Genomic DNA, 51,694 nt, shown 5'->3' with positions numbered 1-51,694 from the left:
CGACGTGACGGTCACGGCCGCGGCGGTCGCGGCCACCAGAGCGGTGGCGACGGCGAGCTGACGACGGGTGGGCTTGGGCATGAATCGCACTCCTCGTTGGGTCGGTCGTGCCGGCGCGGCGTCCGGCGTGACCAGATGACCAGTCGCAGGCGAAGAGGAGGTGAACGGACCGTCGAACGTACGTTTCCCGGATACGTCCAATGTCGATCATGAGGCCGGTGTGCCGTGCGCGGGGCCTCCCACGGCTCGGGTCGGGGTGGGCCCGCCGCGCGCACCATACTGAGGGCGTGATCGAGAACCACCACGCCCACGTGGACACCGACGCCATGCTCGACGACCTGCGCACCCTGGTCGAGATCGAGTCCCCCTCGCGGGACCTCGACGCCATCGGCGCGTCCGCCGTCGCCGTCGCCACGGTCATCGAGAAGAGGCTCGGCGGGCAGGCCATGCTGATCGACAGCGCCGCGGGCCCCCACGTCCACTGGAGCGGCGGCGGTTCGCCCCGGGTGCTCGTGCTCGGTCACCACGACACGGTCTTCCCCCTGGGCACCCTGGAACGGCGCCCCTTCCGGGTGGAGGGCGGGCGGGCGTTCGGTCCCGGGGTCTTCGACATGCTCGGCGGGCTCGTCCAGGCCGTCCACGGACTGGCCGCGCTCGACGACCTGAGCGGGGTGGAGATCCTGGTGACGGCGGACGAGGAGGTCGGCTCGGCGGCCTCGCGCGCGCTGATCGAGGAACGGGCCCGGGCCTGCGGCCACGTGCTGGTCTTCGAGGGGGCGGCCGAGGGCGGGGGGCTCAAGACCGCCCGCAAGGGATGCGGGTCGTTCGACGTGCACATCACGGGACGCGCGTCGCACGCCGGTCTGGAGCCCGAGGCCGGCGTCAACGCCCTGGTGGAGGCCGCCCATCAGGTGCTGGCCATCCAGGCGCTGAGCCGCCCCGACCTCGGCACGACGGTGTCCCCCACGGTGGCGTCCGCGGGGACCTCGGACAACGTCATTCCCGCTCAGGCCACGGTGTGGGTCGACGTCCGCGTCGAGTCGGCCGAGGAGAAGGAGCGCGTCGAGGCGGCGTTCGCGGGGCTGACCCCCCGTCTGGAAGGTGCCACCATCACCGTCCACGGAGGCGTGAACCGGCCGCCGCTGCCGGAGTCGGCGTCCCGGACGCTCTTCGCGACGGCACGCGAACTGCTCCCCGGGATCGAGGGCGTGGCGGTCGGCGGCGGCAGCGACGGCAACTTCACGGGCGTGCTGGGCATCCCGACCCTGGACGGTCTGGGGGCCGTGGGCGGCGGCGCCCACGCCGACCACGAGTTCCTGCTCGTCGACTCGATGGCGGAGCGGGCGAACCTGGTCACCGGCCTGGTCGGGGCCATCCGGAACGGTCGGACGGAGTAGCCGTACGCGGCCGGCCGCCACCACCGGATCACCTCTCGTGACCGGGGTCGCGGCGCGAGGAGCCGGGATCACCGGTCCGGGGCGGTCGGCAGGCCCGTCAGGAGGACGGTGAGCGCGCGTTCGAGCGTGGCCGTGAAGGACGCGAACGGGACGTGAGGGTCGGGTCGGCGTCGTGGACCGCGCGGACGTCCGGCTCCGGGTGGCCGTGCGTCCACAGCGAGCCGGCGAGGACGAACGTCATGACGCCCATTTCGGTGGCCCGCTGCTCGTCGAGCCCGGGCAGAACCTGCCGGATGAGCGCCGCCAGGCCGTCGACGGGCAGGCCGCCCGCCTCGCCGAGATCGTCCGCGCCCGGCCCGGACGGCACCCGCCCGGGCCTCCGATGACGGCACACGGCCTGGTCGGCGAAGCCGCCCGTGGGCTCGATGATCTCCGGGTTGGTGCCGTCGGGGTCGTTGAAGTAGGCGGCCTTGGTGCCGAGGGCCGCGTCCGGTGAGGGCCGTTCAGAACGCGATCGAGGCGTCCAGGTCCGAGACCGAGATCCCGACGTGAACACCTCGGGTGAGGTTCATCGGAGTGGCGGCGACAGCCATGAGGCATCCCCCCTCTTTCCGACCCTCGGGGGAGGCATCCACGGCCCGTTCTCCCGAAAGGCCCCCCTTGCCCACCGGCAGGAGCCGCTCCCGGGAGACGACCGGGTCACGGATTCGGCGCGAGCCGCTGCACCGCGACGAGTGCCGCGTCGTCCCCGAGGTGGCCGCCGACGTACGCCCGCAGGTCGCTGCGCAGCATGCCGAGCAGGGCCGACGGGTCCTCGCCCGTCCAGGCGGTGAGCCGCTCCGCCAGCGGATAGAAGGCGCGCGCGTGGTCGCGGGCCTCGACGACTCCGTCCGTGTAGAGCAGCAGCACGTCACCGACGCCGTAGGGGAACTCCTCCACCTCGACGTCGGACGAGAACACGTCCGCGAGCCCCAGCGGAGGGCTCGGGTGGCTCACTTCCAGGGGGATCACCCGGCCGTCCCTGAGGAGCAGGGGCGGCGGATGCCCGCAGTTCACGAGCCGGACCACCGGCTCGTCGTCGGGGACGTCGAGCACCAGGGCCGTGACGAAGGCCTCGTCCCTGTCGTCGGCCGCCGGGTCGGCGTCCGGCGCCGCCCGCGCCATGCCCCCGTCCTCCTCGACCGAGCCGACCCCCGCCTCCAGGTGTCTGACCAGGTCGGGCAGCTCCCGCTCGCGGCGGGCCGTGACCCGGAAGGCGCCCAGGACGAGCGACGCCTCGCTGATGGCGTCGAGGCCCTTGCCCCTGGCATCCCCGATCAGCAGCCGGGTGCCGGATCCCGTACGGGCGGCCGCGTACAGGTCGCCGCCCATCTGCGCCTCCTCCTCGGCCGCCAGGTAGACCGAGGCGATGCGCAGGGGACCCGCCCGTTCGGGAAGCGGGCGCAGGACGACGCTCTGGGCCGCGTGGGCGATGGAGCGCAGACGCGTCACCCTGCCCTCGTCCCGCTCGCGCAGATAGGCGAAGAAGGTCACGATCACCGAGATCAGGACCAGGGCGACGATCTGGTACGTGTGGTTCAGGTCCGTGAAGCTGGTCCGCGCGACCGAGACCACCGATTGCGCGATCACCGCGACCGCGCCCACGAAGGCCGTCATCCGCGGCCCCGCGAAGGAGGCCGTCACGGCGGGCGCGGCGATGAGGAAGGGTCCCAGATGGACGTCGGGGGGAACCAGGACGTCCACCACGGTGACCGCCGCGATCAGCGCGAAGGGCGCGGCGAGCAGCAGCCGCCCGCCGCGCCGCGAGGGACGCGGAAGGGAGACTCGTCGGCGGGGACCCATGGGAAAGGCATACCTCAGGTGACGGGACCTGTCCTGTTGCCACCGGGCCCGGACACCGGAGCGACACCTCGATCCTGCCCGTGCCGCGCAGGGCCCGCCGCGGGTTCGCCGCCCGCGGGTCTCCCCCGCCGCTGCCGCACCGCGCGCCGGGCGATGCGGCCCGCACCCAGTACGAGGGCCGCCGCGAGGCTGCCGAGGAACTCGGGCAGCGCGCCGGCCAGGACGCTCACCGCGCCACCGCCGCGGGCCGCACGGCAGCAGCCGCACGGGCTTGCCGGCGCTTGCCCAGTCGCTTGAGCTTCGTCCGTACGCGCTCCCCGAACGCCGCCGGATCGTCCGCTCCGGCGGTCTCGGCGGCCTGGTACCAGGTCATGCGGCTCGCGGCGTACACCTCGGCGACGGCTCTCTCCGCGGGACTGAGACACCGGAGTACGGCCGCCACCCTGTCCTGCTTCAGGCGGCCGAGGACACCGTCCTCCGGGAGTCGGCGGTCCGGCACGAGGTCCCTGAGGGTCAGCCCCTCCGCGACGGGGTCCTCCAGGAGGCGGAGCCGACGGCCGCGTACCTTCCGCTCCCAGATCGGCTGGAGGTGCAGATGCTCGACGCGGGCGTGCCGTCCGAGGAGTTCCATCACCTCGGCGTCCCCGCTCATGCGTGCCCCGAGGGCGTCGACCCAGTCGCCGAGGAGCGCCGCCTCGACGGCGTCACGCCACAGCTCCGGTCTGGCGAACCCGAGCCGGCACCGGGTGAACTCGTCCACGGTCGCGGTGTCACCCTCGATGGCGGCGTTCCGCGCCACGAGCGCGGCGATGACGGCCTCACGGGCGACCGGCACGGGAAGCGAAGCCGCGTGACCTGCGAGCGCCTTGAGTACGGCCGCGATGAAGTTCACGGGAGAGTGACGGAGGTCCGAGCCTTCCCTCTCGACGTTCCTGGCACGGCTGATCGTCAGCATCACCTGCCCGAAGAACGTCCACGGATCCGGCTCGTCGACGTCCACCGCGTCGTCCTCGACGGCCCGCGCCCTCCACTGCTGAGCGAACCGGCGCAACTGGGAGGCGACCCTGTCCCGGGCCTCCGCGCTCCCCTCGTCGACGGCCGGCTGCTGGATCGCCGCCGCCATCGAGCGGAGCCGCTCGACCACCTTCGAGACCGGCCGAGGCCAGGGCGACGGGCGGAGACCGGTTCCGGCGAACCTGAGCTCCGGCGACGGCACGACCGTCGGCAGCGACCGCACCGGAAACCTCCGGCTGCTGGGGCACGGGGAGATTCCGTCCCGGGGGCAGTCGGGGCACAGGTAGCGGAGGTACGCGTTCCTGGACAGCAGCTGCTCCTGGGCGTACGCGATGAGCCGGATCGTCCGCAGGGCGACCCCCTCGGGTTCCGCCCCCGGCCCGTCGAGCGGGAACACGAAGGGTTCGATCGGCCGGGAGGAGCGGGCCTGCACCTCGCCGTCGGCCAGGAGCCGGAACACCCACCCCGACAGGGCGGCATCCACCTCGTCGAGGGTGGTGGCGCCCCGACCGCCGCCGTCGACGAGGTCCGAGTAGAAGAGGATGGCCATACGTGCTCCTTGCAGGTAGCGATGAGGTTGCTGCCTACGGGCCCGGGACGCGGCCACAACGGCAAACTTTCTCGACGTCCAGTCGGTGACCTGCGTCACACCGCACCCGCCGTACGCCGTCAGCCCTTGGGGCGTTCCGTGATCCAGCGGGCGGCGAGGAGCCCCGAGGCGGCGGTGAGGACGGCGGCGGCGATGACGGTCGCGTTCAGGCCGAGGAGGTCGGCGAGGATGCCGGCGACGAGGGCGCCGGCGGCGTAGCCGATGTCGCGCCAGAAGCGGTAGGTGCCGAGGGCGTTGGCACGCCAGGCGGGGTGCGCGTGGTCCGAGACGGAGGCGATGAGCGCCGGGTAGACCATGGCGGTGCCGAGACCGAGGGCGACGGCGGACAGGACGCCGGCGAGGAGGGGGCGGTCGAGGAGTGCGAGGGCGAGGACGAAGCCGACGGACTGGACGAGCATGCCGGTGACGATGAGGGGTCTGCGGCCGATGCGGTCGGCGAGGTGGCCGGTGGGGATCTGCCCGATGCCCCAGAGAATGGGGTAGAGGCCCTTGATCAGGCCGACGGCGGCGATGCCGAGGCCGTGGTCGGTGAACAGGAGGGGGAAGACGCCCCAGGTGAGGCCGTCGTTGAGGTTGTTGACCAGGCCTGCCTGGCTGGCGCCGCGCAGCGAGCGGTCGCGCCAGGAGGTGCGGGCGAACGTGGCCTTCAGGCCGGTGTCCTCGCCGGTGGGCAGGGGTTCGGCGTGCTGGGCGAGTTCGAGGGCGACGTGGGCGGCGGTGTCGCGGACGACGAGCGAGAGGGCGAGCCCGGCGGCGACGAAGACGACGCCGATGAGTTCGGGGACGGGGCGCAGGCCGTGGGTGGTGGCGAGGTAGCCGGTGAGGAGGGCGGTGGCTCCGACGGCGGTGTAGCCGGCGGCCTCGTTGAGGCCGGTGGCCAGGCCGCGTCGGGCGGGGCCGACGAGGTCGATCTTCATGTTGACGGTCATCGACCAGGTCAGGCCCTGGTTGAGGCCGAGGAGGACGTTGGCGGCGACGATCCAGCCCCACGAGGGCGCGTACGCGAGGGCGAAGGGGACGGGGACGCCGATCAGCCAGCCCGCGAGGAGGAGCTGCTTGCGGCGGAAGCGGGCGGTCAGCGCCCCGGCGGCGAGGTTGGTCAGGGCCTTGGTGAGGCCGAAGGCGATGATGAACGAGAACACGGCGAGGTCGCTGGTCAGGCCGAAGGTCTCGGTGCCGATGAGCGGCACGGTGGTGCGCTCCAGGCCCACCAGGCCGCCGACGCAGACGTTGACGACGACGAGCAGGGTGAACTGGAGCCGGTTCTCGCGCAGGCCGAGGCGGACGGTCGGACGGTCTTCGACGGGGAGTGCGGTCTTCACGGGCGGGTGTCCTCCGGGCCCTGGACGAGCTCCTGGCCGTGGGCGGCGGCGTAGTCGGCGGGTCCGCCGTCGAGGACGGCGATGCCGGTGTGGCCGGCGCGTTCGAGGAGGCTGGCTCCAGTCATGGCGCGCTCGCCGTGACGGCAGGCGACGACGGCGCCGTTCGGGGCGTCGGCGGCGGCACGGTCGAGCGCGCCGAGTTCGACGTGGAGCGCTCCGGGGACGTGCCCGGCGGTGAACTCCGATTCCTGGCGGACGTCGACGTACGGACGGCCGCCGGCCCGTTCGGCGCTGACGAAGTCGGTCGTCGCCTGCTCGTTGCCGTCGGCCAGCCAGGCGGGCATGCCTCCGGCGAGGCGGCCGGCGAGGCGCTCGTACCCGATCTTGTACGCCTGCCAGACGATCTCGCCGAGGTCCTGCCCCTCTCCGGTGACGAAGACGAGCGGCGCGGTGTCGGGCAGGAGCCAGCCGAGCCAGGTGGCGAACTGGCCTCGCAGCGCGATGGAGAGGGAGCCGGGGATGTGGCCGGCGGCGTACTCGACGGCAGGTCGTGCGTCGACGACGTGCCCGCCGGCGGACATGAGGGCGCGGACCTGCTCGGCGGAGAGCTCCGGGAGGAGCGGGGTGCCGGTCAGGACGGCGGGGCCGCGCCGGTTGGTCTCGGCGAGCCGGTCGAAGTAGGCGGGGTACGTGCCGAGGCTCGCGGTGAGCTGCCGTACGAAGGTGTCCTCGTCGGGCGCGGCGAGCAGCGGGTTGGCCTGCTTCTGGGCGCCGATGGTGGAGGTGCGCTCCTTGCCGGGCGGTGCGGAGCAGAAGGAGCCGGTTCCGTGGGTGGGCCAGACGGCGGTCTCGTCCGGGAGCTCGGTCAGCCGGCGCAGGGAGTGGTACTGGGCGCGGGCGAGCTCCTCCGTACGGTCGGCGCCGAGCAGATCGGTGCGGGCGGCGGAGTTCACGATCAGGGAGCCGCCCGTGAAGACCCCGAGCTCCCGGTCGCCGTCGAGCAGCAGGAAGGACAGGTGCTCGTCGGTGTGTCCGGGGGTGGCCAGGGCGCGCAGGGTGAGCCCGCCGAGGTCGACCTCGTCGCCGTCGGCGAGGCCCTGGTGGTCGAAGGCGCGGTGACCGGCTGCGGAGGCCAGTACGGCGGCGCCGTGGTCGTGGCCGAGCTGGAGGGCGCCGGAGAGGAAGTCGGCGTGCAGGTGCGTGTCGGCCGCGTAGGCGACGGTCAGCCCGCGCTCGCGGGCGGCGGTGTGCAGGGCGCGCAGGTCACGGCCGGCGTCGACGGCGAGGGCGCGGCCGTCTCCGAGGTCGACGAGGTAGGCGCTGTTGCCGAGCCCGTGGTCGACCAGCGGAATCAGGTGATCGTCGGCGAAACCCATCGTGCCGTCCTTCCGAAGATGCAGTGCGGGGCGGGGAGCGTCACCGCGGGGCTTCAGTTACAGTAATCCATGGATATGTGGAGGATGCAATGCGAGACGCCACCAGGAGCGGCGGCAAGGCCGCTCTCTACAACGCGTTCGCGGCCAGCGGCAAGGCGCTGGCCAGCGGAAAGCGTCTGGAACTGCTTGATCTGCTCGCCCAGGGCGAGCGCACCGTCGACGCGCTGGCGAAGGCCTCCGGGCTCAACCTGACGACCGCGTCGGCCCATCTGCAGACCCTCAAGCAGGCCGGTTTCGTCGCCACCCGCCGCGAGGGCGTACGGATCCACTACCGGCTCGCGGGCGACGACGTCGGCCGGCTCTTCGCCCTGCTGCGCAAGGTCGCCGACCGCCACCAGTCGGCCGTACCCGCCGCCCGGGACGCCTACCTCGGCGAGGACGGCGCCGTCGAGGTCACCCACGAGGAGCTGCTCGACCGGGTCGCGGCCGACGGCGTCGTGGTGCTCGACGTCCGGCCGGTGGAGGAGTACCGCGCGGGGCACATCCCCGGCGCGCTCTGCATCCCCGTCGCCGAGCTGGCCGACCGCATCGGCGAGCTGCCCGAGGAGGCCGAGGTCGTCGTCTACTGCCGCGGCGAGTACTGCGCGCTCGCCCACGACGCCGTACGGCTCCTCACCGATCACGGCCGCCGGGCGATCCGGCTCGCCGACGGCATGCTCGAATGGCGCCTCGCCGACCGCCCCGTACGCACCGGAGACGCGGCGTGACCGTCCCCGCGCCGGGCCTCACCGTCGACGGCACCGGCCTGCTCTGCGTCACGCTCCTCCTGCGCCTGCGCAAGGAGATCGACGGCATCGAGCCGGGCACCGTCGTCCACGTCGTCGCCACCGACCCGGCCGCGCCCCTCGACCTGCCCGCCTGGTGCCACATGACCGGCCACGAGTACCTCGGCCGCGTCCCCGGCGCCGGCTCCCCGGCCTTCGCCCTGCGCCTCACCGCAGACGTCCTCCCCACCAGGTCCGACGCCCCGTGGCACAGGGACGGAGCCTGACGCGCCGCCGGATCGCCCGCTACGCGGAGCCGCCCGGGGGCAGCAGGCGCTCGACGAACCAGACGAGGCCGATGACGCCCACGGCGGCGGCCGCGCCGATGTGGGCGAGCGCCGACCAGGAGCGGCGGCGCGCGAGCAGGATCAGCGGGAACGCCGCCAGGACGATGGCGAGCTGACCGAGTTCGATGCCGATGTTGAAGCTCAGGAGCGAGACGAGCAGCCGGCCGCTGAACTCGTCGGTGAAGTCCAGGGCCCCGGCGAAACCGAGACCGTGCAGCAGGCCGAATCCGAAGACGACGAGGACCCGCTGCCGCGACTCGCCCCGCGTGATGTTCTCCACGGCGACGTACACGATCGACAGGGCGATGAGGGGTTCGACGATCTCGGTGGGGACGTCGACCCAGCCGAGCACGGCCAGCGCGAGCGTCACGCTGTGCGCGAGCGTGAAGCTGGTCGCGAGGCGGACGACGCTGCGCCAACCTTGCGCGCCGAGCAGCAGGAGCACCAGGAACAGGACGTGGTCGGCGCCGCCCAGGATGTGTCCAGGCCCAGTGACACGAACCGGCCGGTCGACGCCCACGAGAGGTCCGGACCATCGGAGGGCGGGGCGCCGCGGCCCGCGGCGTGGACGACCAGGCGGCCTGGCTGGACGGCTCCACCCTCGCGTACGCCCAGCAGCACGACGACGGCACGAAGGACCTCTGGTCCGTCCCCGCCGACGGCTCCGGAAAGCCCCGGCTGCTGCTGCGGAACGCCCACTCCCCCGCGGCGCTCGGCTGACCCGGCGGGCCGGCGAACCGTACTGGCCGAAAACCGTTTGCCGGGTCTTTGCCCGGCAGGCGGTTCGTCCCTTCCTGAACCCTTGCGTCCGGGGATCGAAAGCCTCTATAAGGATCCATGTAGGCATCGGTTGGGATGGCCGGAACGGCATCCATGCCACCGACCAGGGGGACCCTCCACTTCCCGCCGGCAGCACCGTGCGCGCACGCGTACCGACGGAGAACGTGAGGCCATGACCGACAACGACGCCTTTCGCGATGCCATGACCCGTCTGGCCGTCGATCCCGCGTTCGCGGAGCAACTCGACGGCAGCCCCGACGAGGTGGCACGAAGACTCGGTCTGACGCCCGAGCAGATCGCCGGGCTGCGGCGGCTCCGCGTGGAGTCGGGCACGGCCGAGGGGCCGACCGCCCTCGACGCGCGGCTGTCCAAGTCGTCGCTGTTCTTCGGCAACGCGGCCCACGCCCTCGCCGCCCACGACGTGCCCGTCGAGACGGGCCCGCACGACGCGGCGGACGCCCTGGGCGACTCCCGCGACCTGGCCGGACAGCTCGACGCGACGGCGTCCGACCTCACGGGCCTGATCGGCGACGCCCTCACCGGCGTACCCGCCGGCGACGACGGCTCCCTCCTCGGCGACCTCGGAGGGTTCGGCGACGCGGGCGAGCCGGGGGACATGGGCGGCCTGGGCGATGCAGGCGGCTTCGGCGGCTTCGGGGGCGCCGGGGACCTCGGGGACGCTGGAGGCTTCGGGGACTTCGGCTCCTTCGGTGACGGCGATACGGGCTTCGGCGAGGCCGGACTCGGCGGCCACGAAGGCGGCTTCGGCGACGGGCTCGGCGGAGGGTTCGGCGACGGCTTCGGGGGCGGCCACGAAGGCGGGCTCGGCGACGGCTTCGGCAGTGGTGCCGGGGACGGGTTCGAGGGCGGCCTCGGCGGTGGACTCGGAGACGGGCTCGGCGACGGCTTCGGCGGAGGGTTCGGCGACGGGTTCGAGGGGGGCCACGGCGGCGGGTTCGGCGGAGAGTTCGGCGGCCACGGCGATGGATTCCACGGGGGCGGTGCCGAGGGCTTCGGGCACGGCGGCATCTACGCGGAGGGCGACGACGGCGGCTCCGGGGGCGGCGAAGGCGGTGGAGGCGACTCCGGCGGCGGGGGCGGCGAAGGCAGCAGCAGCGAGAACGGCCGCCGACCCGGCGGTGGCGGCACCGGCGGCGGAGATGGCGGAGGCGACGGAGGCGGAGGTGGCGACGGCAGCAGCAGTGAGAACGGCCGCCGACCCGGCGGTGGCGGATCCGGCGGCGGAGATGGCGGAGGCGACGGAGGCGGAGGTGGCGACGGCAGCAGCAGTGAGAACGGCCGTCGGCCCGGCGGTGGCGGATCCGGCGGCGGAGATGGCGGAGGCGGCGGCGGAGGCGACGGAGGCGGGGGCGAAGGCGGCGGCAGCGGAGGCGAGGGCAGCAGCGAGAACGGGCGCCGACCCGGCGGTGGCGGCACCGGCGGAGGAGGCGAAGGCGGCGGAGACGGAGGCTCCGGAGGCAGCAGCGAGAACGGCCGTCGGCCCAGCGGTGGCGGTGGGCGCAACGAGACCCCCGCTCCCGACTCCGACGGCGCCCGCGGCGGGCTGTTCCGTCCCGGGCTCGACCGGATCGGCGACAGTCACCTGCACGCCGCAGGGCCCGGTCACGACGCGCTCGGCGGCCCGGCCGGCGGTTCCTTCGCCACGGGTTCCTGAGGCGCCGGGCCCACGACCATGCTCTGCCATGCCTGTCGCGTGCACGTGCGTCGCGACTTCCCGTACTGCCTGCGCTGCGGCACCCTGCGCCGCGGCGCGGCACCGACGTCGTTCGCCGCGCCCCGGCTGCGCGGTCTCGACGACCCCGACCTGCTCGTCCCGCTGACGGACGAGGTCACGACGCTGGGCCGCGGCGCGGACAGCGACGTCGTCCTGGCGGACGGCAGTGTGTCGCGCCGTCATGCCCGTATCGTCCGTGACGCGTCGGGCTTCCGGGTCGAGGACCTGGACTCGTTCAACGGCACGGCCGTCGCGGGGGCGACCCTGCACGGCGGTTCGGCGCGTCTGGACGACGGCGCCGAACTGTCCGTCGGCGACGTCCGGATGGTGTTCGAGCAGCCGCGTGACGCGCGGATCGGCTCGCGGACCGTCATGGTCGGCACCCAGCTCACCGAGCTGCCGGCCGGTGCCGTGACCGAGCCGGACGCGCCGGAGGCGCACGGCCCGCTCACCGCGCGGCCGCGCCGCCGCGGCGGGTGGGCGCTGAAGCAGGTGCCGACGAGCGGCCGCGCGGAACCGTACTGGGTGCTGAGCAACACGCGGACCGGCGGGTACCTCCGGCTCGACGAGCGCGAGGTGTTCCTGTGGAACACCCTGGACGGCGACGCCACCGTGCGGGACCTGCTCTTCGCGTACGCGGACCGTTTCGGCGAGCTGGCGCTGCCGCGGATCGAGGCCGCCCTCGCGGCGTTCGCGGGCGCCGGGCTGCTGCGCGGTCTGCCGGGGCAGCGGGAGGAGAAGGCGGTGTCCGGGCCGCGCCGGGTGTGGCGGGCGGTGTACCGGGCGCTCCTGAAGCTGGAGGTGTCCGTCCCGGGCCTCGACGGGGTCGTGTCCCGGTTGTACGCGGGCGGTGGCTGGCGGTTCTTCACCCGTACCGGAGTGGCGCTGGTCTGGCTGTCGCTGCTCGGCGGTCTGGTGGTGTTCTTCGCGGTGGCGCAGGGCCGGCAGCATCTCCTCGACTTCGGCGGGTCCGGCGTCCGGGGCCCGGTCGCGCTGGCCGTCGGCTACGTCTCGGCGCTCGTGGTGCACGAACTCGCTCACGCCCTCGCGGTGAAGTCGTACGGACGCAAGGTCCGGCGCGGCGGCTTCATGCTGATGATGGGGATGCCGTTCGCGTTCGTGGACACGAGCGACATGTGGTTCGGCACCCGCTGGTCGCGGGTCGTGGTGGCGCTGTCCGGGCCGGTGTCGACGGCCGCCCTGGCGGGCTGGTGCGCCGTGGGTGCGGCCTTCCTGCCGGTGGGGCCGGTCTCGGCCGTGCTGTTCCACCTGGCCTTCGGCCTGTATCTGAACACGCTGTACAACTTCAATCCGCTGATGCCGCTGGACGGTTACCAGGCGCTCACCGACGCGCTGCGGGTGCCGCGGCTGCGGGAGGAGGCGAGCGCGTACTTCCGCAAGGGGCTGTGGCGGGACCTGCGGGCGGGCCGCCGCCCGGGGCCGCGGCAGACCGGCATGGCCGCGTACGGCCTGGCGGTGGTCGTCGGGACGTACGGCTTCCTGGTCCTGGCGCTGCTGGCCTGGCGGTCCCGGCTCGGGGAGTGGCTGGACGGCCGGGTGCCGTCGCCGTGGGACACGGTGATCGTGGCGGTGGTCGTGGCCCTGGTGGCGTTCCCTGTGTGGGCGGCGCCGGTGCGGTGGCTGGTACGGGTGGTGAAGCGGCGTCGCGCGGCGGCGGGTGACGGCCGGGCGCGCCCGGCGGACGGGGCGGCCGTGGACGGCGCGCCCCTGGAGGGGACGGCATGAGCGACGCACGCGGGGCTGACGCCGGCTGGACGGTTCCCGGCTACGAGGCCGTGCGGACGCTCGGCCGGGGCGCCGGCGGGCGGGTCGTCCTGGCGCGGCACGAGGCGACGGGCGTGCCCGTGGCCGTCAAGTACCTGAGCGAACGGCTGCACGGCGACCGGGACTTCCTGGCCCGGTTCCGCGCCGAGGCGCGGCTGCTCGGCGAGCTGCGGCACCCGTGCGTGGTGCGGCTCTACGAGTACGTGGAGGCCCGGCGGGGTGCGGCGATCGTCATGGAGGCGGTCGACGGGGTGGCCCTGCGCGCGCTGCTGCGCGAGCACGGGTCCACGGGCCCCGAGGCGGCGCTCGTGCTGCTCAAGGGCTCGCTGCTCGGGCTCGGCGCGGCCCACGCGGCCGGGGTGGTGCACCGCGACTACAAGCCGGAGAACGTGCTGGTGCGCGCGGACGGTTCGAGCGCCCTCGCCGACTTCGGCATCGCCGTGCGCGCGGGCCGCGAGACGGAGGCCGCGGGCACTCCGGCGTACATGGCTCCCGAGCAGTGGGACGGCGAGCCGGCGACCCCGGCGGGCGACGTGTACGCGGCGACGGCCGTGTTCTACGAGTGCCTCACCGGCCGGCAGCCGTTCGTCGCCGACGACCTCATCGCGCTGCGGCTCCAGCACCTCCGGGCCCCGGTCGAAGTGGCCGACGTGCCCGAGCCGGTGCGCGATCTGGTGCGTACGGGTCTGGCGAAGGACCCGGCGGACCGGCCCGGCATCGACGCGTTGCTCGCCGGACTCGAACGCGCCGCCACGGACGGCTACGGCGCGGACTGGGAGGAGCGCGGACGCCGCGGGCTCGGCCGGCTCGCTGCCCTGCTCGCCCTGCTGTTCCCGTTCGGTACGACGGCGGCGGTGTACGAGGCGACACCGGCGTTGACGGTCCTGGGCCGTCTGAAGGGCCTCCTCGGGAGGACGCTGGTCGGAGCGGCCGTCCTTGCCGTGGTCGCGGCCGGCGCGGCGACGGTGGCGACGGCCGGAACGGCCGACGACACGACGACGACCGCGGCGAACTCCGTTCCGTCAGGGACTTCCGCGTCCGGTGTCCCGGCCCCGTCCTCGTCGTCCCTTCCGCCCTCGGACTCCCCTGCGCCGAGCGGTTCGCCGTCCGGCAGTGCCTCGGCCGAACCGACCCCGAGCGACTCGGCGACGGCGCCGGCCACGGACGGCACGCCCACCACGGCCGCACCCGGTCCGGGCCCCACGGCCACCACCCCGGCTCCCAGCGGCACCGCCCCGACCACGCCGGCCCCGACCACCACGACGCCGGAGGCGCCGACGGCGGGCACCGTCACGATCGTCATCGGCTCCCTGCGCCGCGGTCCGGGCAGCACGCTGATCGCCGACGTGACCGTCGACACCACCGGCACCGGCCCGCTGACGCTCACCGCGGACTTCTACGTCGATTCGCCCGCGGAGTCGTACGGCTCGCAGTCCCGTCAGCTGTCGGGCAGCACGCAGTACTCCGTGACCTTCCAGGGCGACTTCGCGAACCACCCGTGCCGGGGCACCTGGACCATCGCCGTCAGCAGCAGCCCGCAGTCCACGGGCGGAACGCGGACGGCCTCCGCCGACGCACCGCCGTGCTGAGCGACCACCGAGGAGAACGAGGCACGATGAGCACACCGCCGACGCCGCCGACGTCCTCGGCACCCGCCACGGTCGCCGGGCGCGCCCTGTCGGACTGGTCGCGGGAGGGCCGGTTCGGGACCTGGTACGCGTTGGGGCCCGCCGACGCCGGCGAACCGCCGCTCGGCGTCCTGCGGATCCACCGCGCCCTGCTCACGCCGAGCGGTGCGCAAGAGCGCCTCACGGCCGCGGTCCGTTCCGTGGCGAAGCTGCGGCTGCCGGGCGTGCCGGCCACCGTCGACCTGGTGCGGGAGGCCGGGGACGTGTGGCTGATCGTGGCGCGCCCACCGGTCCGTACGGTCGCCGACCTGCTCGCCACGGGCGCGCCCGGCCTCGACGAGGGCAGCGCGGCGAGCGTGCTCAACGAGACCGCGCAGACGCTGATCGCCCTCCACGCGGCCGGCCTCGCCCACGGTTCGCTCGCCCCCGACCGCGTGCTCCTCGCGCCGGACGGCACGGCGCTGCTCACCGAGGCGGCGCTGGCCACCGCGTCGGCCGAGTCCGACGCCTCCCCGCAGGACGCCGACGTCACGGCGTGGGCGGCGCTCGCCCGTACCCTCGGCACGGCCTGGGCGGCGCCGGGCACACCTGCGGCCGAGCTGTTCGCCCGCTGCTCCGTCACGGCCGAGTCCGACGGCCTCGCCGCCGCCCGTACGACACTCGCCTCGGGGCGTACGGCGCTGCCCCGTGACTTCCTGCGCAGGACGGCCCTGCGGACGGCGGCGGCCGCCGCGCTGGCGGAACTGGCCCCCTCGGAGACGACGCGATCGGTGGAGGACACCGCGGCGGAAGCCCCTGCCCACGTCGCTTCAGACGCGCAGGACACCGTCCTCGGCAAGCGCCATCGGACCGCCCCCGCCACCCCGCTCACGCCCACACTCGACGGCGGCGAGGAAGCCGACGAGATCGTGCTCCGCTTCGGCCCCGGTGTCCCGCGCTCCGAGGAGGAGGCCCTGCGCGCCCTGTGGGAGGCCCCCGCGCCCGCGCCCACCCCCGTACGCCGACGGCGCCGCCGGGCCGGCCGGCTCGCCGCCGCCGGGGCGCTCGCGGCGGTGGCGGTCGTGCTGTGGCTGCTGCTGCGGCCGACGACGGGCCCGGCGGTGACGGCGGTCCGGGTCACCGCCCCGCCGCAGCGGTTGACGTGCGGCGGGACCGCCGACGTGACCGGTGTGGTGACGACGGACGGCCACGCCGGCCCGTTCAAGTACCGCTGGCTGCGCAGCGACGGGCAGCGGTCCGAGGTGCTGACCCGTACCGCCCGGGGCGGCGAGCACGAGGTGCCCGTGCACCTGCGCTGGACCGTCCGCGGCCCGGGCCGTTTCCAGGGCACCGCCCACCTCCAGGTGCTGCGCCCGGGCACGCCCCCGCTCGAAGCGGAGGCGGCCTTCACGTACGCGTGCGCGGGGTGAAGGGCACGGCGGTGGCATGCCCGTCGCACCGCCGTGTGGGTGAACGTCGTCCGCCGAACGGAGGGGCGACCGCATAGGTCCCGGCTGCGGTTCTACGGCGCCGACGTCCGTATGATCATGTGTCGAATCCGGGGTGCTGACGGCGACGTGCGTCTCGGCCTTCGTCGACGCGTCCTGGGAGTACACGACGTTCGTCGTGCCGCTCGTCGTGCCCGCGCCGTCGGCCTCGGTCTCGCGAACGGCCCCTCCTCCGTCGCCACCGCGTGCGTCACGAAGGAGCAGGTCGGAGCCGCCTCCGGCATCTCGAACATGGGCCGTTACGTCGGCTCGGCGGTCCTCACCGCCGTCACCGCGGCCCTCTTAGGCTCGGTCTGCACTCGCCACCACGCGAGTGGCACCGCGACGGCGGACGCCCTCGCCGCCGGGTTCTCGCGCGCGGCCATCGGCCTCGCCCCCTTCTGCGCGTTCGGCGTCGTCCTGGCCCTCCTGGCCGGCCGCTTCCGCCCTTCGGGGCCGCCGACGGCCGCACACCACGCCGCGGCGGCGGCCGCGAGCTCGCACACGGTTCCGACCAGCCCCGTGAACGGAGCATCGGACCGGCCGCCCGGCACGGCTCGTTGAATCCGCGCGGTACGGGGGAGCTGTCCGGGGTGCGGCTCTGGGGTGAGGACGGGTGCTCGCGGACGCGTCAGGTCAGAAGGGAGCGCCAGCGGTCGGCCGACTGCTGCATGTCCTCGACGACCCGCTCCAGGAACGTCCCGGCCCTGGCCAGCCGTTGCGCCACGGAAGAGTCGGGTCCGAGCGTCTCGGCCGCCGCCCTCGCGGACCGTGCCGATGCGAGGGTCTGCCGGGCGCTGACCGCGATCGAGTGGTACCAGGCCTCGTCGTCGACGACGTAGACGTCGCGCCGGCGCTGCGGATCGCGCTCGCGCCGGACGTATCCGTGCTGGACGAGGGAGTTCACGGCCACGGAGACGGAGGCCGGGCTGACCTTCAGCCTGCGGGTCAGCTCGGCCGCCGTACGTCTGCCGTCCTCGGACAGCAGCAGGTCGACGTGCACGCGCGCCGTCATCCTCGGCATCCCCGACCCGACGGCCAGCTCGACGATCTCCGACTCCACCGCGCCGACCGGCCGTTCGACCGCCCGTGGGGGTGCCGGCGTGCCGCGCCGCGCCCGCTGGACCGTCGCATGATGGGCCTCCTGAGGCCGGTAGCCGCCGGGGCCGCCGTTGCGCCCGACCTCCCGGCTGATCGTCGAGGTCGACCGGTCGACCCGCCTCGCGATCTCGGCGTAGGAGAGACCGGCGGCGAGTCCGACCGCGATGCGTTCGCGGTCCTGCTGGGTCAGTCGTCCTCCTGGCATGTCGCGAGTATTGCCTTCGCCGCCATTCATTGCAACGTGCCGTTGCATTCGGCTTCAGCGTCATTGCATCAATTCCTCCTGGCCCACCTGCAAGAACGCACTCATTCGATTGACGTCACTGTGAATGCAACGTAGCTTTCAAGCAGCTTCAAACACGTCATATCGCGAGAAGAGGACGGACCATGAGCGACTCCCTCCACACCGTCACGGCACTGCCGACGGAGCGTCGGACCGGCTGCCCCTTCGACCCGCCGGCCGAGCTGATCGACGCCCGCCGGCACGGCCCCCTCAGCGGCTTCACGCACCCGGGTGGAAAACCAGGCTGGTTGATCACCGGGTACGACATGGTGCGATCGGTCCTGGCCGACCCGAGGTTCAGCTCGCGCAAGGACCTCATGAACGTCGTCGACTTCCAGCTCCCTCCGGCGCCGCCCGGCGAGTTCCTCCTCATGGACGAGCCGGAGCACAGCCGCTACCGGAAGCCCCTGGTCGGCAAGTTCACCGTGCGGCGGATGCGGATGCTCACCGAGCGGATCGAGCAGATCACCGCCGACTGCCTGGACGTCATGGAGGAGACCGGGCCGCCCACGGACCTGGTGACCGCCTTCGCCAAGCCCATCCCCACCATCGTGATCTGCGAGATCCTGGGCGTGCCCTACGCGGACCGGGCGTCCTTCCAGGAGCAGATCGACACGTTCATGGGCGGGGAGGTCGGCGACGAGGAGCTGATCGCGGCGTACACGGCGACGCAGGAGTACCTCGCGCAGCTGGTGGCCGCCAAGCGCGCCCACCCCACCGACGACGTCCTCAGCGAACTGACCGACAGCGACCTGACCGACGAGGAGCTGCGGGGAATCAGCCTCATCCTCCTGGCGGCCGGATTCGACACCACCGCGAACATGCTGTCCCTCGGCACCTTCGCCCTTCTGCAGAACCCGGACCAACTGGCCGCACTGCGCGCCGATCCCTCGCTCACCGACGGGGCCGTGGAGGAACTGCTGCGGTATCTGAGCGTCGCGAAGACCTTCCACAGGACGGCCCTCGAGGACGTCGAGCTGGACGGCCACACCATCAAGGCCGGCACGACGGTCGTCCTCTCGTACAGCACCGCCAACCGCGACCCCGACCGCTTCGCGGACCCGCACACGCTGGACCTCGGCAGGCAGGCCGCCGGCCACCTGGCCTTCAGCCACGGCATCCACCAGTGCCTCGGCCAGCAGCTGGCCCGCGTCGAGATGCGGGTCGCGTTCCGCGCGTTGGTCGACCGCTTCCCCACGCTGCGCCTGGCCGTACCGGCGGCGGAGGTCCGCCTGCGCCCGGAGACCGCGGACATCTTCGGCGTGAAGAGCCTCCCGGTCACCTGGGACTCGAAGTGAGCGCGCCGCGCCTGAGCGCGAACCGCGAGCGCTGCATCGGCGCCGGGATGTGCGCGATGACCGCCCCCGACGTCTTCGACCAGGACCCGGACGACGGCCTCGTACTCCTCCTGCACACCGAACCGCCCGCCGCCCACCGCGCGGCCGCACGGATGGCCGTCGGCGTCTGCCCCTCCGGGGCGATCACCTTCCACGAGCCGGAGTCCGGCGGTTCCTAGCCTCCGGCGGCAACCACATCCGGGGCCGCGGGCCGCGGGCCGTGGGCCGTGGGCCGTCCACAGGCCGATGTCCCGCACCCGGAGGTCTTCCAGGGTCTCCCGGCGCACCAGGACCCGGGCGCGAGCTCGCAGAGAGGGTGAGCCACCGCCTGCAAGGCCTGGCCGCCTGCGCGCCGCACGGTTCGGGGCGTGGCCTAGAGTGCGCTTGTGCCGTCGTACAGCATTGGGCAGGCCGCGCAGCTGCTCGGAGTGAGTTCGGAGACCGTTCGCCGGTGGGCGGACGGTGGCAAGCTCGCCATGGAGCGGGACGGGACCGGCAAGCGGGTGATCGAGGGGACGGCTCTGGCCCGCTTCGCGCAGGAGCGGGGCGCCGGGCTCCATGCCGTTCCGGAGGACGACGTGCCCACCTCCGTCCGGAACTCCTTCGTGGGGATCGTCACGGGGGTACGGGTGGACGACGTCGCCGCGCAGGTGGAGGTCCAGTCGGGCCCGCACCGGCTGGTCTCGCTGGTGACGCGGGAGGCCGTGGAGGAGTTGGGCCTCGACGTCGGGGTCACGGTGACCGCCCGGGTGAAGTCCACGAGCGTGCACATCGACCTGCCCTGACCGCGTCCGGCGCGCGGACCGTCAGTGGCAGAGCAGTGCCGCGCGCAGGTCCACCTTGTGGTCGAGCCGTGACAGGTCCCGGCCGGTGAGGGCCTCGATGCGTTCGATGCGGTAGTGGACCGTGTTGACGTGGACGTGGAGGGCCTCTGCCGTCCTCGCCCACGAGCAGTCGTGCGCCAGGAAGACCTCCAAGGTCTCCAGGAGCATCGTGCCCGACCCTCGGCCGGCGCCGAGGAGCGGTCCCAGGACCGTCTCCCGGTAGACGTTCCGCACGTCGACGGGGATGCCGGCCATCAGCTTGCCCAGCCCGTCGAGGTCCCCGAGTCCGGCGACGCGCGACGGCGCCCCCGCACGTACGGCCTCCAGGGCGTAACGGGCCTGGGTCAGCGCGGTGTTCAGCCCCTCGGGGCCGGCGGCAGGCCCGCTCACACCCGCGTGCAGGGTGTCGTCCGGGCTGCAGGCGTGGATCAGCGGCCATACGTCATCCAGCCGAGCCCGCACTCCCGAGGCCGCGTCCCCGGCGTGTGCGACCACCGCCATCGCCTCACCACCGAGGCCGCCGGCGACTGCGAACGCCACGGAGGGGACGTGACGCAGCGCCTCCGTGAGTGCGGCGAGGGCTCCGGACTCCCCGGATGCCTCCGAGGCCGCGACGACCACGGTGTACGCGTCCCTGCCGCCGAGGCCACAGGACGCCAGTGCGCTCCGGACGCGGTGGGCGTCGAAGCGCAGGGCAGCCACGGCGTCCACGAGTTCCGCGAGAGCCGCGCCGGTCGCCGCCCGCTTCCGGTCCTCCCGGCGCCGGCGACGGCCGAGGAGCTCGGCTATCTCCTGGAGGACCCGCGGGGGCACCCGGCCCGCCTCGGGCAGGTGCAGGTGCCAGGTGTCGTAGGCGGTACCGCCGTCGGCTTCGACCCGTATCGTCGTACCGTGCCCGCCGCGTACGAGTTCCGCGGCCCGCCCGGCGGGCAGTTCCGCCCGTGCGGCACTCGTCCTGGCGACCGTACGGCCGCTGCTCGTCAGCAAGTGGCAGGCCGGTGTGCCGAGATGAGCGAACGCCCGGGCCAGCAGCTCACCCGCCGTCTCGCCGTTCTCCAGGGCACGATCGAGGTCCAGGCGGACGTTCTCCGGCAACGCGAAGTGGTCCGTGGGCCGTCGGCTGAGCTCGCTCCACTGCCGGAGGTAGACCGCTTCGGTGATCGCCCGGAAGGTCGTGTGCGCCGGTACCGCGATCAGGGCGACGCGATGCGCGCGGCACGCCTCGGCCAGCTCCCGCGGCACCTCCCCGTGGGTCTCCTCCCCCGCGAGGAGCGCCACCGCTCCCGCCTCGCGCAGAGCGGAGACGAAGCGCTCGGTCTTGCCCGGATCGCCGTCCCGGCTCCACCACACGAGTCCGCTGAGGACGATCTCCCCCGGCTGCAGAAACCGCGCCGGATCCCCCAGATCCGTCGCCGTCACGCCGCCGATCTCCTGGCCGAGCAGCGCCTCGTCACCCCACACGAGGGAGAGGCCCAGACGGTCGAGACGGAGGAGATGGCCGACGTGCATGAGAGGCTCCTAGCGCGGTCGCGGGACGGGCCCGCCCTCACATTCACGAGGCGAATGCGAGAGAAGCCATCGTAGATGCCCGGTCGAAAGCGCAAAACAGCTCTTGGTTGATCCTCCAGGACATGATCCTGCGCGGTGGAGGTTTTCCAGCTTCCCGTCCAGTCGTTCCGCCGCTCTCCCCCGGCTTCACTGGCCTGAAGACATCGGTCGGAAGGCATGGACGGGTATGGATCTCCACACGATCGCGGATGTGAGGGACGCGCGCCGGCGCGAGCCGTGGCGGCCGGGCGACGCATGGCTCGGCGGCGGCACGTACCTCTTCTCCGAGCCTCAGCCGCATCTGCGCCGGCTGGTCGATCTGAGCCGGATGGGCTGGGAACCGCTCGTCCGGCACGAGGGCGGTTCGCTGGAGATCGCGGCGACGTGCACCATCGCCCAGCTGTCCCGCTACGGGCGACGGTTCCTCGAAGCGCCCGCGGCGCCGCTCTTCGAGCAGTGCTGCCGGGCCTTCCTCGCCTCGTTCAAGATCTGGAACATGGCGACCGTCGGCGGGAACCTGTGCAACGGCCTGCCCGCCGGCCCGATGATCTCGCTCACCGCCGCGCTCGACGGCACGTGTCTGCTCCAGGCGCAGGACGGGTCGCTGCGCGAGGTGAAGGTCGTCGACTTCGTCACCGGCGCCGGGCGCAAGGACCTCGCGGAGGGCGAGCTGCTGCGCTCGGTGACGCTGCCCGCCCGGGCACTGGAGTGCCGTACGGCGTTCCGGCAGGCCTCGTTGTACGGGCTCGGCCGCTCCGGCGCGCTGGTCATCGGGACGCTCGACCCGGCGGACGGCTCGCTTGCGGTGACGGTCAGCGCGGCCACCGTGCGACCGTTCCGGTTCTGGTTCCCGCTGCCGCCGGACCGCGAGCGACTGCGCCGGGCGATCGACGGGGCGGTCCGCCCCGACGAATGGTTCGACGACATCCACGGACTGCCGGAGTGGCGGCGGCACATGGGCCTGCGCCTCGCCGAGGAAGTCCGCCGTGAACTGACCGTCCCCGACGGCACCCGGGAAGGCGCCCGATGAGTTTCGGCATCCAGGTCAACGGCCGTCCGTTCGACACCGAGCCGCGCGCCGGCCAGTGCCTGCGCACCTACCTGCGGGAGCGTGGCTGGTTCGGGGTGAAGAAGGGCTGCGACGCCGGGGACTGCGGGGCGTGCACGGTGCACGTCGACGGGGAGCCCGTGCACAGCTGCCTGTACCCGGCCGTACGGGCCGAGGGCCGCTCCGTCACCACGGTGGAGGGGCTGGCCTCCCGGGACGGCGAACTGCACCCCGTACAGCAGAGGTTCCTCGACGCCCAGGGGTACCAGTGCGGCTTCTGCACGGCCGGTTTCCTCATGACGACGGCCGCGCTGGAGGCCGAGCGGGGCTCGGCGCAGGACGACGGGAAACTCGACGACCTCCCGCGTGCGTTCAAGGGCAACATCTGCCGCTGCACGGGCTACCGGGCGGTCGAGGACGCGGTGCGGGGAGTGAAGCACACCGAACGGCCCTGTGCGGGGAAGACGGTGGGGCGGAACGTCGGCGCGCCGGCCGGCCCGCAGGTCGTCACCGGCACCGCCCGGTACACCTTCGACGTCGAGGTGCCCGGTCTGCTGCACATGAAGCTGCTGCGCTCGCCGCACCCGCACGCCCGGATCGTCGCGATCGACACCGCCGCCGCCCTGCGCGTGCCGGGCGTGGTCGCCGTACTCACCCACGAGGACGCCCCCGACACCCTGTACTCCAGCGCCCGCCACGAGCATCCGACCGAGGACCCCGACGACACCCGGGTCCTGGACGACGTCGTCCGGTACGTGGGCCAGCGGGTCGCGGCCGTGGTCGCCGACAGCGAGCAGGCCGCCGAGGAGGGCTGCCGCCGCATCGAGGTCACGTACGAGGAACTCCCGTACGTCACCGACCCGGAGGAGGCGATGCGCCCCGGCGCGCCCGTCATCCACGCCGGGAAGGGCCCCGAGGTGCGCATCGCCCGGGTGGAGAACAACGTGGCGGGCGAGGTCCACGGCGAGATCGGCGACGTCGAACAGGGCTTCGCCGAGGCGGACGTCGTGTACGAGGAGACCTTCCGCACCCAGCGCGTGCAGCACGCGAGCCTGGAGACCCACGGCTGCGTCGCGTACTTCGAGCCAAAGGACGACTCGGGGGCCGGTACGGGGGAACGGCTGACCGTCCGCTCCTCCACCCAGACGCCGTTCCTGACCCGTCGGGCGCTGTGCGCGCTGTACGGCCTGCCGGAGGACGAGGTCCGGGTGGTCGCCGGCCGGGTCGGCGGAGGGTTCGGCGGAAAGCAGGAGATGCTCACCGAGGACATCGCCACCCTCGCCGCGCTGAAGCTGCGCCGCCCGGTGAAGCTGGAGTACACGCGTGCGGAGCAGTTCTACGGGGCGACCACCCGGCACCCGTTCACCATCGGCATCAAGGCCGGGGCACGCAAGGACGGGACGCTGACCGCCGTACGGATGCGGGTGGTGTCCGACACCGGCGCGTATGGCAATCACGGACCGGCGGTGATGTTCCACAGCGTCGGCGAGTCCTTCGCCGTCGAATCCGTGATGGACGAACTCGCCCGCCGGCTCGGCATGGACCCCCTCGTCTTCCGCGAGAAGAACATCATCGGCCCGGGCGAGTCCATGCACAGCCCGATCGGCGAGGAGGAGGACCTCCACATCGCCTCGTACGGACTCGACCAGTGCCTCTCCGTCGTCCGCAAGGCCATCGCCGAGGACCGCAGCGCCGAGGACGCGCCCGAGGGCTGGCTGGTCGGGCAGGGCACCGGCATGGCGATGATCGCGACCGGACCACCCGGCGGCCACTACGCCGACGCCCGCGTCTCCCTGCTGGAGGACGGCACGTACGACATCGCCGTCGGCACCGCCGAGTTCGGCAACGGCACCACCACCGTCCACAAGCAGATCACCGCCGGGGCTCTGAACACCACAGAGGACCGCCTCACCGTCCGCCAGTCCGACACCGACGTCGTCCGTCACGACACCGGCGCCTTCGGCTCCGCCGGCACGGTCGTCGCCGGCAAGGCCGTCCTCCTCGCCGCCGCCTCCCTCGCCGAGCGCCTGCGCACCCTCGCCGCCCGCCACACCGGTGTCGCCCGACACCTGTGCGTGCTCGGCGCCGAGGCCGTCGACTGCGCCGGCCGCACGGTGACGCTGAAGGAGCTGCACGAGGCGGGACACGCCCTCGGCGCGCCGGAGGAACTGGCAGCCGACGGCCACTGGGGCGGCTCGCCGCGCTCGGTGGCCTTCAACGCCCAGTGGTTCCGTATCGCCGTCGACCCCGCGACCGGCGAGATCCGCATCCTCCGCAGCGTCCACGCCGCGGACGCCGGCAAGGTCGTGAACCCCATGCAGTGCCGTGGCCAGGTCGAGGGCGGCGTCGCACAGGCCCTCGGCGCGACCCTCTTCGAGAACGTCCGCATCGACGAACGCGGCGAGGTCACCACCGCCGCCTTCCGCCGCTACCGGCTCCCCCAGTACGCCGATGTCCCGCGCACCGAGGTCCACTTCACCGAGACGTCCGACGCGATCGGCCCGCTCGGCGCCAAGTCGATGAGCGAGAGCCCCTTCAACCCGGTCGCCCCCGCGTTCGCCAACGCGCTGCGCGACGCCACGGGCATCCGCTTCACCGAGCTGCCGGTGACCCGCGACCGGGTCTGGCTCACCCTCGACCGGAAGGCGCGGGACATCGGTCGACAGACCGGGAGAGTATGAGCCATCGACTCGTATCAAGCTCACAAATACCGGGTGACAGGACGCATTCGACTGGCAGACGCGATTCCCCGCTCCGGCGGTCGGGTATCACTGCGCGCAGCCGCCGCACCGCCGCCCGAGGGGACTGACGATGAGCCGACCGAGCACCGCACCGCACACGACGCCCGGGACCGCGCCCGCACCCGGATCCTTCACCCTGTGGGGGGATGTGGCCGATCCGGCCGCTCTCACCGTCGCCGATCTCCGCGAAGGATGGGAGCAGCACCGGGCCGAGGTGGTCTTCGACTGCGCGACGGCGGGACCGCGACGCCACACCTTCGTCGGACCGCTGCTGCGTGACGTCATGGCCGTGGCACGACCTGGCTTCGACCCCGCCCGCCGTAAGGAACGCTCCCGCTTCCTGCTGTCCGTGAGCGGCGGGGACGGGCACCACGCGGTCCTGTCGTGGGCGGAGATCGACGCCGACTTCGGCAACGCCCCCGTCCTGCTCGCGACCCGCATGGACGACGAGGACCTCGACGCGGCCGGCACCCAGCTCGTCGTCCCGTCCGACCGCTGCGGCGCCCGCTACGTCAGCGCCGTCACCGGGATCTGGATCGGCGCCCACCGACTCCCCGGAACCCCTTCGTCGGAGGGGTGAGACCGCCGGGCAGCCCGCGTCGCGTTCTGCCGATTTCCCTGCCCGTGGTTCTGCCTGGAGACGGAAACGGCTCGCTGCTTGGCTGTTCGGTGCGGGCGGGAACCCGGGCCTCGCCGAGGCGGTCCGGTTGCGCGCCGGCGTGGTCGCTGCCTGTACGACGAGCCGTTCCCGGCCGCCGTGCTCCGGGGAGGTGCAGCGTCCTGTTCCCGCCCGTGGCAGCCCCGGAGTCATTTCCCTGAGCGGAGAGAAATTGAGCGTGGTGTTGACGACCGCCTCCGTGCCGGACCAGGACAAGGTCGCGTACTGGAACGATGCGGTGAGCAGGACGCTGGTGCCGATGGAGGTCGCCCCTCGGAGCGAAGGGCCGTTCGACGGCCGGATCGCCACCGACCGCCTCGGGTACCTCCAGGTCTCCACCGTGGAGGCCGATGCTGAGCGGGTCAGCCGCACGCCGGAACTCATCGCCAGGTCGTCCGAGGCGCTGGTGGCGGTCGGCGTCCAGATGTCCGGCACGGCCACCTTCGTCCAGGACGGCAGGCGGGCCGAGGTGGGTGAGGGTGACCTGGTGGTGTACGACACGACCCGGCCGTACTCCTTCGACTATCCGCAGCGGTTCACCGCGCACGTCTTCCAGCTTCCGCGCCGCGCACTGGGCGTGTCGGACAGCGACATCCGGCAGGTCACGGGCAACGCCATCGGCACCGGAGACGGTTTCGGCGCGATGCTGCTCCCGTTCCTGGCCACCCTGGCCTCCTCCCCTGCCGCCGGCTACCCGCCGACCGTCGCGGACCGGCTGGCCGGCAACGTCGTCGAGCTGTTCGCCACCCTGATCGCGGAGCGGGCCCACCCGGGCGGCACGGACGCGGACGCACCGAGCCATCTGGTGCTGCGCATCCGTGACCACATCAACCGGAACCTGGGCGACCCGGATCTGTCGCCGGAGCGCATCGCCCGGGCGCAGCGGATCTCCGTCCGGTACCTGCATCGGCTGTTCGAAGGCGAGGGGACCACGGTCGGCCAGCTCATCCGGCAGCGGCGCCTGGAGGAGTGCGGCCGCGAACTGGCCCGCCGCGGCAGGACGGCCTCCACCGTGTCCGCCGTGGCCCAGAGGTGGGGCTTCGTCAGCCCGGCCCATTTCAGTCGGTCCTTCCGCGCCGCCTACGGCGTCTCCCCCCGTGAATGGCGCAACCTGCGGACCGCCCGGGAAGACCTCGGGAGAGCCCCGGCGGTCACCTCGGCGCCCGGGACCGTCCCCGGGACTGCCGCCGGTGGCCACGGTGCCGACCGCCTCGGGGCCGGCCTCCCGCCGTCCGGCAGGTAAGGTCCTGCTCCGGCCGCCCCGTGCCCGCGGCGGCAGTGCCCGGCCCGGCAGTCGCCGCACGGCGTTCCGCCGCCCGAGCAGGGACTGCGCGCCGCACCGCCCTTTCGCTTCAGCCCCTCTCGGCAGGAGACCGTGTGTGACCGGCTTCGTCCCTTCGTCCCCTCTACCAGTCCTGGACCACCCGACTCGGGCCTTCGTGTCCCAGCACGCCTGCCCGCCGTCGGCGCACGACCAGGACCTGGAACAGGCCCGTCTGGACCTCGCGCGTCTCCAGGGCACGGACGGCCCCGACCCTCGCGACGAGGAGGCCGTCTGCACGGAGTGGTTCGCCCTGCCGGGCGGGCCGACCGGTCACGTACGGGTGCGGGTCGTCAGGCCGGCCGACAGCGTCGGCGAGATCCCCGTCGTGCTGTTCCTGCACGGTCTCGGCTGGGTTCTGGGCGACGCCGGCACCCATGAACGCCTGGTGCGCGCGTTCGCCCTCGGCACGGACGCGGCCGTGGTCTTCGTCGAGTACGAGCGCGCCCCCGAGGCGCGGTATCCGGTCGCCGTCGAGCAGTGCTACGCCGTCGCGAAGTGGATCTGCGAGCGAGGCGGCGAGATCGACCTGGACGGAAGCCGGATGGCCGCCGTGGGTGACTCGACGGGCGGCAACCTGGTGGCGGCACTGACCCTGCTCGCCAAGGAGCGCGGAGGGGTGCGGCTGCTCCAACAGGTGCTGCTCTGCCCGGTCACCGACGCCGGCTTCGACACCCCCTCGTACCGGGAGTTCGCCACCGGCTACTTCCTCGACGGGGCGACCATGCGCTGGTTCTGGGACCAGTACCTGCCCGACGTACGGCAGCGGAACCAGGTCACCGCATCGCCGCTGAGGGCATCCCTGGAACAGCTCGCCGGTCTCCCGCCGGCCCTGGTGGTCACCAGCGAGGCCGACGTGGTGCGCGACGAGGGCGAGGCCTACGCGGCAAAGCTGCGGGCGGCCGGCGTACCGGTGGTGTCCGTGCGCTACCACGGGACGGTCCACGGCTTCATGGTGCTCGATCCGCTCCGCGACACGGACTCCGCCCGAGCCGCCCTCGTCCAGGCCCTCGACACCGTGCACGTCGCCCTGCACCGGCACAGCGGCTGAGCCCTCCGCGTTCATTCCGCGGGGAGCGTGTCCAGGAGCTTCTGCGCGGCCTTCAGGTCCTTGCCGTCGACCGCGTCGCCGAAGGCGACGACCTGACGGAGACAGGAGCGGGCCTCGTCGGCTTCTCCCAGTTCGATCAGGGCCTCTCCCAGATACAGGAGGGTGCTGCCCTCGATGTGGGGAATGCCGATGCGGTGGGACTGCGCCACGGCATCGCGCAGGTGGTCGGCGGCCTCGCGCCATCGCCGCAGGACGGCATGGCCGCGACCGAGCGCGCCGGTCGTGTTGGCACGGTACATGTCGGCGAGGTGCCCGCCCACCGGACAGTCGGGCGCGTCCAGGAAGGTGATGATGCGCTGGTGCTGGACCAGGGCCTCCTCGGCACGGCCGAGCAGGCGCAGGGAGGTTCCGTGGGTGAACATGGCGCCCAGCCAGCCCGCGCGGTCGTCGGTCTCCTCGTAGAGGCCTATGGCGGAGAGCGACGTGTCGGCCGCCTTCCGGACCTCGCCGAGCTCCGACAGGGCCCACGCCGCCAGCGCCAGCGCCGAGGCCTGCTGGGCGGTGTTCCGGGCGCGGCGGGCGCACTCCCTCCCTTCGCGGGCCCGTTCGACCGCCTCTCCGTACCGGGATTCGCAGGAGAGGGACCAGGAGTACATGTTGAGGTGGAAGGCCTGCATGTACGGGTCGTCCAGTGCGGTGGCGGCCTCGCCGGCCAGGCGGAAGACCTCGGGCCAGTGCCCCCAGTGGACCCACAGGTTGACGAACCATTCCATGGCGTGGGCGGTCTCCACGACCCGGGTGTGCTCACCCCGCCGGGCGGCGCCGCGCAGCGCGGCGAGCCAGGAGGGGGCCTCGCTCTGGAGCCAGGCACGGGCCTCCTCGGCACTGTCCAGCGGGACCAGGCCCCGCCAGGAGGACGGCGGCGAACCGTACTCGGGCTTGTACCAGCGGCCGGCGACCACAGCCGTCTCGAGGAGCCAGGTGCGCAGCCGGTCGTCGGCCGCTTCCCGCTCGCCGGGTTCCCCCTCGCGGGACAGCCGGGCGCGGGCGAACAGCCGCAGCAGGTCGTGCAGCTGGTATCGGCCGGTGAAGGTGGCCTGCAGCAGGCCGGCCTCGACGAGCTCCTCCATCACGTCCTCGGCCTCGAAGACGTCGGTGGCGGTCAGAGCGGCACCGTAGGCAGCGGTCATGTCCGGCCCCGGAACCAGACTCAGCAGCCGCAGCATGCGCGCGGCCTGGCCGGTCAGCTGACGGTAGGACAGTTCGAACGCCGCCTCCACGCGCACGTCGCCGGCGGCGAGGGCGCCCAGGCGGCGTTCTTCGTCGGCCAGGCGCCGGACCAGGTGGTCGACGGTCCATCCGGAACGGACCGTCAGCCAGTTCGCCGCCACCCGCAGGGCCAGCGGCAGTCGCCCGCACAGCTCCGCCACCCGCGCCACGGCCTCGGCTTCCGCGTCCGCCCGCTCCGCACCCAGGATCCGGCGCAGCAGAGCGACCGCCTCCTCCTGGGCCATCTCCGACAGCGGGAGGCGGTCGACGTCCTCAAGACCGGTCAGGGGCCGCCGACTGGTGACCAGCACCAGGCTCCGCCCGTCTCCCGGCAGCAGCGCACGCACCTGCCCCTCGTCGCGGGCGTTGTCCAACACCACCAGGCACCGGCGGTCGCCCAACAGCGCCCGCAGCAGCCCCGCGCGGCCCTCCTGGTCCTCCTGCGCCAGCCGGCGGTCCGACACGCCGAGGGCCTTCAGCAGCTTCAGCAGCGCCTCGCCGGTGTCCACGGGACCGTCCACCCCGTGCAGGTCCACCACGAAACAGCCGTCCGGGAACCTCTCCGCCAGATCCGCCGCCGCCTTCAGCGCCAGCGTCGTCTTCCCGCACCCCGGAGGACCCGACACGACCCACACCGACGCCTCACCGTCGGCCGGGGCGCGTTCCGCGGCCTCCCGCAGAAGGGCCAGCTCCGGTTCGCGCCCCGTGAAGTCCCCCACCAGTCGCGGCGGCACGACCGTTCCCGCCATCTCGCCTGCGGGCGTCGGACGGGCCGCCCGCGCCGTGGTCAGCAGCGCCTCCCGCTCGTCGTCCGTGAGTCCGAGCCCCTCCGCGAGGGCCACCACCGTGCGCCGCTGCGGAACCAGACTGCGGCCCCGCTCCATGTCGCCGATGGCCCGGACACTCACGCCCGACGCCTCGGCCAGCTCCTCCATCGTCAGACGGCCTCGCTGCCGCAGACCGCGCAGAACGGTGCCGAAGGACTTCTTCCCGTACACGACTCCTCTTTCCTCCCTACCCCGGGGAACGAGTAAGGTGCGTCAATTCGGGCAGAACCGCAGGCCGAGGCGGCCCGGCCGGTCGGTCGGTCAGCTCGTCGCTCGGAGCGCGGCCCTGATCAGGTCGGCGACCCTTGTGGGCTCGGAGAGGGCGACGGCGTGTGAGGCGTCCGGGAGTTCGACGACGACCGCTCCGGCGCGTGCGGCGCCGAAGCGCTGGACCTCGGGGCCGATCGTGCGGTCGGCCCCGGCCACCAGGGCCCAGGACGGTTTCGTCCGCCATGCCGCCACGGTCACGGTCTCGGTGAACGCGGCTGCGGCGAGCGGGCGTTGGGCCGCCGCCAGGACGCCGGCGACGTCCTCGGGCACGTCCGCCGCGAAGACGGAGGGAAACGCGGTCTCCTCGATGGTGACCTCGACCGCATGGGCGCCGTCGTGGAGCGGGTAGGTCCACTCCTTCAGGCTGCCCGCCGCCGGAGGATCGGGGAAGCTCCCCTGGAGCCCGCCGAGACTCTCGCCCTCATCGGGCGCGTAGGCGGCCACGTAGACGAGCCCCACGACGTTCTCCGCGGCGCCGGCCACGGTGATCAGCGCTCCACCGTACGCGTGGCCGACGAGCACGGCCGGACCCTCGACCTGCGTCAGGACGGAGGCGAGGTAGGCGGCGTCCGACGCCAGGCCCCGGAGCGGGTTCGGCGGGGCGATCACCGGGATACCGCTGCTCCGCAGTTCCGCGATGACGCCTATCCAGCCGGTCGCATCGGCGAAGGCACCGTGCACGAGGACGACGGTGGGGTTGGGCATGCGAGTTCTCTTCTCGGTGTCGGGCACGACGGCGCGCACGCGTCTCAGCGCCTTCGCTCGTCCTGGGTGTCGTCGGTCGTCGGCGCGAAGGCCGAGGTCGCCAGCGCCTGCCATGCGCTCGGGCTCATGCCGTAGGCGCCGCGGAACGTGCGGCTGAAGTGCGAGGGGCTGCTGAAGCCCCAGCGATGTGCCATCGCGGCCATCGTGATCCTCCGGGTGGAGCGGCCCAGCTCGAACCGGCAGGACTCGAGCCTGCGCTGCCGCACCCACTGGCTCACCGTGCTGCCGTCGTTCTGGAACAGCTTCTGCAGGTACCGGACGGAGATGTGGTGGGCGCGTGCGATCGACTCCGGTGAGAGGTCCGGGTCCATCAGGTGTTCCTCGATGTGGGCGTGGATACGGGACAGCGTCTCGTTGCCGGCCCCGGAGGGGTCGTCGGCCGTGTCCGTCGTGTCCGCTTCGAGGAGCTCCATGACCAGGAGGGAGAGGAGGTGTACGGCCGTCCGGGCGCGCCGGTCCCCGATCGTGGACCGGCGGAACTCCGCCTTGGCGGCGAGCGCCGCCAGGAAGTCGGACGCCAGCGCCCCGATGCCCTCCCCGCCGCGTACGGGCACGCCGAGCACCTGGTCCAGCGCCGACTCCGTGACGCCCAGATAGCAGCGGGGCACCCGGAAGAAGATCATCTGGCAGTCCTCGCCGAAGCGCAGCAGGTGCCGTCGTGCCGGGTCGCAGAAGACCAGGTCGTTCGGCTCCAGCAGGGTCGTGGCACGCTCGTGGACGACGGTGACGGGCCCACGGACGTGGACGCCGAGGTAGACGTGGTTCCGGTCGTTCGTGTCCGGCATCTCGGAGAGCATCTGGACCAGCCGCCCCGAGCGGGAGGAGGGCGAGGTCGGAACGGTCGCCTGCCGGGGCACCCGTTCGGGCGCACGGGACATCAGTGTGAGGGTCATGGTGATTCCTAGCCGTGGGTTCGTGCGGGCGGAGCGCGGGTTCACGCCCCTCTCGCCGGCTCCTCGGCCAGGAACCCCTCCACCACGGCGTTGAAGGCCGGCGGGTTCTCCAGGAAGGGGAAGTGCGAGCTCGCCACGTCGGAGGCGAAGACGTGCAGGCGCGCGCCGGGAATCCGCTCGGCGACGAAGCGCTGCGAGTCGGGGTGCACATGGCTTCCCTCACAGCCGATCACCAGGGTCGGCACATCGATCCGGGGAAGCACGTCGCGCCAGTCCTGCGCGCAGTGGTCGAACAGCAGCGGTACGCCCGCGCGGGCCGGTGTCGACCTGATCTCCTCGACCACGAAGGCCAGTACCTCGGGGTCGGGCTCGCCGGAGAACATGCCGCGCACGAAGTCGGCGAGGACCGCGTCGCCCTCGGGACCCGCGAGGGCCGCGCCCAGGTACAGCAGGCCCGACACGTCGAAGATGGCGCCGGAGTCCCGCTGTTCCCGCTCGGTCATCCACGGCACGGCGGCGACCGCCGCGGGCTGGTCGACGGCGACGAAGCGCCGGATCCGTCCGGTCCCGTACTGGTCGATGAAGCTCCACCACACCGAGACGCCCATGGACCAGCCCAGGGCGTCGAAACGGTCGAGACCGAGATGGTCGACGAGTTCGAGCACGTCGCGGGAGAGCCGGGCGATGCGGTGGCCGTGACGCGGTGTGCCGGACTTCCCGTGGCCGCGGAGGTCGACGGTGACGACGCGACGGCCGGGCGCGAGACCCTCGACCTGGTGGCGGAACATCGCCTGCGTCTGGCCCCAGCCGTGGAGCATCACCAGCGGGACCCCCTCGCCGCCGGTGTCCTGGTACGCGAGCCGCGCACCGTCCGTCGTGATCAGTTCTTTCATGACCTCTTCCCTGGTCAGAGGCGGTACATCCGCCCCGCCCATCCCGAACATCATCGAATCGGGCCCGCCGCCCGCACCACCGCGCGCTGTAGGAATCGGGCCGTGGATCCTCCTCGCTCTGTCGAAGCGGGTCCGGGGCGAATCCGGGGTCACGGGGCCCCGTCGGCGCCCGGAGCGAGGAGTTCCTCGATCCTGAGGCCGAGGTGCAGGGTGAGCCGGTGGGCGCCGTCGTCGAGGTCGAGTCCGGTCGACTCCTGGATCTGGCGCAGGCGGTAGTAGAGCGAGGTGCGGTGGATTCCCAGCGTGTCCGCGGTCCTGGGAATCGATCCCGCGTGTTCGAGGAAGCAGCGCAGGGTGTCCCGCAGGCGGTCTCCGCCATGAGCCTCGCTCAGGGTGCGGAGCGGCTTCGGGACCAGCGAGGCGTTCAGCGCGTGCTCGGGGAGCTGGAGCAGCACGGCGAGTTCCCCGAGCAGCTCCCAGTCGCCGATGCCCTTCAGGGTGGGCAGTCGGCGTGCCGCGCGGGCCGCCACGAGCGCCTGCTCGTACGACGTCCAGGCGTCGTCCAGGTGGGGGTGCCGGCCGCCGACGCCGATCACGGGGGCCGCCGACGGGTCCAGGAAGGTGCGGAGTTCGTCGAGGATGCGAGCGGACTGGGCGGCGATCTCGTCCGGGCCGGGCGGCCGGTCGCGGAGCTGGAGCAGCACGGCCCGCTCCTTGCCGATCGCGATGAGGCCCTGGGCGGAGCGCGTCTGCCGGAGCCCTTCCAGCGCCGCCCACAGGGCTGCCTCGGACTGCCGGACGAGCTCCGTCCCGCAGCTCAGCTGGACGACGGTGACCAGGACGTGCTCCGCCGCCCCGAGGAGCCCGAGTTCCTTGCCGTGACGGCGCGCGGTGGTGCGCGCGGCGACGTCGGCGCCGACGAGTGCGAGGGCCAGGTCCCGTTCGTCGGTCTTCCGGGTGTCGGCGGCGACGTGCTCTCCGTACATCTGGGCCGACATGGCGTCCGCCGCCCGGGCGATGGCGGCGGTCTCCTCCTCCCCCAGCGTCTTCTCGGGCACGACCACCACGAGCAGCCCGAGGAGATGTCCGCGCTCGCGCAGCGGCACGATGTAGCGGGGCAGCAGTCCGAGATCGTCACGGCCGTCGATGAACCCGGGCCTCGACCACCGGGTCACGCCCTGGGCGAGGACGTGGCGGATGGCCGCGTTGTCGGCGCGTCCCTGCAGCAGGGTGCCGATGCGCACCGGGTCCTCGTCGCCGAAGTGGCGGCTCGTGCAGACCATGCGGACCAGCGGGTCGTCGACGGCGACGGACCGGCCGAGCCGCTCGGCGAGCTCGTCGACGAGTGCCTGGAGCTCGGGGCTGCCGGGGCGGGCTCGCTGGAGCCTTGCGGTCATGCGCTGTTCCTCTCTCGATCAACTGCCCCCGCGGTTTTCTGCATTCCGCGGTTCTTGATCAGTCTGAGGAAACGCCGACGTCGGCACATCGCATGAATCGTCCATTGCCACGATGCCCGCGTGTGATACGAAGCGACTACTCTCCGTCGTCGCGATGCCTGACCAGCCGGGTCAGCTCGGCGCGCGAGGTGACGTCCAGCTTGGTGAAGGCCCGGCGCAGGTGCGAGCTCACCGTGTGCGGCGAGAGGGAGAGGTGCTCGGCCGCCTGCTGGTTGGTCAGCCCTCGGGCCACGAGCCGTACCACCCGCAGCTCCGCGGCCGTCAACTCGGGCCACGCATCGGAGAGTCCGGTCGTCGAGGGCCGGCGGCGGACACCGGCGGCCCGCAGGCGCCGGCGCACCCGTGCGACGTCCCTTCCTGCGCCGGCTCGCGCATAGAGCGCGAGGGCCGTCTCGAAGTACGGGACCGCTTCCGGCTTGCGGGTGGCCGCCAGCTTGCGTCCGGCGTCCTCCAGTGCCGACGCCCGGGCCAGTACCCGAGGGCAGTCCTCGTACAGCCGGACGGCGCGTACGAGAGGGGCGAGGTCGTTGTCGAGGAGGCCCCGGGCGTGCGCGGCGGTGGCGGCGAGGAACGGGAGGTCGGGATTGAGCACGGCTCGCTTCTCGGCCATGGCGACCGCCTGCGCGGCCCGTTCGTGCCTGCCCGCGCGCAGCGCCATGCGGACGAGCACCGGGGCGTCGGCCGGGTCGATCAGGCCGGCGTAGGCGGGCCGGTCCGCGGCGGGCGACGTCATCACGGCGTCGAGTTCGGCCATGGCGCGGTCGGGCCGGCCTTCGTGGTCGGCCATCAGCGCCAGCATCCAGGTGCCGAAGTGCCGGACGACGGGTGCGTCGTCGCTCCGCATGCGCCTCGCCTCCGCCGCGTACGCCTCCGCGGTCCGCCGGTCGCCGGTGTGGAGGGCGACGCGCAGCATCACGTACCGGAGCGTGACGTCGGCGAGGTTGCCCGGGCCGGGATCGTCGGTCGCCGGGGACGCGGCTTCCGCGTCGGCCCGGGCGTCCGCCAGCCGTCCGGTCTCCAGGAGGATGCGGGTGCGGGTCATGAGCCACATGCGGGTGGCGGCCGTCCGGCCCTGCTCCCCGGTGATCCGGATGCCCTCCTCCGCGACGGCGAGCGCCTCCGCGGTGCGTCCGGTGGTGTTCGCCAGGAGGGCGTACCACAGGGCCTCCGGCACCCACAGCGAGGTGCTGACGCCCAGGGCGTCGGCCAGCGCGGCGGACCGCTCGGCCTGCCGGAACGCCTCGGCCAGGTCCATGCGGTGGAAGCTCACGGCCGAGCGGACCGTCGTCAGCGTGGCCTCGGCGGTGCGGTCCCCCGCTGCCGCCGCGGTGTCCCACGCCCGTGCGGCGACCTGCTCGGCCGCCGCGTGTTCGCCCGACATCGACAGGCCGACGGCGAGCATGGCGAGCAGCCGTCCCCTCGCGGTCGGGGAGATCCCGGGCAGTGCCGCCCCGGCGCGGGCCTGCCGGACCGCCTCGGAGAAGTCGAACTGTACGGCGAGGCGTGCCAGGGCCAGGCGTATGAGCGCCTCGTCCTCGGGTCCGAGACCACCGGCCGCCAGGGCGGTGGCTCCCAGTTCACGCGCCCGGGCGGCCCGGCCCGTCTGCCAGAGCAGGGGGATCGTCTCGGCGACGACCCGAGGACGCTCCGGAGCGTCCGCCGTGGTGAGTTCCAGGGCCCTGAGGCTGAGCTCCGCGGCGCGCCCGGGAGCGGTGGCCGCGAGTTCCGCCGCTTCGGTGCGCAGCCGGTCGGCCTCCGCGGCGTCAGCCGGTGCTCTCCCCGGCGGCAGCCCGGCGGCCTGACGGCTCAGGGCCTGACGCAGGGGCAGGGGGAGGCCGGCTTCCACCGCCTCGCGGATCAGGTCGTGGCGGAAGGCGAGGCGATCGCCGCTCTCGGCGAGCAGATCGGCGTCGAGGGATTCCCGCACGGCTGTGATGAGTGCCGCCGAGGACCTGCCGAGCAGTTCGGCGAGCAGCGCGACGGTGACCGTGCCGCCCACGGCGGCCGCCGTCTGCACCAGCTCCCGCGCCTCGTCGGACAGCTGGTCGAGGCGGCGCACGACAGAGGGGAGTTCCCGTGGGGCGGGGGGTCCTGCCGACAGCCCGGCCGTGCCGTTCTCGATCGTCACCGCCTCCTCGCGCAGCGAGCCGAGCAGCTCGACCAGCAGCTGGGGGACGCCCTCGGCGCGGTGGGCGAGACGGAGGACGTCGGGGTCGGGAGGGGCGCCCAGGACGTCCTCGGTGATCCGTGCGACCGCCCGGTCTTCCAGCGTTCCGAGGACCAGCTCGCGTGCGCCCGCCTGACGGATCCTGTCCAGGGTGGTGCGCACCCCGGACGGCACGCTGCCGGCGCGCACGGCGACCAGCCACAGGATCGGGTGCGACGAGAGTCCCGCCGCGAGGGTGTGGAAGGTGAGAAGGGTCAGGTCGTCGCACCACTGGAGGTCGTCGAGGACGACGAGCAGGGGTCCGTTCCGAGCCGCCTCCCGCAGACGGTCCCCCAGCTCCTGAAGCAGCCAGAACCGCTGGCCGGGTGTGGCGGCGAGGTCCCGGAGGCGTCGGGCGCCCGACAGCGGTTCCTCGCCGGAGAGTACGCCTTCGAGGAGCGGGCCGAGCGGTACGAACTGTTCGTCGGGGTCCGCGGCCCCCTCGAACACCCGCGTCCCGCGCCGCCTCGCGGCCGCCGCGGCCTCGGCGAGGATCCTGGACCTGCCGATGCCGGCGGGGCCCTCCACGCGGACGATCCCGCCTTCGCCCCGGCCGAGCGCGTCGAGCCGCTCCTCGATGAACGCCAGTTCGGCGTCCCTGCCCCGGAGGGGTGTCCGTACGCCGTCGGTCTCCTCGGGCGCGGTCCTTGTCGTCACTCGGTTCACGCTCATACGGCGGAACAGTATGAACCATACGAACTAGGCCGCCCTCGGCCGGCCCGGGGACCCGGCTCAGTCGAAGCGCAGGTCGGCGAGTTGCCGTTCGAGGACGGTGACGTCGTCCTCGGGCTCCTCCCCGACGGGGCGCGCCGCCATGAGCGCGGCGAGCTCGGCGCCCGCGCGGCGGACGCGGCCGGGCAGGCCGTCGGTGTACTCGTCTCCCCCCGAGCCCCAGTCCTCGGAGGCCGCGAACACGGCGGTGGGGACGACGACGGCGCGGAGGTAGGCGAAGAGCGGGCGTACGGCGTGCTCCAGGGCCAGGGAGTGGCGGGCGGTGCCGCCCGTCGCGGCGGTCAGGACCGGCTTCCCGGTGAGGGCGTCCGGGTCGATCACGTCGAAGAAGGACTTGAAGAGACCGCTGTAGGACGCCGCGAACACGGGAGTGACGACGATCAGGCCGTCGGCCGCCGTCACCGCGTCGATCGCGGCGCTCAGTCGTGGCGGTGGGAATCCGGTCACGAGGTGGTTGGCGATGTCGCCGGCGAGTTCGCGCAGCTCCACGACCTCGGTCGACGGCTCCTGCCCCCGGCCGGTGAGTTCGTCGCGGGCCGATTCGGCCAGCCGGTCCGCGAGCAGGCGGGTGGAGGAGGGCGTGCTGAGGCCCGCGGAGACGACGGTCAGCTTCACGCGGCGGACACCTCCCGGGCGGCTCGGAGGGACGCGTGCGTGGGGGCCTCCGGCACGTCGGCCGGGCGCCCCTCGGCGAATTCCCGCCGCAGTACGGGCACGACCTCCTCGCCGAGGATGTCGAGCTGTTCCAGGACGGTCTTCAGGGGCAGGCCCGCGTGGTCCATCAGGAACAGCTGGCGCTGGTAGTCGCCGACGGTCTCCCGGAACGACAGGGTCCGCTCGATGACCTGCTGGGGAGAGCCCACCGTCAGCGGGGTCTGCTCGGTGAAGTCCTCGAGCGACGGGCCGTGGCCGTACACCGGCGCGTTGTCGAAGTAGGGCCGGAACTCCCGCACGGCGTCCTGGGAGTTCTTGCGCATGAAGACCTGTCCGCCCAGGCCGACGATCGCGTCCTCCGGCCGGCCGTGACCGTGGTGCGCGAACCGGCGCCGGTACAGCTGCACCATGCGCCGGGTGTGGTCGGCCGGCCAGAAGATGTTGTTGTGGAAGAAGCCGTCGCCGTAGAAGGCGGCCTGTTCCGCGATCTCGGGGGACCTGATGGATCCGTGCCAGACGAAGGGCGGGACGCCGTCCAGGGGCCGCGGTGTCGAGGTGAAGGCCTGGAGCGGCGTACGGAACGTGCCCTCCCAGTCCACGACGTCCTCACGCCACAGCCGGCGCAGCAGGGCGTAGTTCTCCTTGGCGAGGTTGATGCCCTGGCGGATGTCCTGTCCGAACCACGGGTAGACGGGACCGGTGTTGCCGCGGCCCAGCATGAGGTCGACCCGGCCGTCGGCCAGGTGCTGGAGCATCGCGTAGTCCTCGGCGATCTTCACCGGGTCGTTGGTGGTGATCAGCGTCGTGGACGTGGACAGGATCAGCTTCTCGGTGCGGGCGGCGATGTAGCCGAGCATGGTGGTCGGTGACGAGGGGACGAACGGCGGGTTGTGGTGCTCGCCGGTCGCGAAGACGTCCAGGCCGACCTCCTCGGCCTTGAGCGCGATGGCCACCATCGCCTTGATGCGCTCGTGTTCGGTCGGAGTGCGGCCGGTGGTGGGGTCGGGGGTCACGTCCCCGACGGTGAAGATGCCGAACTGCATGGGGTGTCTGCTCTCCTGAGCTCGTCCGTTCCCGCGCGGGGGAACCGGGGGCCGGGGTGACGCCGGGGTTCCGGCGTCACCCCGGCGGGTCGACGGTGCGGTGTCACTTCGCCAGGAAGGCGAGGAGGGCGGTGTTGACCTCCTCGGCGTGGGTCCACAGCAGACCGTGCGGGGCGCCCTCGATCTCGACGTAGTCGGCCGACGGGAGCGCCTTGTGGAAGGGCCGCGCGGTGCCCTCGGCCGGGAGGATGCGGTCGGCGGTGCCGTGCAGGATCAGCGCCGGCACGTCGACGGCGGGGATGTCGGCGCGGAAGTCGGTGTACCAGGTCGCCGGCGCGGCGGACGCGGCGAAGGAGCCGCCGCGGGCTGCGGTGTCCCAGCTGTTGCGGACGGCCTCCTCGCTGATGCGGGTGCCCAGGTTCTCGTCGAGGTTGTAGAAGTCGTTGAAGAAGGCCGTGTAGTAGGCGTACCGGTCCGCCTTGACGGCGGCGACGACGCCGTCGAAGAACTCCTTCGGGGCGACGCCGTCCGGGTTGTCGTCGCTCTTGAGCAGGCAGGGCTCCAGGGAGGCCAGGAAGGCGACCTTGGCGACGCGGCCGGAGCCGTACGTCGAGACGTAGCGGGCGACCTCGCCCGTGCCCATGGAGAAGCCGACGAGGACGGCGTCCCTCAGGTCGAGGGTCTCCATCACCGTGTTCAGGTCGGCGGCGAAGGTGTCGTAGTCGTATCCGGTGGTCGGCTGCGAGGACTGCCCGAAGCCGCGGCGGTCGTACGTGATCACGCGGTGGCCGGCGTCGAGCAGAGCGGCGCTCTGGCGCTCCCAGGAGTGGCCGTCGAGCGGGAAGCCGTGGATGAGGACGACGGGCTGCCCGGCGCCCTGGTCCTCGAAGTACAGCTCGATGGGGGTGGTGTTCTCCTGGCCCACGGTGATGTACGGCATGGGGGGGTTCCCTCGTTTCGGGTGGACGGGTCCGCGCGTCGGAGCGGCGCGGTGTGCCCGTCACGCTAGGACCGGTCCCGCGCCTCCTGTTGCCGTCCCGCGCACCGCACCTTGCACGGGGGCGCAGAGGTCGTTCAGTCGCCGGTGGCCGTTCCGGCGTCGTCCTCCGCGAGGACGATCCGGGCCAGGTGGACCCGGGAGCGCACCGCGAGCTTGCGGAAGATCGACGCCAGATGGGTGTTGACCGTGTGCGGGGAGACGACGAGGGCCTCCGCGGCCGACCGGTTGGTGTGACCCGCGGCGATCAGCCGGGCCACCTTGCGTTCCGAGGCCGTGAGCGCGTCCCAGCCCTGGTCGGTGCGCGGCCGGAGGCGCCCGGTGCGCCGGCCGGAGCGGCTCGTGGCCCGTTCCAGATCGGCCCGGACCCGGTCGGCCTCCGCGTCGGCCCCGGCCTGGGCGTAGAGGTCGTGCGCCCTGGTCAGGGCGGGTGTCGCGGCGGCGTCGCCCGAGGTCAGCAGCGCGCGCCCGAGGTCGGCGGACGCGGCGGCGAGGGACAGCGGCCGGGGGCCGGTGAGGAGGATGTCCACCGCCCGCTCCAGGAGTCCGTGGTCGGCGTTCACCAGGGCGGACGCGTGGGCGGCCGTCCCCTGGGCGGTCGGCACGGCGGGGTTGCGGGTGGCGTGTGCGGCGGCCTGGGCCGCGAGGTCCTCGGCCAGCTTCCGGTCCCCGCCGCGCAGGGCGATGTGCACGGCCTGGACGACGTGCGGGCGCAGGAGCCGCCACCGGAGGAAGGGGTGGTCGCGCTGCACGGACCGGACGAGTTCGGCCGCTGCCGCGTGGTCGCCGTCGGCGTCGGCGACGACGGCCTCGAAGAACCGGTGCGTGGCGTGGTTGCCCGTGTTCGGCCGGCCGGACACGGTCGCCCGCACGACGTCCAGGTGTTCCCGCGCGGCCTCGCGGTCGCCGCGCAGCATCGCGAGGAGGCCGCGGTTGACGCGGATGTTGACCAGGTTGCCGGGCACATGGAGGTCCGCTTCGAGACGCTCGGCGGTGACGAAGTCGGCGTCCGCGTCGTCGAGCCGTCCGAGCGCCATGTTCAGGGTTCCCTGGGTCCAGATGAGCATGGCGGGGCGCAGGGGGACGTCGCCCGCCGTCCGGAGGAGTCGCCGTACGGCGTCGAAGTCGTCCCTGTGGATCAGGGCGACGGCCTCCTCGGGAAGGAAGGCCGAGTCGAACACGCTCAGGGCCGTGTGGTGTTCGACGGCGGCGGCACAGTCGCCCGCGTTGAGGGCGATCTCGCCGAGACCCCACAGGGCGAGGACGCGGGCCTCCCGGTCACCGGCCCGCTCCGCCTCGGCGAGCGCCCGTTCGCCGGTCTCGCGAGCGGCCCCGAGGTCGCTCCCGCGGGACCGGGCCAGGGCCTGCCGGGCGGTCAGCCGGGCCCGGATCACCGGGTCGGTGACGGCTGCCAGCGCCGTCGTCGTGCGGCGGGTCAGCTCGTGGACGTCGTCGAGGTGCCACAGCGTGTCTCCGAGTACGCACTGCAACCGGGCGAAGACGTCCAGGGGCGGCTGTCGGGCGAGCAGCGCGTCGCCGGTGTCCCGTGCCTGCGTGTACCGGCCCGCGCGGGTCAGCGCGACGATGGCCCGCTCCCCCACGTCGTACGCCATGGGTGCCCGGAGCGGTACGAGTTCCAGGGCCCGTACGGCCAGGTCGGCGGCGAGGTCGGGCATCACGGCGATCACGTCCTCGGCGGCTGTGCCGAGCAGTCCGATCGCCTCCGTGTCGCCGGGTTCGGCGCTCTTCAGCAGATGCGGGACCGCGTCGGCGGAACTCCGGCCCGCCGCGACGAGACGGCTCGCGGCCTCCCGGTGCAGTGCCCGGCGTACGGAGGGGGCGAGGTCGGCGTACACCGCCTGGCGGAGCAGGTCGTGGCGGAACAGGAGGCGTTCGCCGTCGTCGTGGAGGAGGGCGGCGGCGAGCGCCTCGTCCACTTCGGCGCTGAGTCCGGAGGCGGGCCGGCCGCACAGGGCGGCGGCGTCGGCGAGTGAGAACGCGCGGCCGAGGACCGAGCCGATCCGCAGGAAGTGCAGGGTGTCCGGCCGGAGGCCGGCCAGTCGCTCGCGTACGCCGAGGACCAGCCGCTCGGGCGGTTCCGGCCCGTCCGCGCCCGTCGCCGCGATGCCCGAGAGCATCTCGGCCGCGAGGAAGGGGTTGCCGCCCGCCCCGTCGAGGAGGTCCTCGACCCGCGCCGGCACGTCCCCGCCGAGGACGTCGCGTGCCAGTTCGGCCAGGGCCGTGTCGGACAGCGGCCGCAGAGGGAGGGCCGTCGTCAGCGGCCCCTGTCCGTACAGCTCCGGGTCCTCCCTGCCCGTGAGCAGCCAGAGGACCGGGGAGCTGAGCAGCCGCGCCGGCATGACGCTCAGGGCGAAACGGCTCAGCGGGTCGGCCCATTGGACGTCGTCGACCGCAATCAGTACGGGCCTGCCCGCCGAGCGTTCCTCGATCAGCTGGGCCAGTCGTTCGACGAGCCAGATGCGCTGGTCATGGTGGCCGGCGAGGTCCGCGAAGTCCGTGCCGGAGAGCAGCGGCGGGTCACCGTGCAGGAGGCCCGAGGCCAGTGAGGCGAGCGGCGCCAGTTCGTGCAGTTCCTCGGCGCGTCCGTGGCTGACGAGGAATCCGTGGGCCCGCGCGAGCGAGACGGCCTCCTGGAGCAGCGCGGTCTTCCCGATCCCGGGCTCGCCGAGGAGCAGCGCGATCGCTCCGCCCTCGCCGTCGCGGACCGTCTCGACCAGGGCGCGCAGCCGCTCCAGCTCGGCTTCGCGGCCCCGCAGTCCGGGCCGGCTCAGGCCCGTCGCCGCGCCCTGTTCCTCGGGCCGTTCGGGGTTCATCCCTTGACCGATCCGGCGAGCAGTCCCCGTGCGAAGTGCCGGCGGAGGGAGAAGAAGACGAGCAGCGGGACGAGCGCGGCCACGAAGGCTCCCGCGGTGAGCCGCTGCCACTCGTTGCCGTAGGTCCCGGCCATGCTCGCCAGTCGGACCGTCATCGGCGCGGTCTCGGCCGTTCCGCCGGACAGCGTCAGGGCCACGAGGAGGTCGTTCCACACCCAGAAGAACTGGATGACGGCGAAGCCGACCAGGGCCGGGCGGGCCGGCGGCAGCACGATCCGGAGCAGCAGCGTCCCGTGCGACGCGCCGTCGACGCGGGCGGCCTCGATCAGGTCCCGGGGCAGCCCGGCCAGGAAGTTGTGCAGGAGGAACACCGCGAACGGCAGCGCGAAGGCCGTGTGGGCGAACCAGACCTGGCCGAACCGCGCGGGCCCGGTGAGGTGCCACGCGGGCAGGAACAGCCAGCCCTGGGAGAAGAGCTTCAGGAGCGGGACGAGCGCCATCTGGAGCGGCACGGCCTGGAGCGCGAAGATGCCGACGACGAGCGCGTCGCGCCCCCTGAAGTCGATCCAGGCCAGGGCGTACGCCGCGAGGAAGGCGAGGACGAGCGGGAACAGCACCGAGGGAACGGTGATGACGACGGAGTTGACGAAGTACTCCGCGAGCCGCCCCGACCCGTTCCCGCCGCCGGACAGCACCTCGCCGTAGTTGTCGAGCGTGAGGTGCGGCGCACCGAACAGGGTCCACCAGCCCGTCGTCTTGATCTCCTCCTCGGGGCGGAACGAGGAGAGCAGGAGACCGAGGGCCGGTGTCGTCCAGAGGACCGCGATCACCACGGCGATGGACGTGAAGGCGCGGGAGGTCAGACGCTCCCGGACGCCGTTCACCCCGTCCTCCGCTGCGCCAGGACCTGGTGGGCGACGAAGGGGGTGACGAGGAGGAAGAGGAGCACGGCGAGCGCCGCTCCGCGGCCCGTCTCGCCGTAGCGGAAGGCCTGGTCGTACATCTCGTGGGCGAGGACGCCCGTGTCGAACTGTCCGCCGGTCATGGTCTTGACGATGTCGAAGGCCTTGAAGGTGCCGATCGCCTGGGCGAGGAGCACGACGAGCAGCGTGGGCCTGATCGACGGCAGGATGATCCGCCGGAGGATCTGCCGGGGGGACGCGCCGTCGAGCAGGGCCGCCTCGGTCAGTTCAGCGGGTACGGCCCTGATGGCGCCGGCCAGCAGGACGGCCGCGAAGCCCGCCTGGGTCCACACCATCGCCACGATGAGGAACAGGACGTTCCAGGGAGAGTCCACGAGCCATTGCCTCGGTTCGCCGCCGAACGCGACGACGAGCTGGTTCAGCAGCCCGATCTGCCCGGCCTCCGCGGGACGGTAGGCATAGACGAACTTCCAGACGACACCCGCGCCGACGAAGGAGATCGCCATCGGCGTCAGGACCAGGGACAGCGCGAACGTTCTGAACCGCGACCGCGCGACGGCCGCCGCGTAGAGCAGACCGACCGCGGTCGACGCCGGCGGCACGAGGACCACCCACGCCAGGGTGTTGCGCAGCGCCGCCAGCGCCCGGTGGTCGGTGAACATCCACACGTAGTTGTCGAAGCCGGCCCATGTGCCTCCCCCGCCGTCGGTGAACGACAGCGCCAGGGTGCGCAGACCGGGCAGGACCAGACCGACCGCGAGCAGCAGCAGCGCGGGGGCCAGCAGGATCAGGGCCGCGGCCCTCCTCCGCACCGGCCCCCGGTGCAGTGCGAGCAGGATCAGGGCGACCACCGCCGCGAAGGCGGCGACACCCTGGAGCAGGTACAGCAGCTTGGGCTGCTGGGCGAAGGCGTCGAACGACATCAGCGGCTCGGCCAGGACCGTTCGACGGAGTCGGCGACCTGCCGGGTGCTCGCGCCGCCGATCCAGTCGACGGCTCCCTTCCAGAACGTCCCGGCGCCGACCGACGCCGGCATCAGGTCCGAACCGTCGAACCTGAACTGTGTCCTGGGGTCCTGGAGCAGCTGGATCGAGAGCCTGTCGACGGGGGTCGCGGCGTTCGCCGGGTCCACGCCCCTGTTCGCCGAGACGAACGGACCCTTCCTCATCCGCGCGTTCGCGAAGTCCGCGGAGGCCAGGTACTCCTGGAACGCCCGCACCTCGGGACGGTCGGCGAACGCCGCGGTGAACACCCCGCCGCCCAGTACGGGGCGGTCGGTCGGGTCGGCCCCCGGCAGGAGGAAGGCGTAGACGTCCTTGTCGGGTCCGATCTCGGTGCCCTTCGGCCACATGTCGGCGTAGAACGAGGCCTGGCGGTGCATCGCGCAGTCGCCGGAGAGAACCGGTGCGCCGGCTTCCTGGAAGGAGATCGACGCCATCGACCGGGCCGGACCGAAACCGCCGTTGGCGTACCGGTCGTTCTTGAGGATGGACCCCACGGTGTCCATGGCCTTGACGACCCGCGGGTCGTTGAACGGGATCTCGTGGGCGACCCACTGGTCGTAGACGTGCGTGCCCTGCTGGCGGAGGAGGACGTCCTCGATCCAGTCCGTCACGGGCCAGCCGGTCGCCTCGGCGGACTCGATGCCCGCGCACCACGGCTTGACGCCCGATGCCGCGACCTTCTCGGTCACGGCCATCAGCTCGGTCCACGTGCGGGGAACGCTCAGCCCCCGGTCGCGGAAGAACTTCGGGGAGTACCAGACGAACGACTTCACGTTCGCGACGAGCGGCGTGCCGTAGAGGGTGCCGTCCACGGTCGCGTAGCTGTTCCAGTCCGCCGTCCAGCCCTGCTTGGCGAGAGTCGCCACCCCGGCGCTCACGGGCTTCAGGCTCCCTGCCCGCGCGAAGCGTTCCAGAAGACCGGGTTGGGGGAAGAACGCCACGTCGGGCGCGTTCCCGCCGTCGACCCGGACCTGGATCTGCGCCTCGAACTCCCCGTCCCCCTCGTACTGGACGTCGATTCCCGTGCAGTCCGCGAAGTCCGCCCAGGTCTCTTCGAACAGATCGGCCTCCCGGTCCCGGTTCTCCGCGTAGACGGTGACCTTGGTGCCGGGGTGCTTGCCGTACCGGGCGTACGGTGCGCAGTCCGCTGCGGTGCGCGAGCGCGAACCGCCGTCCTGCGGGGTGCCGCAGGCGGTGGCGGTGACGGCGAGGGTGATGACGGCGAGCGCGAGCCTCGCGCCGAACCTCATGGGTGTGCTTCCTCCGATCGCCCGCCGCGTGTTCTCGGCGGGCGTTTCGGAAAGCTACCGCGTTCGAACGACAGAGACCAATCGTTCGATGTTCAAGCGTCGGCTCCGCGGGATCAGTGCCCCGTGGACCGGGCCGCCTCCAGGATCAGCTCCGCCACGGCCTTGGGCTGGGAGAGCATGACCAGGTGCGAGGAGTCGACCTCGACGGTGGTCATGCCGGCGCGCCGGTAGCCGAAACGCTCCACATCGGGGTTGATCGTACGGTCGGCGGAGGCCACGAGGCCCCACGAGGGCTTGGTCTTCCACGCCGCGACCGGCGCCGCCTCCGAGAAGGCCCGCGCGGCCAGGGGGCGCTGGGAGACCGCGAGCACCGCGGCGAGGTCGGGGTCGACGTCCGCCGCGAACAGGGCGGGGAACTTCTCGATCGCCACCGAGACGTCGGTGCCGGTCTCGTCCGAACCGGCCACCGGAAACGGGGTCTGGACGAGCGCGTCGCCGAGACCGGAGTCGGGGAAGCCGCCCTGCAGCTCGCCCAGGCTCTCGCCCTCCTCGAGCGCGTACCCCGCGAGGTACACCAGGGCGCGGACGTTGTCCTCCGTACCGGCGAGGGTGATGACGGCGCCGCCGTAGGAGTGCCCCACCAGGATCACGGGGCCTTCGACGGCACGGACCACCGAGGCGATGTACGCGGCGTCGTCGACGAGGCTGCGGTTGGGCACCGCCGGGGCTATCACCTCCAGGCCGGCGGCGGTCAGCTCGGGGATGACGCGGGCGAAGCCGGAGGCGTCGGCGAAGGCGCCGTGGACCAGGACGACGGTGGGGCGGGCGTGTCGGGCCATGGGGGAACTCCTCGGAGAGTGGACGGGGAAGGTGGCGGTGGGGTGGTCACAGGCCGAAGCGGGCGCGGCGCGCCTCGGGCACCAGGTCGGCGTACTCGGGGTGCTTGCCGATCCAGCCCCGGATGAAGGGGCAGTACGGCAGGACGCTCAGCCCGCGGGCCCGGGCGTCGTCCAGGGCGCCGCGGGCGAGCAGCCCGCCCAGACCCCGGCCGCCGAAGCGGGGATCGATCTCGGTGTGGATGAAGGCGATCTCGCCGTCCGAGAGGTGGTACTCGGCGAAGCCCGCGGTCTCGGTGCCGTCGTCGCCGGCGAGGATCTCGTACCGGGACTTCTCGGGCCGGTCGGTCACTCGGGGTTCCATGGGTGCTCCTGTGCGGTCGTGGTGTGACGGGGTGGTGGCTGCGTTCAGAGGGTGCGGCGCACGCCGGCCTGGCGTTCCAGGTTGCGGAGCTGGACGGCGAGGTCGCCTTCCACGGCCAGGTGGGCGGGGCCGCTGCGGCCGATGGGCAGGACCTGCTCGCTGCGCATGTCCTCGAGCATCAGGGCGAACGCCGTGTACATCGCGACGACCGCCACCAGCAGGCCGAGCGCCCCGGACGTGCGCGTCAGCCATTCGGCGCCGGTGACGCCCGCGAGGCCGGTGGCCGCCCAGCGGGGCAGGGAGACCGCGAGGACGAGCCACAGCGCCCGCTTGGGCCCGGTCACGGCGGTCATCAGCGCGCCGAAGCAGAGGAGCGCCAGGTTGAAGACGCCGAGCACCTTCAGGCCGTCGGCCGCGCCGCTGAGCATGATGAGCGAGTAGGGCAGCCAGCTGCCGGCGAACACCGCCATCAGGGTCGCCGCGATCACGTCACGGGCGCCGAAGGCCAGGAAACCGACCAGGAGCTGGAGGACGAAGGCCGGCAGCACGGTGAAGGCGACGGCGGTACGGGCCTCCTCGCCCAGGATCCCGAGCTGGAGGCAGCCCGTCATCACGGACGCGATGGCGATCGTGAAGAAGCCGAGCGGCATGGGTGAGGCGATGGGGCGCAGGTTGATCCGGGTCATCGACCGGAGGTCCGGCTCGAAACGGCGTCCGGGCGGGGCGTCCGGGGCGTCGTCTCCGTCGGCGACCGGGGAGGCTGTACTCATCGTGTGGTCTCTTTCAGTGTTCGAAGCAGGGGTCGACGAACGACGGCTGTGTGTCGGGGACGGAGCCGCGTGCGACGCGCCACCGGCGGTGCTGCTCGGACTCGGCGACGGCCTCGGCCACGAGCGAGGCCTGACGGGCACCGCTCTGGTAGCCGCCGAAGTGGGCCACGGGGCTCCACTCGGGGCTCACCGGCGGGACGGCCTCGTCGAGACCCTCGTACTCCGCGGTCGCGTAGACGATGCGGCCGCCGACGACGGTGAGGACGGACTCGATGTCGGGGATGACCTCCTCGGGCACGGTGAGGTAGTCGTCGGACAGGATCGCGAGGTCGCCGTACGAGCCTTCTCGCAGGGTTCCCTTGACGTCCTGCTCGCCGGTGAGCTGCGCTCCGCCCCGGGTGTAGAGGCCGAGGGCGGTCTCCCGGTCGATCAGGTTCCCCGCCGGATAGAGCGCGGTGCCGCCGACGGTGCGCCCGGTCACCAGCCAGTGCAGTGCGACCCAGGGGTTGTACGAGGAGACGCGGGTGGCGTCGGTTCCGGCGGCGACCGTCAGGCCGCGGTCGAGCATGGCCCGGACCGGCGGGGTGTGGGCGGCGGCCTCGGCGCCGTAGCGGTCGAGGAACGCGGCACCCTGGAAGGACATCCGGTTCTGGACCGAGACGGCGCCGCCGAGGGCGGCGATCCGGTCGAGACTGCCTGCCGAGACGGTCTCCGCGTGGTCGAAGAGCCACCGGTTGCCACCGGGGAACAGCCCCTCCGCGGCGAGCTTCTCGAAGACGGCCAGGTCGCGGCGGATCGTCTCGTCGTAGGTCGCGTGGAGCCGGAAGCCCCAGCCGTTCTCGAGCAGGAGCCGTACGGCGCTCTCGAACTCGGTCTCGTAGCCCGCGGCGAGCTCGGGCCGGGGCTCGGAGAAGTTCTCGAAGTCGGCTGCGGCCCAGGTGAGGTTCTCGCCCGCTCCGTTCAGTCGGAGCCACTCGTCCCCGTCCCCGGGCTTGACCATCTCGGTCCAGCGCTTCAGGTCGGCGAGTTCCTGCCCGGCCGTCTGCGGGAAGAGGTGGTAGGCGATCCGGAGGGTCAGCTCCCCCGACCCGGCGAGGTCGGTGACCGTCGCGTAGTTGTCGGGGAAGTTCTGGAAACCGCCGGCGGCGTCGACCGCGGACGTCAGTCCGAAGCGGTTCAGCTCGCGCAGGAAGTGCCGCGTCGACGTGCGCTTGTCGGCCTCGTCGAGGGCAGGTGCCTTGGCCAGCGTCGAGTACAGGACGAGGGCGCTCGGCGCCGCGAGGAGGACGCCGTTGGGTTCGCCGTCCCGGCCCCGGACGATCTGCCCGCCCCGGGGGTCGGGGGTCTCCCGGGTGAACCCGGCGGCCTTGACCGCGGCCCGGTTCATCAGGGCCGACTGGTACAGGTGCAGGACGAACACCGGAGTGTCGGGGGCGGCGGCGTTCAGCTCGGCGACGGTCGGCATCCGGCGCTCGGCGAACTGCTCGGCGGTCCAGCCGCCCACCACCCGGATCCACTGCCCCTTGGGGGTGCGGCCTGCCTGCTCGCGCAGCATGGCCAGGGCCTGGCGGAGGCTGCGTACGCCGTCCCAGCGCAGCTCCAGGACGTAGTTCAGGCCGCCCCGGATGACGTGCAGGTGCGAGTCGTTCAGGCCGGGGATCACCCGTCGGCCCAGCGCGTCGACGACCCTGGTCCCCGGCCCGACGAGGTGGGCGAGGTCGTGGTCGTCGCCGAGGGCCGCGACCCGGCCGTCGCGGAGGGCGACGGCGCGGGCCTCGGGGCGGGAGGCGTCACCGGTGAACACCTTGGCGTTGCGGACGAGGAGGTCGGCGTGCGCGTGTTCCCGCCGCGGGGCGGGGACGAGGCCCGCGACCGGCATGCTCGTGGCGGGCCCGGTCATGCGAGGGCCTTGCGCAGGATGCCGGTGGCGACGCCGATGGCGAGCTCGGCGCCGTGCGTCTCGCGCAGGGCGTTCAGCATGACGAAGTCGTGGATGACGCCCTGGACGCGCAGGGCGGTGACGGGGACGCCCGCGGCCCGCAGCTTCGCCGCGTACGCCTCGCCCTCGTCGCGCAGGACGTCGGCCTCGGCGGTGACGACCAGGGCCGGCGGCAGGCCGGTGAGCTGCTCGGTGGAGGCGCGCAGCGGGGAGGCGGTGAGCTGGGCGCGCTCGGCCTCGTCGGTCGTGTACTGGTCCCAGAACCACTTCATGGCGTCGCGGCGCAGGAAGTGGCCCTCGGCGAACTGGTGGTACGACTCGGTGTCGAAGCTCGCGTCGGTGACCGGGTAGAAGAGGACCTGCTGGACGAGCGTGACGTTGCCGCGCTGCTTGGCCATGAGGGTGAGGGCGGCGCTCATGTTGCCGCCGACGGAGTCGCCGGCGACGGCGATCCGGGTGCCGTCGAGGTCCTTGTGGTGTCCCTCGCGGGCGACCCACTGGGCGACGCTGTAGTTCTGCTCGATGGCGACGGGGTAGCGGGCCTCGGGCGAGAGGTCGTACTCGGGGAACACCACGGCCGCCCCGGTGCCGACGGCGAGTTCGCGGACGAGCCGGTCGTGGGTGTGGGCGTTGCCGAAGACCCAGCCGGCGCCGTGGATGTAGAGGATGACGGGGAGCGCGCCGGTGGCGCCGCGGGGGCGGACGATCCGGGCGCGGACGTCGCCGGTCGGGCCGCCGTGGACGGTGATCCACTCCTCGTCGACGTCGGGCAGGGCGACGCCCTCACCGCTCTGGACGTCGTCCACGGCCTTGCGGCCGTCGGCCACCGGGATCTCGTAGAGGAACGGCGGCTGGGCGGTGGCGTCGGCGAAGGCCTGGGCGGCGGGTTCGAGGACCGGACGGTTCTTCATGAGGGGTTCTCCTTCGGAGGTGTACGGGACGGACGGGGTCGGAGCGTCAGCGGGTCGCCCGCGCGGCGGCGAGGATCACGTGGGTGACCACGGCCGGGCGGGAGACCGCCACTGCATGGGACGCGTCCACCTCGGTGATGTGCGAAGCGGCACGCCGGGCCATCCACCGTTCGGCGGCGGGCGGGATGTTCTTGTCGGCGGTGGCGATCAGCGCCCAGGACGGGATCGTCTTCCAGGCCGCCTCCCCGGCCTTCTCCTCCAGCGCGGCGGTGGCGACCGGGCGCTGGGTCGCGGCCATGACCGCCGCTTCGGCGGCGGGTACGTCGGCGGCGAACTGCCCGTGGAACTTGGCCCGCTCGATGACGAGTTCGGTACCGGTGCCACCGCCGGGCAGCGGGTACGACTGCGGGTTCACGGTGTCGCCGAGGGTGGAGCCCGGGAACTTGGCGGCGAGCTCGGCCGCGCTCTCGCCCTTGTCCGGGGTGAACGCGGCGATGTAGACGAGGGCCTTCACACGGCTGTTGCCCACTGCGGCGCCGCTGATGACGGCGCCGCCGTAGGAGTGGCCGACCAGGACGACGGGCCCGTCGACGGCGGCCAGCACGCTGCGCAGGTAGGCGGTGTCCGCGGCGAGACCGCGCAGCGGGTTGGCGGGGGCCAGGACGGGGTAGCCGGCGTGCTGCAGCCGCCGGATCGTGCCGCTCCAGCTGGAGGCGTCCGCGAACGCTCCGTGGACCAGGACGATCGTGGGCTTGGGGTCGTGCCGGTCGGCGTCGGCCGCGGCCGGGCGGGTCGCGGGTGCGGCGGGGGCGGCGCCGATCAGGGCGGCCAGCGTCGCGGGCACGGCGAGGGCGAGGGTGCGCCTCGTGAGCTGCATGG

General features: G+C 73.1%; 44 protein-coding genes. 17 read left to right on the top strand and 27 right to left on the bottom strand.

Translation table 11 applies throughout. The annotated features are described in order from the left end of the window. Positions 1-326: 326 nt before the first annotated feature. Complete coding sequence (locus ACFYX3_RS32325; RefSeq protein WP_389021021.1) at positions 327-1,397, top strand: M20 family metallopeptidase; 1,071 nt, start codon at positions 327-329, stop codon at positions 1,395-1,397. Positions 1,398-1,494: 97 nt separating this feature from the next. Here ACFYX3_RS32325 and ACFYX3_RS32320 read toward each other — a convergent pair whose 3' ends face one another. The 5 genes from ACFYX3_RS32320 to ACFYX3_RS32300 form a co-directional block, all read right to left on the bottom strand. After that, positions 1,495-1,953 (bottom strand): hypothetical protein, encoded by a 459-nt coding sequence (locus tag ACFYX3_RS32320; protein WP_389020999.1) that lies wholly within the window; start codon positions 1,951-1,953, stop codon positions 1,495-1,497. Between the two features lie 143 nt (positions 1,954-2,096). Next, positions 2,097-3,239, bottom strand: a complete 1,143-nt coding sequence (locus ACFYX3_RS32315; protein WP_389020995.1) for a PP2C family protein-serine/threonine phosphatase — start codon at positions 3,237-3,239, stop codon at positions 2,097-2,099. 226 nt (positions 3,240-3,465) lie between these two features. Further along, the gene (locus tag ACFYX3_RS32310) at positions 3,466-4,803 is read right to left on the bottom strand and encodes a hypothetical protein (RefSeq protein ID WP_389020992.1); all 1,338 of its coding nucleotides are present in this window, start codon (positions 4,801-4,803) and stop codon (positions 3,466-3,468) included. Positions 4,804-4,922: 119 nt separating this feature from the next. Then, positions 4,923-6,185 carry an MFS transporter gene (locus tag ACFYX3_RS32305; protein WP_389020989.1) on the bottom strand — a complete coding sequence of 421 codons (1,263 nt, stop codon included), beginning with the start codon at positions 6,183-6,185 and terminating at the stop codon, positions 4,923-4,925. Beyond that, positions 6,182-7,561 (bottom strand): rhodanese-like domain-containing protein, encoded by a 1,380-nt coding sequence (locus ACFYX3_RS32300; RefSeq protein WP_389020985.1) that lies wholly within the window; start codon positions 7,559-7,561, stop codon positions 6,182-6,184. The genes ACFYX3_RS32305 and ACFYX3_RS32300 overlap by 4 nt, the downstream gene beginning before the upstream one ends. Positions 7,562-7,650: 89 nt before the next feature. Between ACFYX3_RS32300 and ACFYX3_RS32295 the strand changes: the two genes are divergently transcribed. Next, a complete protein-coding gene (locus ACFYX3_RS32295) occupies positions 7,651-8,328 on the top strand; it encodes an ArsR/SmtB family transcription factor (RefSeq protein WP_389020982.1) in 678 nt (225 codons plus the stop codon). Then, on the top strand, positions 8,325-8,612 hold the full coding sequence (locus tag ACFYX3_RS32290; protein ID WP_389020979.1) for a sulfurtransferase TusA family protein: 288 nt from the start codon (positions 8,325-8,327) through the stop codon (positions 8,610-8,612). Before ACFYX3_RS32295 ends, ACFYX3_RS32290 begins: the two co-directional genes overlap by 4 nt. A gap of 19 nt (positions 8,613-8,631) precedes the next feature. Here the strand turns inward: ACFYX3_RS32290 and ACFYX3_RS32285 are convergent, their stop codons facing one another. Next, positions 8,632-9,192 carry a HupE/UreJ family protein gene (locus tag ACFYX3_RS32285; protein WP_389020976.1) on the bottom strand — a complete coding sequence of 187 codons (561 nt, stop codon included), beginning with the start codon at positions 9,190-9,192 and terminating at the stop codon, positions 8,632-8,634. 44 nt (positions 9,193-9,236) lie between these two features. On the opposite strand from ACFYX3_RS32285, the gene ACFYX3_RS32280 reads away from it, so the two are divergent. The 6 genes from ACFYX3_RS32280 (at position 9,237) to ACFYX3_RS32255 (ending at position 16,630) form a co-directional block, all read left to right on the top strand. Next, complete coding sequence (locus tag ACFYX3_RS32280; RefSeq protein ID WP_389020973.1) at positions 9,237-9,392, top strand: hypothetical protein; 156 nt, start codon at positions 9,237-9,239, stop codon at positions 9,390-9,392. 232 nt (positions 9,393-9,624) lie between these two features. After that, positions 9,625-11,127 (top strand): hypothetical protein, encoded by a 1,503-nt coding sequence (locus tag ACFYX3_RS32275; protein WP_389020970.1) that lies wholly within the window; start codon positions 9,625-9,627, stop codon positions 11,125-11,127. 39 nt (positions 11,128-11,166) lie between these two features. Continuing rightward, positions 11,167-12,933 (top strand): FHA domain-containing protein, encoded by a 1,767-nt coding sequence (locus tag ACFYX3_RS32270; protein WP_389020967.1) that lies wholly within the window; start codon positions 11,167-11,169, stop codon positions 12,931-12,933. Continuing rightward, positions 12,930-14,561, top strand: coding sequence for a serine/threonine-protein kinase (locus ACFYX3_RS32265; RefSeq protein ID WP_389020964.1), 1,632 nt, complete (start codon positions 12,930-12,932; stop codon positions 14,559-14,561). The genes ACFYX3_RS32270 and ACFYX3_RS32265 overlap by 4 nt, the downstream gene beginning before the upstream one ends. Before the next feature lie 26 nt (positions 14,562-14,587). Next, on the top strand, positions 14,588-16,009 hold the full coding sequence (locus tag ACFYX3_RS32260; RefSeq protein WP_389020961.1) for a hypothetical protein: 1,422 nt from the start codon (positions 14,588-14,590) through the stop codon (positions 16,007-16,009). 147 nt (positions 16,010-16,156) lie between these two features. Continuing rightward, positions 16,157-16,630, top strand: a complete 474-nt coding sequence (locus ACFYX3_RS32255; RefSeq protein ID WP_389020958.1) for a hypothetical protein — start codon at positions 16,157-16,159, stop codon at positions 16,628-16,630. Positions 16,631-16,697: 67 nt separating this feature from the next. On the opposite strand, the gene ACFYX3_RS32250 is transcribed toward ACFYX3_RS32255, so the two are convergent. Continuing rightward, positions 16,698-17,372 (bottom strand): helix-turn-helix domain-containing protein, encoded by a 675-nt coding sequence (locus ACFYX3_RS32250; RefSeq protein WP_389020955.1) that lies wholly within the window; start codon positions 17,370-17,372, stop codon positions 16,698-16,700. A gap of 182 nt (positions 17,373-17,554) precedes the next feature. Between ACFYX3_RS32250 and ACFYX3_RS32245 the strand changes: the two genes are divergently transcribed. The 3 genes from ACFYX3_RS32245 (at position 17,555) to ACFYX3_RS32235 (ending at position 19,572) form a co-directional block, all read left to right on the top strand. Next, the gene (locus ACFYX3_RS32245; protein ID WP_389020952.1) at positions 17,555-18,748 is read left to right on the top strand and encodes a cytochrome P450; all 1,194 of its coding nucleotides are present in this window, start codon (positions 17,555-17,557) and stop codon (positions 18,746-18,748) included. Then, positions 18,745-18,966 carry a ferredoxin gene (locus ACFYX3_RS32240; protein WP_389020949.1) on the top strand — a complete coding sequence of 74 codons (222 nt, stop codon included), beginning with the start codon at positions 18,745-18,747 and terminating at the stop codon, positions 18,964-18,966. Before ACFYX3_RS32245 ends, ACFYX3_RS32240 begins: the two co-directional genes overlap by 4 nt. A gap of 207 nt (positions 18,967-19,173) precedes the next feature. Further along, positions 19,174-19,572 (top strand): molybdopterin-binding protein, encoded by a 399-nt coding sequence (locus ACFYX3_RS32235; protein ID WP_389020946.1) that lies wholly within the window; start codon positions 19,174-19,176, stop codon positions 19,570-19,572. Positions 19,573-19,593: 21 nt separating this feature from the next. On the opposite strand, the gene ACFYX3_RS32230 is transcribed toward ACFYX3_RS32235, so the two are convergent. Beyond that, positions 19,594-21,120 (bottom strand): PucR family transcriptional regulator, encoded by a 1,527-nt coding sequence (locus ACFYX3_RS32230; RefSeq protein ID WP_389020943.1) that lies wholly within the window; start codon positions 21,118-21,120, stop codon positions 19,594-19,596. Positions 21,121-21,346: 226 nt separating this feature from the next. Between ACFYX3_RS32230 and ACFYX3_RS32225 the strand changes: the two genes are divergently transcribed. From ACFYX3_RS32225 to ACFYX3_RS32205, 5 genes are all read left to right on the top strand, one after another. After that, positions 21,347-22,189 carry an FAD binding domain-containing protein gene (locus ACFYX3_RS32225; RefSeq protein WP_389020939.1) on the top strand — a complete coding sequence of 281 codons (843 nt, stop codon included), beginning with the start codon at positions 21,347-21,349 and terminating at the stop codon, positions 22,187-22,189. Next, positions 22,186-24,888 carry a molybdopterin-dependent oxidoreductase gene (locus ACFYX3_RS32220; protein ID WP_389020935.1) on the top strand — a complete coding sequence of 901 codons (2,703 nt, stop codon included), beginning with the start codon at positions 22,186-22,188 and terminating at the stop codon, positions 24,886-24,888. Before ACFYX3_RS32225 ends, ACFYX3_RS32220 begins: the two co-directional genes overlap by 4 nt. 130 nt (positions 24,889-25,018) lie before the next feature. Then, positions 25,019-25,528 carry a molybdopterin-dependent oxidoreductase gene (locus ACFYX3_RS32215; RefSeq protein WP_389020932.1) on the top strand — a complete coding sequence of 170 codons (510 nt, stop codon included), beginning with the start codon at positions 25,019-25,021 and terminating at the stop codon, positions 25,526-25,528. 256 nt (positions 25,529-25,784) lie between these two features. After that, positions 25,785-26,849: a helix-turn-helix domain-containing protein gene (locus ACFYX3_RS32210; RefSeq protein WP_389020928.1), complete on the top strand. Its 1,065-nt coding sequence runs from the start codon at positions 25,785-25,787 to the stop codon at positions 26,847-26,849. 196 nt (positions 26,850-27,045) lie between these two features. Further along, entirely contained in the window at positions 27,046-27,978 is a 933-nt protein-coding gene (locus ACFYX3_RS32205) for an alpha/beta hydrolase (RefSeq protein ID WP_389020924.1), read from the top strand. A gap of 11 nt (positions 27,979-27,989) precedes the next feature. Here the strand turns inward: ACFYX3_RS32205 and ACFYX3_RS32200 are convergent, their stop codons facing one another. The 19 genes from ACFYX3_RS32200 to ACFYX3_RS32110 form a co-directional block, all read right to left on the bottom strand. Next, complete coding sequence (locus ACFYX3_RS32200) at positions 27,990-30,245, bottom strand: helix-turn-helix domain-containing protein (RefSeq protein ID WP_389020921.1); 2,256 nt, start codon at positions 30,243-30,245, stop codon at positions 27,990-27,992. A gap of 90 nt (positions 30,246-30,335) precedes the next feature. After that, entirely contained in the window at positions 30,336-31,049 is a 714-nt protein-coding gene (locus tag ACFYX3_RS32195; protein WP_389020917.1) for an alpha/beta fold hydrolase, read from the bottom strand. Between the two features lie 44 nt (positions 31,050-31,093). Then, a complete protein-coding gene (locus tag ACFYX3_RS32190; protein ID WP_389020913.1) occupies positions 31,094-32,002 on the bottom strand; it encodes a helix-turn-helix domain-containing protein in 909 nt (302 codons plus the stop codon). 41 nt (positions 32,003-32,043) lie between these two features. Continuing rightward, complete coding sequence (locus ACFYX3_RS32185; protein ID WP_389020909.1) at positions 32,044-32,895, bottom strand: alpha/beta fold hydrolase; 852 nt, start codon at positions 32,893-32,895, stop codon at positions 32,044-32,046. Between the two features lie 149 nt (positions 32,896-33,044). Beyond that, entirely contained in the window at positions 33,045-34,292 is a 1,248-nt protein-coding gene (locus ACFYX3_RS32180) for a PucR family transcriptional regulator (protein ID WP_389020906.1), read from the bottom strand. A 136-nt stretch (positions 34,293-34,428) separates the two neighbouring features. Next, positions 34,429-37,230 carry an AAA family ATPase gene (locus ACFYX3_RS32175; RefSeq protein ID WP_389020903.1) on the bottom strand — a complete coding sequence of 934 codons (2,802 nt, stop codon included), beginning with the start codon at positions 37,228-37,230 and terminating at the stop codon, positions 34,429-34,431. A gap of 60 nt (positions 37,231-37,290) precedes the next feature. Beyond that, a complete protein-coding gene (locus tag ACFYX3_RS32170; RefSeq protein ID WP_389020899.1) occupies positions 37,291-37,905 on the bottom strand; it encodes an FMN reductase in 615 nt (204 codons plus the stop codon). Further along, on the bottom strand, positions 37,902-38,987 hold the full coding sequence (locus tag ACFYX3_RS32165) for an LLM class flavin-dependent oxidoreductase (protein ID WP_389020896.1): 1,086 nt from the start codon (positions 38,985-38,987) through the stop codon (positions 37,902-37,904). The genes ACFYX3_RS32170 and ACFYX3_RS32165 overlap by 4 nt, the downstream gene beginning before the upstream one ends. A 103-nt stretch (positions 38,988-39,090) precedes the next feature. After that, positions 39,091-39,927, bottom strand: a complete 837-nt coding sequence (locus ACFYX3_RS32160) for an alpha/beta hydrolase (protein ID WP_359512174.1) — start codon at positions 39,925-39,927, stop codon at positions 39,091-39,093. A gap of 134 nt (positions 39,928-40,061) precedes the next feature. After that, the gene (locus ACFYX3_RS32155; RefSeq protein WP_389020892.1) at positions 40,062-42,818 is read right to left on the bottom strand and encodes an ATP-binding protein; all 2,757 of its coding nucleotides are present in this window, start codon (positions 42,816-42,818) and stop codon (positions 40,062-40,064) included. Continuing rightward, a complete protein-coding gene (locus tag ACFYX3_RS32150) occupies positions 42,815-43,702 on the bottom strand; it encodes a carbohydrate ABC transporter permease (RefSeq protein ID WP_389020889.1) in 888 nt (295 codons plus the stop codon). The genes ACFYX3_RS32155 and ACFYX3_RS32150 overlap by 4 nt, the downstream gene beginning before the upstream one ends. Then, entirely contained in the window at positions 43,699-44,664 is a 966-nt protein-coding gene (locus tag ACFYX3_RS32145) for a carbohydrate ABC transporter permease (RefSeq protein ID WP_389020886.1), read from the bottom strand. The genes ACFYX3_RS32150 and ACFYX3_RS32145 overlap by 4 nt, the downstream gene beginning before the upstream one ends. Then, positions 44,664-45,995: an ABC transporter substrate-binding protein gene (locus ACFYX3_RS32140; RefSeq protein WP_389020883.1), complete on the bottom strand. Its 1,332-nt coding sequence runs from the start codon at positions 45,993-45,995 to the stop codon at positions 44,664-44,666. The genes ACFYX3_RS32145 and ACFYX3_RS32140 overlap by 1 nt, the downstream gene beginning before the upstream one ends. Before the next feature lie 113 nt (positions 45,996-46,108). Next, positions 46,109-46,834 (bottom strand): alpha/beta fold hydrolase, encoded by a 726-nt coding sequence (locus ACFYX3_RS32135; protein ID WP_389020880.1) that lies wholly within the window; start codon positions 46,832-46,834, stop codon positions 46,109-46,111. A 46-nt stretch (positions 46,835-46,880) separates the two neighbouring features. Then, positions 46,881-47,195 carry a GNAT family N-acetyltransferase gene (locus ACFYX3_RS32130; RefSeq protein ID WP_389020877.1) on the bottom strand — a complete coding sequence of 105 codons (315 nt, stop codon included), beginning with the start codon at positions 47,193-47,195 and terminating at the stop codon, positions 46,881-46,883. Between the two features lie 44 nt (positions 47,196-47,239). After that, a complete protein-coding gene (locus tag ACFYX3_RS32125) occupies positions 47,240-47,965 on the bottom strand; it encodes a GPR1/FUN34/YaaH family transporter (RefSeq protein ID WP_389020874.1) in 726 nt (241 codons plus the stop codon). A 13-nt stretch (positions 47,966-47,978) separates the two neighbouring features. Beyond that, positions 47,979-49,865: an amidohydrolase gene (locus tag ACFYX3_RS32120; RefSeq protein ID WP_389020871.1), complete on the bottom strand. Its 1,887-nt coding sequence runs from the start codon at positions 49,863-49,865 to the stop codon at positions 47,979-47,981. Further along, positions 49,862-50,815, bottom strand: a complete 954-nt coding sequence (locus ACFYX3_RS32115) for an alpha/beta hydrolase (protein ID WP_389020868.1) — start codon at positions 50,813-50,815, stop codon at positions 49,862-49,864. Before ACFYX3_RS32115 ends, ACFYX3_RS32120 begins: the two co-directional genes overlap by 4 nt. Positions 50,816-50,861: 46 nt before the next feature. After that, on the bottom strand, positions 50,862-51,692 hold the full coding sequence (locus ACFYX3_RS32110) for an alpha/beta fold hydrolase (protein WP_389020865.1): 831 nt from the start codon (positions 51,690-51,692) through the stop codon (positions 50,862-50,864). Between the last annotated feature and the right edge of the window lie 2 nt (positions 51,693-51,694).

This window comes from Streptomyces sp. NPDC002463 (assembly GCF_042889835.1).
Taxonomy (GTDB): Bacteria; Actinomycetota; Actinomycetes; order Streptomycetales; family Streptomycetaceae; genus Streptomyces; species Streptomyces nymphaeiformis.
The sequence above is the reverse complement of the archived record's forward strand: the minus strand, read 5'-3'. Positions and strand labels throughout refer to the sequence as shown.

Bases quoted from the DNA above. Each gene is read 5' to 3' on its own strand.
- ACFYX3_RS32275 (WP_389020970.1), top strand. From the start codon at position 9,625: ATGACCGACAACGACGCCTTTCGCGATGCCATGACCCGTCTGGCCGTC.
- ACFYX3_RS32160 (WP_359512174.1), bottom strand. From the start codon at position 39,927: ATGCCGTACATCACCGTGGGCCAGGAGAACACCACCCCCATCGAGCTG.
- ACFYX3_RS32155 (WP_389020892.1), bottom strand. From the start codon at position 42,818: ATGAACCCCGAACGGCCCGAGGAACAGGGCGCGGCGACGGGCCTGAGC.
- ACFYX3_RS32300 (WP_389020985.1), bottom strand. From the start codon at position 7,561: ATGGGTTTCGCCGACGATCACCTGATTCCGCTGGTCGACCACGGGCTC.
- ACFYX3_RS32295 (WP_389020982.1), top strand. From the start codon at position 7,651: ATGCGAGACGCCACCAGGAGCGGCGGCAAGGCCGCTCTCTACAACGCG.
- ACFYX3_RS32175 (WP_389020903.1), bottom strand. From the start codon at position 37,230: ATGAGCGTGAACCGAGTGACGACAAGGACCGCGCCCGAGGAGACCGAC.
- ACFYX3_RS32245 (WP_389020952.1), top strand. From the start codon at position 17,555: ATGAGCGACTCCCTCCACACCGTCACGGCACTGCCGACGGAGCGTCGG.
- ACFYX3_RS32130 (WP_389020877.1), bottom strand. From the start codon at position 47,195: ATGGAACCCCGAGTGACCGACCGGCCCGAGAAGTCCCGGTACGAGATC.
- ACFYX3_RS32215 (WP_389020932.1), top strand. From the start codon at position 25,019: ATGAGCCGACCGAGCACCGCACCGCACACGACGCCCGGGACCGCGCCC.
- ACFYX3_RS32195 (WP_389020917.1), bottom strand. From the start codon at position 31,049: ATGCCCAACCCCACCGTCGTCCTCGTGCACGGTGCCTTCGCCGATGCG.
- ACFYX3_RS32225 (WP_389020939.1), top strand. From the start codon at position 21,347: ATGGATCTCCACACGATCGCGGATGTGAGGGACGCGCGCCGGCGCGAG.
- ACFYX3_RS32190 (WP_389020913.1), bottom strand. From the start codon at position 32,002: ATGACCCTCACACTGATGTCCCGTGCGCCCGAACGGGTGCCCCGGCAG.
- ACFYX3_RS32125 (WP_389020874.1), bottom strand. From the start codon at position 47,965: ATGAGTACAGCCTCCCCGGTCGCCGACGGAGACGACGCCCCGGACGCC.
- ACFYX3_RS32310 (WP_389020992.1), bottom strand. From the start codon at position 4,803: ATGGCCATCCTCTTCTACTCGGACCTCGTCGACGGCGGCGGTCGGGGC.
- ACFYX3_RS32140 (WP_389020883.1), bottom strand. From the start codon at position 45,995: ATGAGGTTCGGCGCGAGGCTCGCGCTCGCCGTCATCACCCTCGCCGTC.
- ACFYX3_RS32115 (WP_389020868.1), bottom strand. From the start codon at position 50,815: ATGAAGAACCGTCCGGTCCTCGAACCCGCCGCCCAGGCCTTCGCCGAC.
- ACFYX3_RS32135 (WP_389020880.1), bottom strand. From the start codon at position 46,834: ATGGCCCGACACGCCCGCCCCACCGTCGTCCTGGTCCACGGCGCCTTC.
- ACFYX3_RS32230 (WP_389020943.1), bottom strand. From the start codon at position 21,120: ATGCACGTCGGCCATCTCCTCCGTCTCGACCGTCTGGGCCTCTCCCTC.
- ACFYX3_RS32265 (WP_389020964.1), top strand. From the start codon at position 12,930: ATGAGCGACGCACGCGGGGCTGACGCCGGCTGGACGGTTCCCGGCTAC.
- ACFYX3_RS32250 (WP_389020955.1), bottom strand. From the start codon at position 17,372: ATGCCAGGAGGACGACTGACCCAGCAGGACCGCGAACGCATCGCGGTC.
- ACFYX3_RS32325 (WP_389021021.1), top strand. From the start codon at position 327: ATGCTCGACGACCTGCGCACCCTGGTCGAGATCGAGTCCCCCTCGCGG.
- ACFYX3_RS32120 (WP_389020871.1), bottom strand. From the start codon at position 49,865: ATGACCGGGCCCGCCACGAGCATGCCGGTCGCGGGCCTCGTCCCCGCC.
- ACFYX3_RS32185 (WP_389020909.1), bottom strand. From the start codon at position 32,895: ATGAAAGAACTGATCACGACGGACGGTGCGCGGCTCGCGTACCAGGAC.
- ACFYX3_RS32315 (WP_389020995.1), bottom strand. From the start codon at position 3,239: ATGGGTCCCCGCCGACGAGTCTCCCTTCCGCGTCCCTCGCGGCGCGGC.
- ACFYX3_RS32165 (WP_389020896.1), bottom strand. From the start codon at position 38,987: ATGCAGTTCGGCATCTTCACCGTCGGGGACGTGACCCCCGACCCCACC.
- ACFYX3_RS32145 (WP_389020886.1), bottom strand. From the start codon at position 44,664: ATGTCGTTCGACGCCTTCGCCCAGCAGCCCAAGCTGCTGTACCTGCTC.
- ACFYX3_RS32220 (WP_389020935.1), top strand. From the start codon at position 22,186: ATGAGTTTCGGCATCCAGGTCAACGGCCGTCCGTTCGACACCGAGCCG.
- ACFYX3_RS32110 (WP_389020865.1), bottom strand. From the start codon at position 51,692: ATGCAGCTCACGAGGCGCACCCTCGCCCTCGCCGTGCCCGCGACGCTG.
- ACFYX3_RS32180 (WP_389020906.1), bottom strand. From the start codon at position 34,292: ATGACCGCAAGGCTCCAGCGAGCCCGCCCCGGCAGCCCCGAGCTCCAG.
- ACFYX3_RS32260 (WP_389020961.1), top strand. From the start codon at position 14,588: ATGAGCACACCGCCGACGCCGCCGACGTCCTCGGCACCCGCCACGGTC.